This is a genomic window from Paenibacillus konkukensis, from assembly GCF_023523925.1.
Classification (GTDB): Bacteria; Bacillota; Bacilli; order Paenibacillales; family NBRC-103111; genus Paenibacillus_S; species Paenibacillus_S doosanensis.
On record NZ_CP027059.1, the window covers coordinates 7,520,972 to 7,577,623 of the forward strand.

General features: G+C 52.6%; 61 protein-coding genes and 4 pseudogenes (2 of these 65 only partly in view). 54 read left to right on the forward strand and 11 right to left on the reverse strand.

Annotation, left to right across the window (positions count from 1 at the left end; all coding sequences use genetic code 11):
- From SK3146_RS32785 to SK3146_RS32805, 5 genes and pseudogenes are all read left to right on the forward strand, one after another.
- A pseudogene (locus tag SK3146_RS32785) lies at positions 1–529 on the forward strand (DegV family protein); it begins 324 nt to the left of the window's first position.
- Position 530: 1 nt separating this feature from the next.
- Positions 531–2,585: an ATP-dependent DNA helicase RecG gene (gene recG, locus SK3146_RS32790; protein ID WP_249862734.1), complete on the forward strand. Its 2,055-nt coding sequence runs from the start codon at positions 531–533 to the stop codon at positions 2,583–2,585.
- A gap of 109 nt (positions 2,586–2,694) precedes the next feature.
- Complete coding sequence (locus SK3146_RS32795; protein ID WP_249862735.1) at positions 2,695–2,982, forward strand: stage VI sporulation protein F; 288 nt, start codon at positions 2,695–2,697, stop codon at positions 2,980–2,982.
- Between the two features lie 340 nt (positions 2,983–3,322).
- Positions 3,323–4,651: a right-handed parallel beta-helix repeat-containing protein gene (locus SK3146_RS32800; protein ID WP_249862736.1), complete on the forward strand. Its 1,329-nt coding sequence runs from the start codon at positions 3,323–3,325 to the stop codon at positions 4,649–4,651.
- 85 nt (positions 4,652–4,736) lie between these two features.
- Positions 4,737–4,991, forward strand: coding sequence for a DUF2164 domain-containing protein (locus tag SK3146_RS32805; RefSeq protein WP_249862737.1), 255 nt, complete (start codon positions 4,737–4,739; stop codon positions 4,989–4,991).
- 42 nt (positions 4,992–5,033) lie between these two features.
- Here SK3146_RS32805 and SK3146_RS32810 read toward each other — a convergent pair whose 3' ends face one another.
- On the reverse strand, positions 5,034–5,537 hold the full coding sequence (locus SK3146_RS32810) for a Crp/Fnr family transcriptional regulator (protein ID WP_249862738.1): 504 nt from the start codon (positions 5,535–5,537) through the stop codon (positions 5,034–5,036).
- Between the two features lie 115 nt (positions 5,538–5,652).
- Here SK3146_RS32810 and SK3146_RS32815 point away from each other — a divergent pair, with 115 nt between their 5' ends.
- Complete coding sequence (locus SK3146_RS32815; RefSeq protein WP_249862739.1) at positions 5,653–6,366, forward strand: DedA family protein; 714 nt, start codon at positions 5,653–5,655, stop codon at positions 6,364–6,366.
- Here SK3146_RS32815 and SK3146_RS32820 read toward each other — a convergent pair whose 3' ends face one another.
- Positions 6,367–6,630 (reverse strand): YolD-like family protein, encoded by a 264-nt coding sequence (locus SK3146_RS32820; protein ID WP_249862740.1) that lies wholly within the window; start codon positions 6,628–6,630, stop codon positions 6,367–6,369.
- Positions 6,631–6,824: 194 nt separating this feature from the next.
- On the opposite strand from SK3146_RS32820, the gene SK3146_RS32825 reads away from it, so the two are divergent.
- Positions 6,825–7,355, forward strand: coding sequence for a hypothetical protein (locus tag SK3146_RS32825; protein ID WP_249862741.1), 531 nt, complete (start codon positions 6,825–6,827; stop codon positions 7,353–7,355).
- An 86-nt stretch (positions 7,356–7,441) separates the two neighbouring features.
- Entirely contained in the window at positions 7,442–8,098 is a 657-nt protein-coding gene (locus SK3146_RS32830) for a hypothetical protein (RefSeq protein WP_249862742.1), read from the forward strand.
- Positions 8,099–8,241: 143 nt separating this feature from the next.
- Here SK3146_RS32830 and SK3146_RS32835 read toward each other — a convergent pair.
- A protein-coding gene (locus tag SK3146_RS32835) for an IS630 family transposase (protein WP_249862743.1) occupies positions 8,242–9,365 on the reverse strand; the annotation gives its coding sequence in 2 pieces (ribosomal slippage) (positions 8,242–8,936 and positions 8,936–9,365; 1,125 coding nt in all).
- A 291-nt stretch (positions 9,366–9,656) separates the two neighbouring features.
- Here SK3146_RS32835 and SK3146_RS32840 point away from each other — a divergent pair.
- The 5 genes from SK3146_RS32840 (at position 9,657) to SK3146_RS32860 (ending at position 13,057) form a co-directional block, all read left to right on the forward strand.
- Positions 9,657–10,112: a hypothetical protein gene (locus SK3146_RS32840; RefSeq protein WP_249862744.1), complete on the forward strand. Its 456-nt coding sequence runs from the start codon at positions 9,657–9,659 to the stop codon at positions 10,110–10,112.
- A 141-nt stretch (positions 10,113–10,253) separates the two neighbouring features.
- Complete coding sequence (locus SK3146_RS32845) at positions 10,254–10,532, forward strand: hypothetical protein (RefSeq protein ID WP_249862745.1); 279 nt, start codon at positions 10,254–10,256, stop codon at positions 10,530–10,532.
- 9 nt (positions 10,533–10,541) lie between these two features.
- A complete protein-coding gene (locus tag SK3146_RS32850) occupies positions 10,542–11,822 on the forward strand; it encodes a glutathionylspermidine synthase family protein (RefSeq protein ID WP_249862746.1) in 1,281 nt (426 codons plus the stop codon).
- A 17-nt stretch (positions 11,823–11,839) separates the two neighbouring features.
- Positions 11,840–12,274, forward strand: a complete 435-nt coding sequence (locus SK3146_RS32855; RefSeq protein WP_249862747.1) for a DUF350 domain-containing protein — start codon at positions 11,840–11,842, stop codon at positions 12,272–12,274.
- A gap of 27 nt (positions 12,275–12,301) precedes the next feature.
- Entirely contained in the window at positions 12,302–13,057 is a 756-nt protein-coding gene (locus tag SK3146_RS32860) for a sigma-70 family RNA polymerase sigma factor (RefSeq protein WP_249862748.1), read from the forward strand.
- Positions 13,058–13,299: 242 nt separating this feature from the next.
- Here the strand turns inward: SK3146_RS32860 and SK3146_RS32865 are convergent, their stop codons facing one another.
- Positions 13,300–13,971 (reverse strand): SOS response-associated peptidase family protein, encoded by a 672-nt coding sequence (locus SK3146_RS32865; RefSeq protein WP_249862749.1) that lies wholly within the window; start codon positions 13,969–13,971, stop codon positions 13,300–13,302.
- 458 nt (positions 13,972–14,429) lie between these two features.
- On the reverse strand, positions 14,430–14,780 hold the full coding sequence (locus SK3146_RS32870) for a hypothetical protein (protein WP_249862750.1): 351 nt from the start codon (positions 14,778–14,780) through the stop codon (positions 14,430–14,432).
- A 287-nt stretch (positions 14,781–15,067) separates the two neighbouring features.
- Here SK3146_RS32870 and SK3146_RS32875 point away from each other — a divergent pair, with 287 nt between their 5' ends.
- On the forward strand, positions 15,068–15,487 hold the full coding sequence (locus tag SK3146_RS32875) for an ester cyclase (protein WP_249862751.1): 420 nt from the start codon (positions 15,068–15,070) through the stop codon (positions 15,485–15,487).
- A gap of 306 nt (positions 15,488–15,793) precedes the next feature.
- Here the strand turns inward: SK3146_RS32875 and SK3146_RS32880 are convergent, their stop codons facing one another.
- From SK3146_RS32880 to SK3146_RS32890, 3 genes and pseudogenes are all read right to left on the reverse strand, one after another.
- Positions 15,794–16,708, reverse strand: a complete 915-nt coding sequence (locus tag SK3146_RS32880) for a phosphotransferase (protein ID WP_249862752.1) — start codon at positions 16,706–16,708, stop codon at positions 15,794–15,796.
- Positions 16,709–16,747: 39 nt separating this feature from the next.
- Positions 16,748–17,209: pseudogene (locus SK3146_RS32885) on the reverse strand (IS1595 family transposase); the annotation flags it as partial.
- Positions 17,210–17,313: 104 nt separating this feature from the next.
- Positions 17,314–17,898, reverse strand: a complete 585-nt coding sequence (locus SK3146_RS32890) for a hypothetical protein (RefSeq protein WP_249862753.1) — start codon at positions 17,896–17,898, stop codon at positions 17,314–17,316.
- 63 nt (positions 17,899–17,961) lie between these two features.
- Between SK3146_RS32890 and SK3146_RS35085 the strand changes: the two genes are divergently transcribed.
- The 8 genes and pseudogenes from SK3146_RS35085 (at position 17,962) to coaD (ending at position 22,327) form a co-directional block, all read left to right on the forward strand.
- Entirely contained in the window at positions 17,962–18,039 is a 78-nt protein-coding gene (locus SK3146_RS35085; RefSeq protein WP_283942854.1) for a phage terminase small subunit-related protein, read from the forward strand.
- Positions 18,029–18,106 (forward strand): annotated as a pseudogene (locus SK3146_RS32895) (phage terminase small subunit-related protein); the annotation flags it as partial. The gene SK3146_RS35085 and the pseudogene SK3146_RS32895, both read left to right, overlap by 11 nt.
- A 28-nt stretch (positions 18,107–18,134) precedes the next feature.
- Positions 18,135–18,449 (forward strand): hypothetical protein, encoded by a 315-nt coding sequence (locus SK3146_RS32900; protein ID WP_249866542.1) that lies wholly within the window; start codon positions 18,135–18,137, stop codon positions 18,447–18,449.
- A gap of 64 nt (positions 18,450–18,513) precedes the next feature.
- Complete coding sequence (locus SK3146_RS32905; protein WP_249862754.1) at positions 18,514–18,714, forward strand: hypothetical protein; 201 nt, start codon at positions 18,514–18,516, stop codon at positions 18,712–18,714.
- A pseudogene (locus tag SK3146_RS32910) lies at positions 18,707–19,613 on the forward strand (terminase B); the annotation flags it as partial. The gene SK3146_RS32905 and the pseudogene SK3146_RS32910, both read left to right, overlap by 8 nt.
- A complete protein-coding gene (locus SK3146_RS32915; RefSeq protein ID WP_434006847.1) occupies positions 19,612–20,109 on the forward strand; it encodes a DUF771 domain-containing protein in 498 nt (165 codons plus the stop codon). The pseudogene SK3146_RS32910 and the gene SK3146_RS32915, both read left to right, overlap by 2 nt.
- A gap of 1,123 nt (positions 20,110–21,232) precedes the next feature.
- The gene (gene rsmD, locus SK3146_RS32920; protein ID WP_249862756.1) at positions 21,233–21,793 is read left to right on the forward strand and encodes a 16S rRNA (guanine(966)-N(2))-methyltransferase RsmD; all 561 of its coding nucleotides are present in this window, start codon (positions 21,233–21,235) and stop codon (positions 21,791–21,793) included.
- 30 nt (positions 21,794–21,823) lie between these two features.
- Positions 21,824–22,327, forward strand: coding sequence for a pantetheine-phosphate adenylyltransferase (coaD, locus tag SK3146_RS32925; protein ID WP_249862757.1), 504 nt, complete (start codon positions 21,824–21,826; stop codon positions 22,325–22,327).
- Here coaD and SK3146_RS32930 read toward each other — a convergent pair.
- A complete protein-coding gene (locus SK3146_RS32930) occupies positions 22,324–23,610 on the reverse strand; it encodes a nucleoside recognition domain-containing protein (RefSeq protein ID WP_249862758.1) in 1,287 nt (428 codons plus the stop codon). The genes coaD and SK3146_RS32930 overlap by 4 nt on opposite strands.
- A gap of 135 nt (positions 23,611–23,745) precedes the next feature.
- Between SK3146_RS32930 and SK3146_RS32935 the strand changes: the two genes are divergently transcribed.
- Positions 23,746–24,852, forward strand: coding sequence for a YlbL family protein (locus SK3146_RS32935; protein WP_249862759.1), 1,107 nt, complete (start codon positions 23,746–23,748; stop codon positions 24,850–24,852).
- On the opposite strand, the gene SK3146_RS32940 is transcribed toward SK3146_RS32935, so the two are convergent.
- Positions 24,842–26,083: a nucleotidyltransferase gene (locus tag SK3146_RS32940; protein ID WP_249862760.1), complete on the reverse strand. Its 1,242-nt coding sequence runs from the start codon at positions 26,081–26,083 to the stop codon at positions 24,842–24,844. The genes SK3146_RS32935 and SK3146_RS32940 overlap by 11 nt on opposite strands.
- Positions 26,084–26,205: 122 nt before the next feature.
- On the opposite strand from SK3146_RS32940, the gene SK3146_RS32945 reads away from it, so the two are divergent.
- The 26 genes from SK3146_RS32945 to SK3146_RS33070 all read left to right on the forward strand — a co-directional run bounded on the left by SK3146_RS32945 (position 26,206) and on the right by SK3146_RS33070 (position 49,209).
- Positions 26,206–26,718, forward strand: coding sequence for a YceD family protein (locus SK3146_RS32945; protein ID WP_249862761.1), 513 nt, complete (start codon positions 26,206–26,208; stop codon positions 26,716–26,718).
- Between the two features lie 36 nt (positions 26,719–26,754).
- The gene (rpmF, locus tag SK3146_RS32950) at positions 26,755–26,928 is read left to right on the forward strand and encodes a 50S ribosomal protein L32 (protein WP_171651660.1); all 174 of its coding nucleotides are present in this window, start codon (positions 26,755–26,757) and stop codon (positions 26,926–26,928) included.
- A gap of 591 nt (positions 26,929–27,519) precedes the next feature.
- Positions 27,520–28,128 carry a transcription factor FapR gene (gene fapR / locus SK3146_RS32955; protein WP_249862762.1) on the forward strand — a complete coding sequence of 203 codons (609 nt, stop codon included), beginning with the start codon at positions 27,520–27,522 and terminating at the stop codon, positions 28,126–28,128.
- Entirely contained in the window at positions 28,112–29,110 is a 999-nt protein-coding gene (plsX, locus tag SK3146_RS32960) for a phosphate acyltransferase PlsX (RefSeq protein ID WP_249862763.1), read from the forward strand. The genes fapR and plsX overlap by 17 nt, the downstream gene beginning before the upstream one ends.
- Positions 29,111–29,112: 2 nt before the next feature.
- Positions 29,113–30,099 carry a beta-ketoacyl-ACP synthase III gene (locus SK3146_RS32965; RefSeq protein ID WP_249862764.1) on the forward strand — a complete coding sequence of 329 codons (987 nt, stop codon included), beginning with the start codon at positions 29,113–29,115 and terminating at the stop codon, positions 30,097–30,099.
- Positions 30,100–30,213: 114 nt separating this feature from the next.
- The gene (gene fabD, locus SK3146_RS32970) at positions 30,214–31,140 is read left to right on the forward strand and encodes an ACP S-malonyltransferase (RefSeq protein WP_249862765.1); all 927 of its coding nucleotides are present in this window, start codon (positions 30,214–30,216) and stop codon (positions 31,138–31,140) included.
- Positions 31,141–31,180: 40 nt separating this feature from the next.
- Positions 31,181–31,921 carry a 3-oxoacyl-[acyl-carrier-protein] reductase gene (gene fabG, locus SK3146_RS32975; protein WP_249862766.1) on the forward strand — a complete coding sequence of 247 codons (741 nt, stop codon included), beginning with the start codon at positions 31,181–31,183 and terminating at the stop codon, positions 31,919–31,921.
- A gap of 124 nt (positions 31,922–32,045) precedes the next feature.
- A complete protein-coding gene (gene acpP / locus SK3146_RS32980) occupies positions 32,046–32,279 on the forward strand; it encodes an acyl carrier protein (RefSeq protein WP_249862767.1) in 234 nt (77 codons plus the stop codon).
- 148 nt (positions 32,280–32,427) lie between these two features.
- A complete protein-coding gene (gene fabF, locus SK3146_RS32985) occupies positions 32,428–33,666 on the forward strand; it encodes a beta-ketoacyl-ACP synthase II (protein ID WP_249862768.1) in 1,239 nt (412 codons plus the stop codon).
- Between the two features lie 89 nt (positions 33,667–33,755).
- Complete coding sequence (rnc, locus tag SK3146_RS32990; protein ID WP_249862769.1) at positions 33,756–34,454, forward strand: ribonuclease III; 699 nt, start codon at positions 33,756–33,758, stop codon at positions 34,452–34,454.
- A 162-nt stretch (positions 34,455–34,616) separates the two neighbouring features.
- Positions 34,617–38,189 carry a chromosome segregation protein SMC gene (gene smc, locus SK3146_RS32995; protein ID WP_249862770.1) on the forward strand — a complete coding sequence of 1,191 codons (3,573 nt, stop codon included), beginning with the start codon at positions 34,617–34,619 and terminating at the stop codon, positions 38,187–38,189.
- A gap of 80 nt (positions 38,190–38,269) precedes the next feature.
- Positions 38,270–39,280, forward strand: coding sequence for a signal recognition particle-docking protein FtsY (gene ftsY / locus SK3146_RS33000; protein ID WP_249862771.1), 1,011 nt, complete (start codon positions 38,270–38,272; stop codon positions 39,278–39,280).
- Between the two features lie 116 nt (positions 39,281–39,396).
- Complete coding sequence (locus SK3146_RS33005) at positions 39,397–39,747, forward strand: putative DNA-binding protein (RefSeq protein ID WP_249862772.1); 351 nt, start codon at positions 39,397–39,399, stop codon at positions 39,745–39,747.
- A gap of 21 nt (positions 39,748–39,768) precedes the next feature.
- Positions 39,769–41,142 (forward strand): signal recognition particle protein, encoded by a 1,374-nt coding sequence (ffh, locus tag SK3146_RS33010; RefSeq protein ID WP_249866518.1) that lies wholly within the window; start codon positions 39,769–39,771, stop codon positions 41,140–41,142.
- Between the two features lie 53 nt (positions 41,143–41,195).
- Positions 41,196–41,468, forward strand: coding sequence for a 30S ribosomal protein S16 (rpsP, locus tag SK3146_RS33015; RefSeq protein WP_249862773.1), 273 nt, complete (start codon positions 41,196–41,198; stop codon positions 41,466–41,468).
- A 24-nt stretch (positions 41,469–41,492) separates the two neighbouring features.
- Positions 41,493–41,723: a KH domain-containing protein gene (locus SK3146_RS33020; RefSeq protein ID WP_249862774.1), complete on the forward strand. Its 231-nt coding sequence runs from the start codon at positions 41,493–41,495 to the stop codon at positions 41,721–41,723.
- Between the two features lie 149 nt (positions 41,724–41,872).
- On the forward strand, positions 41,873–42,394 hold the full coding sequence (gene rimM, locus SK3146_RS33025) for a ribosome maturation factor RimM (protein ID WP_249862775.1): 522 nt from the start codon (positions 41,873–41,875) through the stop codon (positions 42,392–42,394).
- A complete protein-coding gene (gene trmD / locus SK3146_RS33030; protein WP_249862776.1) occupies positions 42,394–43,140 on the forward strand; it encodes a tRNA (guanosine(37)-N1)-methyltransferase TrmD in 747 nt (248 codons plus the stop codon). The genes rimM and trmD overlap by 1 nt, the downstream gene beginning before the upstream one ends.
- A gap of 166 nt (positions 43,141–43,306) precedes the next feature.
- Complete coding sequence (gene rplS, locus SK3146_RS33035; RefSeq protein ID WP_249862777.1) at positions 43,307–43,648, forward strand: 50S ribosomal protein L19; 342 nt, start codon at positions 43,307–43,309, stop codon at positions 43,646–43,648.
- A 77-nt stretch (positions 43,649–43,725) separates the two neighbouring features.
- Positions 43,726–44,298 (forward strand): signal peptidase I, encoded by a 573-nt coding sequence (lepB, locus tag SK3146_RS33040; protein WP_249862778.1) that lies wholly within the window; start codon positions 43,726–43,728, stop codon positions 44,296–44,298.
- Positions 44,299–44,330: 32 nt separating this feature from the next.
- On the forward strand, positions 44,331–45,218 hold the full coding sequence (gene ylqF, locus SK3146_RS33045; protein ID WP_249862779.1) for a ribosome biogenesis GTPase YlqF: 888 nt from the start codon (positions 44,331–44,333) through the stop codon (positions 45,216–45,218).
- Positions 45,219–45,363: 145 nt separating this feature from the next.
- Positions 45,364–45,981 carry a ribonuclease HII gene (locus SK3146_RS33050; RefSeq protein ID WP_249862780.1) on the forward strand — a complete coding sequence of 206 codons (618 nt, stop codon included), beginning with the start codon at positions 45,364–45,366 and terminating at the stop codon, positions 45,979–45,981.
- Between the two features lie 117 nt (positions 45,982–46,098).
- Positions 46,099–48,144, forward strand: coding sequence for a hypothetical protein (locus SK3146_RS33055; RefSeq protein WP_249862781.1), 2,046 nt, complete (start codon positions 46,099–46,101; stop codon positions 48,142–48,144).
- The gene (locus SK3146_RS33060) at positions 48,141–48,470 is read left to right on the forward strand and encodes an EscU/YscU/HrcU family type III secretion system export apparatus switch protein (RefSeq protein WP_249862782.1); all 330 of its coding nucleotides are present in this window, start codon (positions 48,141–48,143) and stop codon (positions 48,468–48,470) included. The genes SK3146_RS33055 and SK3146_RS33060 overlap by 4 nt, the downstream gene beginning before the upstream one ends.
- Positions 48,463–48,837: a YraN family protein gene (locus SK3146_RS33065; protein WP_249862783.1), complete on the forward strand. Its 375-nt coding sequence runs from the start codon at positions 48,463–48,465 to the stop codon at positions 48,835–48,837. The genes SK3146_RS33060 and SK3146_RS33065 overlap by 8 nt, the downstream gene beginning before the upstream one ends.
- A 54-nt stretch (positions 48,838–48,891) precedes the next feature.
- Positions 48,892–49,209, forward strand: a complete 318-nt coding sequence (locus SK3146_RS33070) for a hypothetical protein (protein WP_249862784.1) — start codon at positions 48,892–48,894, stop codon at positions 49,207–49,209.
- Positions 49,210–49,534: 325 nt separating this feature from the next.
- Here SK3146_RS33070 and SK3146_RS33075 read toward each other — a convergent pair whose 3' ends face one another.
- Positions 49,535–51,094, reverse strand: a complete 1,560-nt coding sequence (locus SK3146_RS33075; RefSeq protein WP_249862785.1) for a YifB family Mg chelatase-like AAA ATPase — start codon at positions 51,092–51,094, stop codon at positions 49,535–49,537.
- Positions 51,095–51,282: 188 nt separating this feature from the next.
- Between SK3146_RS33075 and SK3146_RS33080 the strand changes: the two genes are divergently transcribed.
- From SK3146_RS33080 to topA, 5 genes are all read left to right on the forward strand, one after another.
- A complete protein-coding gene (locus tag SK3146_RS33080; protein ID WP_249862786.1) occupies positions 51,283–51,543 on the forward strand; it encodes a hypothetical protein in 261 nt (86 codons plus the stop codon).
- Positions 51,544–52,133: 590 nt separating this feature from the next.
- A complete protein-coding gene (sucC, locus tag SK3146_RS33085; protein WP_249862787.1) occupies positions 52,134–53,294 on the forward strand; it encodes an ADP-forming succinate--CoA ligase subunit beta in 1,161 nt (386 codons plus the stop codon).
- A 63-nt stretch (positions 53,295–53,357) separates the two neighbouring features.
- Complete coding sequence (gene sucD / locus SK3146_RS33090; RefSeq protein WP_249862788.1) at positions 53,358–54,290, forward strand: succinate--CoA ligase subunit alpha; 933 nt, start codon at positions 53,358–53,360, stop codon at positions 54,288–54,290.
- 162 nt (positions 54,291–54,452) lie between these two features.
- The gene (gene dprA, locus SK3146_RS33095) at positions 54,453–55,556 is read left to right on the forward strand and encodes a DNA-processing protein DprA (protein ID WP_249862789.1); all 1,104 of its coding nucleotides are present in this window, start codon (positions 54,453–54,455) and stop codon (positions 55,554–55,556) included.
- A 44-nt stretch (positions 55,557–55,600) separates the two neighbouring features.
- A protein-coding gene (topA, locus tag SK3146_RS33100; RefSeq protein WP_249862790.1) for a type I DNA topoisomerase crosses the window boundary here: on the forward strand, positions 55,601–56,652 show its 5' portion. Its footprint extends 1,033 nt past the window's final position; the window shows 1,052 of its 2,085 coding nt (coding positions 1–1,052); the start codon lies at positions 55,601–55,603; its stop codon lies off the right edge, out of view.

Below are 56,652 nucleotides of genomic sequence, written 5' to 3' on the forward strand. Positions count from 1 at the left end.
AGGACGGCTGCGACTTGTCGGTCGTCGACTCGCGTACGGCCTCATACGGTATCGGCATGCTGGTGGTTTGCGCGGCCGAAGCGGCGCGCGAGGGCAGGAGCAAAGAAGAAATATTGGAAATGATCGATACGATCCGCCGGCAAACCAAAATTTATTTTTTGGTCGACACGCTGGAATATTTGCAAAAAGGCGGGCGGATCGGCAAGGCGGCTGCGCTGCTGGGCTCTCTTCTGAATATTAAACCGATCTTGTCCATATCCGAGGAAGGGGAAGTGTTCCCGGTAGATAAAGTGAGGGGGCAGAAGAAGGCGATGGGGGCCGTATCGTGGATTTGTTGAAGGCCGATTACGGCGACAAGCCCTTGCACGTCACGGTAGCGCACGCCAATAACAGGCTTTACGCCGAGGAGCTGAGCGCATTGTTGAAGCAACACTTTGTCATAGAGAGTTTGGGTTATGCCACCATAGGTCCCACTATCGGGACGCACGCCGGTCCCGGAGCCGTCGCTGCATTTGTGAGACCGGCTTAAGATGACGCTCGATTTATACCGGATTCCGGTCAAGGACGTCCACGGGGTCAAGGGCAAGAAACCCGAAGAGCTGCTTGCTCTTGGAATCTCCACTGTCGGAGAACTGCTGGACTATTATCCTTTTCGTTATGAAGATTATACGCTGCGCGATTTGACCGAAGTGAAGGACGGCGACAAAATTACCGTTCAGGGAACTATTGTCGGAGCGCCGCAGCTCCAGATGTACGGCCGCGTGAAATCGCGGCTCACCTGCAAAATGATGGTGGACAAGCTGTTTGTGACGGCCGTCTGGTTTAATCGGCATTATTTGAAGGATCAGTTGAAGACGGGCGAAGATATCGTTCTTACCGGAAAATGGGATCAAAAAAGGCTGCATCTCACCGTATCGGAGTCCGAATTTCCGGGAAAAGGGACATCGCAGATCGGGACGCTGCAGCCTGTTTATTCTGTGGCGGGGGCAATCACGCAGAAGTGGATGCGCCAGACGATGAAGCAGGCGCTGACGCAGTACGGGGGAATGATTGCCGAGGTGCTGCCCCAGGAGCTGCTCGACAAGTACGGACTGATGGCGCGTAAGCAGGCGGTTGCGCTGCTGCATATGCCAGGCACGATGGAGGAAGGCCTCCGCGCCCGTAAGCGGATGGTGTATGAGGAGCTGTTTTTATTTCAGCTGAAAATGCAGGCTTACCGGGCATTAAATCACGACAGGGCCGACGGGATCGCCCACCCGCTTGACCTGCCGGGGGTAAGAGCTTTTGTGCGGGCGCTGCCGTTTACGTTAACGGGATCGCAAAAACAGGTGCTTGCCGAAATTTTGCATGATCTTCAGCAGCCGTACTGCATGAATCGGCTTCTTCAAGGCGATGTGGGAGCGGGCAAGACGGTCGTTGCCGCAGCGGCGCTGTTTGCCGTCGTCAAAGCGGGCTATCAGGGCGCGCTGATGGTTCCGACGGAAATCCTTGCCGAACAGCACAAACGGTCGCTGGAACGCCTTTTCGAGCCGTACGGCATTCAAGTGGCGCTGCTGACCGGAAGCTTGACCGCCCGCCAGCGCAGAGAGGTGCTGGGCGCGCTGCAGATGGGGCTTGTCGATGTGGCGGTCGGAACACATGCGCTCATTCAGGAGGATGTGTTCTTCCGCAGCCTAGGTCTCGTCGTTACGGATGAGCAGCACCGTTTCGGAGTCAATCAGCGAAGCATTCTCCGGCGCAAGGGGATGAACCCGGACGTGCTTACGATGACCGCAACCCCAATTCCGCGGACGCTGGCGATTACCGCTTTCGGCGACATGGACGTATCGACGCTGCGCGAGCTGCCGAAGGGCCGCAAGCCGATCAAGACGTATGCGGTCACTCACGATATGCTGGAGCGCGTGATCGGGTTCATTCGCCGCGAAGTCGAGGCGGGCAGACAAGCCTATGTCATTTGCCCGCTCATCGAGGAATCCGAGAAGCTGGACGTGCAAAATGCGATTGATGTGCATGCCCAAATTCAATTCGCATTTCCCCAGTTCCACGTCGGGTTGCTGCACGGGCGGATGGCTGCGGCCGAGAAGGATGAGATCATGCGCGAATTCAGCGAAAATCGGGTTCAAGTGCTCGTGTCGACCACCGTTATTGAAGTTGGGGTGGATGTGCCGAATTCGACGATGATGGTCGTGTACGATGCCCACCGGTTCGGTCTGTCACAGCTGCATCAGCTGAGGGGGCGCGTCGGGCGGGGAGAGCATCAATCCTACTGCGTGCTTATCGCCGATCCGAAGAACGAGGTCGGCAAGCAGCGGATGAAAGCGATGACCGACACGAACGACGGCTTCGAGATCGCCCGCCGCGACTTGGAGCTGCGCGGCCCCGGAGATTTTTTCGGAACGAAGCAGAGCGGGCTTCCCGATTTTCGGATCGCCGACATGGTCACCGATTTCGAGGTGATGGAGCAGGCCCGCGACGATGCCGCCGGGATGGTGAAGCAGCCTGAGTTTTGGACGGGCGCCGGATTCGGAATGCTTCGCGAGTTTTTGCGCCGTGAGAATATTTTTGACAGCGAATTATTGGATTAACACCTAATCTTGCCTTCGGGGCTATAATATAAGGCACATGTCCGAGCTCTCCGTCATAAACTTACAAAAGAGGCTGGCTACCAGATCTTTGATCGGAGGTGTTCGTGACATGAGCTATCAAAAATACGGTTTCGATCCTGTTTTTGTCGAACGGGTCAAGCTGAAAATGAAAAATCCCGATACGAAAGAACGTATCAAGATGATTTTGCAAGGTGTTACGAAAGCGGATTTGCAGGATAGGGCGAAGGTCAGACGTTTCGTATCTATGCTGTCCAAGGTGCTAGGTGAACGGTTGACCGATCAGCAAGCAGAGCATATGGTCAATTTCGTCATCGCCCAGCGCATCGATCCGAATAATACATTTCATTTGATCAAGCTTTGGGGGATGTTCCGCTGAAGCTTCGACACAAATAATGGAATTTATCCCGGATAATAATTATAAAAGCTACCGCTGCGGAGCCTTTCGTTTTGCAAAGGCTTTTTGGCAAATCGTTCCTCAACAGACCTTCGGGTCTGTTTTTTTTCGGTTCGGCGCGTTAAATTTTACCAAAGTATTCATGTGTTCGGTGGAAGATCATTTCGAAAGCGGCCGCCCGCCCGCTTTTACGAAGGACAAAAGTAGTAGACGGTTTCTCCATACGGCGCAGTTTGTCACGCGGGATACGGGCAAGGGTTGCCAGCGCAATCTATCAAAGTTATAATTTTCATAGAAATCCAAATAGGGGGAGGAGCTGCAAGTGTCGACAATCGAACCGCAAGACAACGAGGGAAAAAAACCGATGACAAGAAGGCAACTGCTTGCTTCGGTCGGAGCGGCGGGAGTGCTGCTTGCCGCAGGCGCCGGTCTGCCGGTCAAGGTTCAAGCCGCCAAATCTACCGTTCCGGTGACCGATAACAAGCCTTGGTATAATGTAAAAGACTTCGGAGCTGTGGGAGAGGGACTTTACGATGACGATGCTCCGTATATTCAGGCTGCAATTGATGCGGCTGCGAGTAAAGGAGGGACGGTTTATTTTCCGCCGGGCAGTTATTGTATCAATCGCGGCCTCATTATGAGATCGAAGGTTCATCTATTGGGGGCAGGAGCGGAAGTTACCGAATTGAAGGCGGGAGACACCAATTTGCTCATGCTATTCAGCGGCGGCGGGGTCGGTTCCTATTCGATAGACGGAATTACGTTCTCCGGCAGAGGGCCGAGCGGAGCGACGGGCGATATCGTAGAGCGCGGAATACATATGCTGGAAGGTTCGCATATTACGATCAGCCGCTGTATATTTACCGATTCGGCGAACGGAGTCCGGCTTGTTCGCTCAAGACATGTAACGGTAACCGATTGCACCTTTTTGAGAATTTTGGGCTCGGAAAGCCCTACGGAAGGATTCGGTATCGTCCTCGAAGGCGGGAGCAATCATATCATTAAGGGGAATCATTTTAAAAACGTTACGAAAAGCTGCATTTGCCTTAATGCCGGAAGTTCCTATTCGCTGATTTCCAACAATGTGATGGAACAGTGTCAGGATGCGGCGATTCTCATGTCATCGAAGCTGAGCGCATGCTCTTATCATCTGATCGAAGGCAATCTGGTGACGTCGGAAGGACTGCAGGAGTCGGCGTCCAGCTCGACCTACGGAATTCGCCTCAAAGATGCTTGCAGCAACAACACGATCGTGAACAACGTCATTACGCGTCCCGAAAAGGGAGGCATTCAGCTTGAGGCCGGAGATAACGCGGGCGACGACCGTCCCTACGGCAACACGATTACCGGCAATACCGTTAACGGAACAATCTGCGGCATTGCCGTTATTAACGGGGATGCCAACTCGGTCAAACATAACGAGGTCCGGCGCGTGCAAACCGGCATCCTGCTCAATACCGCAGGGGAGGGCGGAAGCTCTTCTGCGAAGCGTAACGTCGTAACGGGCAACAGCTTGTATCAATGCTCCGTCGCCGCAGTGAAAATCGCTTCCGCACAATGCGAGTCGAACAGCGTGTTCGGAAATGCAGGCTATGAAAATGCGGAAGGACTTGCGGATAGCGGTACGAATACAGCTACCGAAGGGTTCTAAACGTGCCGATGGCCGTCTTCCAATCTGGTTGGGGGACGGCTTTTTGCACTCGGATCTAAACTATAACGGAGGATGACGAACGTATATGATGAGTGTCAGGCTGCCCAAAGAACAAAAAGATCGCTTAGTGACGGAATTGCAGCAATATTTTGACGAGGAGTTCAGCGAGCCGATAGGGAATTTGGCTGCCGAGCAGCTGCTCGATTTTTTCATCCGGCAGGCCGGTCCGCATATTTATAACCAAGCGGTCCACGATTGCCGTCAGTTCGCGATGGAAAGGTTCGCTGCCATGGAAGAGGAAATGTGTGCTTTGGAAAAAACGCCTCCGTCAAAACGGTAAGGTTAGGAAAGGCGTTTTATCGGGAACAGGCTCTTTTTCAATTTAGGACTTGCGGCTGCTTCGCAGCAGGCGGTTGACCGTTTCCCTTCTTAAGCCGATCAGCTGCCCGATCTCCTCTTGAGTTAATACTTCCTTTAAAGATAACGGCGAAGCATGTTCGGCGAACCATTCCTCAAGTTTGTTCAGCTTCTCCGAAGGGGTTATAAGGGTCAATTGATCGATGCGCTGCTGCATCATTCTCAGTTTGCTTTGCAGCAGCATAGCGATTTGCTGGCATTTACCCGGATTGCGCTCCAGCTCTCCGTACCATTCTCTAGCTGGGATCACGGTGATTTCGCTTGTTACCAGCGCGATGGCCGTTCCGTGATATTCTTTCGGACTGATCAAAGAATGATGGGGGATCGTTTCGCCCGGGACGACGATATTGAAGAGAAACGGACTTCCGTCTTCATGAATCCGCACGATTTTGAGCAATCCGCTCCGCACATGGTACAGCGGGCCAGTCTCGCCTTGCCTGAATAAAGTTTCGCCTTTATGTAAAATCATGTCATCCTTCACCTCAGTGGTATGATAACACGGACCGGGCCGTCCGTCTATTGCAGCCGCGCCCTTATAGCTCCCATTCCGTCCGGACGATCGGGCAGGAAGGGGATTTTTTGTCATGTCTAAGGCAACAATGACTTTATGGTTTATTTGCGGCATGAAAATGACCGGTATCATATCGCTTATTTTTTGGAGGCGTAAGGAAGGAGCAGGCCATATGGAAGCGAAGCTGATGTATTTATTGGTTCATTACGGTTATTTCGGATTATTCGGCGTGCTGATGCTCGGTATCGTAGGCGTGCCCATACCGGACGAGGTTGTCATGACGTATGCCGGTTACTCGATTTACAAGGGGGAGCTTCACTATATCCCGACGGCGCTCGTTTCAGTTGCGGGCAGCTTCACAGGGATGTCTATCAGCTACTGGGCCGGTTATTGGATGGGATATCCTCTGCTGATCAAGTACGGCAAATATGTGCATATAACGCCCGGCAGGCTGCAGCGTTCGGAGCAATGGTTCCGCAGATTCGGCAAATTTGCCGTGACTATCGGCTATTTCGTTCCCGGCTTGCGGCATCTTACAGCTTTGTTCGCGGGTGTCAGCAGATGGCCGTACGGTACGTTCGCTTTGTTCGCGCTCCCGGGCGCCGTTATTTGGGCCGTCACCTTCATTACGATAGGCGTTCTGATCGGGGAGCATTGGAAACGGGTTATTTTTGAAATTCACCGGTATTCCGTGCTTACGGTTATTGCGGCAGCAGGTCTGCTGGTCATCGTCTGGTTGCTGAGTCGGTGGCGCAGCCGTAAAGGCGGGCGAACGAATGAAAACTGATCATCCCGGCTCCGCATCCAGCACTTCCTCCAGGCGAAGCATGCGGATATGTCCCTCCGATTGAATACGAATCCGCCCTTGAACCGTATCGATGTCGCGGATAATCCCGGTTCGGGGCGTTTCGCGGCCGTGCTCAAGGCAGATGATCCGCACCGGCCTCCTGCTCCTCCATGCTTGCAAGATCGTCTGCGACAACCGCTCCAGCTTGTCCTCATCCGGCCGAGGCCGTTCCGCTGCATAGAGAGCTTTTCTATGCTCGATCAAACGTTCCTTATGCCGGAAGCATCATGCGAGACGATTCCCACAAAATGTTTTTGCCGGCGGTCAGCAAGTACTAATTGCTATTCAACTATTTTTAGTGTAACTAATAAATAATGGTAATTTTATTATATATTTACAAAAAAAGTTTTTAATAGTATATTATATTTGAAATTAACTTAATAGGAGAGTGCTAATTTATGCCTAATTTTTTTCGATCACTGTTATTGGTAATTATCTTTGTTTTTTGTATTCAATTCTCAGCATTTGCGGAATCTAGTCAATTAGTAGGTAGTACTGATACTAGTCAGGTTTTACAAACGAAAGTAGTAGAGATGAATGAACCTGTCGATGGCGTTATAGCTATTTATAAAGATGATGCTGAAGTATCTACACAAGCATTTGCGGTAGGGACTATATCTTGCCGAGCAGTGGAGTGGTATCAAGATTGTAAATGGAATGTTTCCATGGTTGGTGATACAATTAACTACATTGATTTGGTAATGAATTATGAAAAAGTGGATGCAGATGGTTTAATCATACCTGCTGGTTCGGATACCTTTAAGTATCCGCTAAACCCTGCAAAAACTAGTTTTGGAGATGTAGGAACAGAGTATCAACCTACTGCCGGGAACTACAGAGCAACAATTGGCGGGAAACTCTATGGAAGGGAAGGTACATACACATTAGTCACAATAAAATCGGCTGTAGTATATGTTCCTGAAACCTAAGTATGGTATAAGAAAAGTAACTGTTGAAAAGCAGTTATTTTTCTTTTTTCTTAGTAAGAAAATGGAATGAAAGGGAGTGTTGTTCGGTGAATTGGTTAGAAATTATTAAAAGCCCTACGTATTTAAGTAATAGTTCTTCCAGCTACGATAGTATTCGTCTAATCAATTACGAGGGGGACAATGCTAATGTAACCCCCTTAGCTCAGTTTTTTTTGGCGCCGGTTGCTCTAAGTGAACCTGATTTAGTAACCCCAATACCAACACCATCTTCCCTGTCATATAATCGGTTCTTAGAAGAAATTGCTGTTCATTTTAATAAAATAAAAGTTGTTTATAGCGGCGAGATACCTCATACGTTAATGTTAAGTAATTTAAAGGATAGTTCTAGATTGAATATAATAGGGCTTCATAGAAGAAACGAACTAAACCCAGTGGTTTCTGAATTATATGGAAATTTAGGTTTACGTCCAAGAGGTTTTATGAATAAAACAATATACATGAAACTCAAAAAAGAATATATACCACCCGTAAATGTTGAACAATTTGATGCGGCATGGAACTGGCTGGAGTCGTCCTATGCTCAAAACGATGGTTACATTTGTCTTACTCCCACAAATTGGATGTTATCGGAGCGATTAAAAGAAAATATTAGTTTGAGATACTTCGTTTCAAGATGCAAGGATATTATACTTGTGGTCGATGAACCAACCAATTCCATTATTGGGTTAGATTTGTTGTTTTAATAAAAACCAAAAAGGATTAGATGATGGCAGCCGGCCTTCATAGAGTCCCCCCGTTTCACTTAGGGCACAAGAGACATTGTGAGAGCTTATGTTTGATGGATTCGTCGTAGACTTAGGACATTGAATCTAGTACTCCGTAACGATTAAATTACAGGGTATAGTCTTTTAAGCCTAACCCGAGCGTCTTGCGTTGTAAATTGCCAGTTGACGGTAGAGCGTTCAGCATTGCGGTCGGCTTGCCAAGCCGCAACACGCGCGATCACGTCTTCTTTTGTAGCGACATACTCAGACAGGGCTTGGCGACTGAGAACACCAATCTCGATTTCAGCCATGTTGAGCCAGCTTCCGTGCTTTGGCGTATGATGAATTTCCAGTTTGTCCGCCAATCGTTTGGCTTCAGCAGGTTCAAAGGCTTCGTAAAGCGAACCGACGCTGTGCGTATTCAAATTGTCCATGACGAGCACAATCCGCTCGGCTTCGGGATAGTGAATGTCCACCAGTTCCTTGATGCAGGACGCGAAATCGACCCGGGCTCGCTGTTCCGAGACGTAGATGTGACGTTTGGCTTCCAGCGGCGCAAACATCATGAACAGATTGACGACACCATTGCGCTTGTATTCATAGTCGATCCGTTTCGGCCGACTCGGCTGAGCGGCAATGGAGGGCCGCGTTTCCAGAGTCAATTGCCGATTCGTTTCATCCAGACAAACGAGCGGGCGTTTGGGATCGTGCGGACGCTGGTAAACATCCAACACGTCCTCCATGCGTGCGACAAACTCGCCGGATGCTTCCGGGATACACCATTGTTTCTTCAACCATGGTTTGAGTTTGTTTTTTTCATCACCCGTTGCACGGTCATGTGCGAAATAGCATCAACGATTTCCAGTTCGACCAAGCGATTGGCGAGCAACCGAACCGACCATTTGCTGTAGCCTTCCGGCGGCTGGCTACATGCGATGGCGATTAGTTTCGCTTCAGTCACGCCATCCAATTTCGTCCTGCGATTCGTTTGCTTTTCTCGCTCCAACGCAGCTTCGAAGCCTTTTTCGACCAGTCGTTTTCGCAAATTTCGAACGGTGCTTTCACTGACATTGTAGGCTTCTGCAATCCGGGTATCCGGCCACGATGGTCCGTTCTCGCCTTCGTCGGCTTTCAGCAACATGTGCGCGTGTTTGATTTTATATCCGGCTACTTTTCCTTTATTGATCAGTTGTTCTAATTGTTGACGTTCTTCTTGGCTTAATTCGACTACCCATCTCTTTTCCATCGGCCAGTCCCTCTTATCCTTTTTATTGGATATATCGGCTGGCTAGGTATTTACCATTAATTTCTGAGGTTACGGAGTACTAGAAGTATTCTGGAAAAGCGGAAGCGTCCGCCTTTGAAAGCGGTATAGCCTGAGCCTCTCGCTGCTATTGAAATTACCGGTGAACAGCATCTATAACCGCCCTGAGGCATTCCGAAAAATGAGCGGATAGAACTATAAACCTTTTGACACGCGGCGCGTATTACTTTACAGTTATTTACTACATAGAACCGAATGGAAGGAGAACGGACGTTGGCACGACTGGAATATCGTTTATATGAAGAGGGCAGCAGCGAGTTTCCTCTGCTGTATTATTACGATCGTATCGAGAGAGACGAGATCGCTTTGCGGTTTGCCTGCGACTATTTGGTCAAGGAAGGCACTGTATACGAGAAAACCTCCAACGCGGTGGAGGATGGCTGTTATGTCATTTACATCAAGCAAGCCGAGGATGAAAAAATCGTGCCGTTTTGGGGAAAACCGGATGGAGCTTTACCGGAAGGGATCAAGCTGGAGCTGAGGGAATATCGCGAGTTTACGACCGACTATCGTTTGGTGCATACGTTCAGCTTCGCGGACAGCCTGGAGGCGATGCTGCATCTATCCGCGAACTATTTGTATGCCGACGGCAAAGAATGGTACCGGACTTCTACGGAGATCGACGAAGACAGAGAGACGTTCGTCTTTTACGCCGAGCCGTCGGCGTAAGGGGCACGAAGTAAGGTATTCATGGAGCAAGCGAGGCTTGCTTAAGCATGAATAACTCGGTATAGGCTTACGAAGCAAGTTATTCATGGAAAAAGCGAAGCTTTTTAATGCTATGAATAACTCTCAGGAGGGCAAATCATCTTGGAACATCAAAAGCAAGGGAACACCCGCAAAATGCTCGCCCTGTTTTTGAGCGCGGCGCTTGCAGCGGCAACCGGCTGCTCGAATACGGCAAATTCCAACTGCGTCGATCGAAACGGGGACGGGTACTGTGATAACGGCAGCGGAGGCTCTTCATCGAGAGCCTTCTTCGGCGGAGGAGGCTCCGGCAAATCCGGAACTTCGGAAGGTTCGTCCTCCATTTCGGACGGTTCTTCCACGCACGGGGGCATCGGCAGCAGCGGTTCCGGTTCCGGATAGGAGGACGGGATGATGAGAAATGACGAGGGTAAAACCTTGACCGCTTATGCGTATCCCGAACGACGAGAGGCGATTTACGGCCCTATGCGCGCAGAAGGGATTTTTACTTGGGATTGTATGTACGACGAAGAATATGCGCTCGCATGCATTCACCGGATCGACCGCGGGCTGCACCGGCGAATGCAGGAGGCCGCAGAGCGTCTTGGCGGTATTTTTGCCAAAACGGTGGCCATCGTTCAACAGGCCGATACGGTTCTTCTTGAGGAGCTAGGGGTGCCTGAAGCCGCCGTCGCCGCCGTTCGACTGAGTTTCGGGCCGCTTATGCCGTCGCCTACTGTTATAGGACGCTTCGATTTCGCGGCGGATGAAGACCGGATTAAGATGCTGGAGTTCAACAGCGATACGCCGACCGGGATCGTGGAAGCGTTCCATGTCAACGGCGCCGTATGCAGCGTCTACGGAGCGGAAGACCCGAATGCGGGCTGTACGCACAGGCTCGCCGAATCGTTTCGCGCCGCGATTGCGGCTTACCAAGATGCAGGCTATGAGACAAGGCATATTTATTTCAGCGCTCTGGATTGGCATATCGAGGATGCGGGAACGACCCGTTATTTGCTGAGGACATCAGGACTGGCCGCGGATTTCGCGCCTCTATCGGATTTACGCGTAAAGGACGATCGGCTCTGGGTACGGCTCGCGGATGACGTTTTGGCTCCGGTGGATGTGTTGTATCGATTGCATGCGCTGGAGAAGTTGGCCGAAGACCGCGACGAGGACGGCTATCCTACGGGAGAGCATACGCTGAGGCTCATCGCGGAGCGCAAGCTGGCGGTGATCAATCCGCCTTCCGGCTTTGCCGCTCAGACGAAGGCGCTGCAGGCGCTAATTTGGAATTTGCACGAAGCGCAGCAGTTTTACACGCCGGAGGAGCATGCATGGATCGAAGCATATATGCTGCCTACCTATTTGGAAAACCGGTTTGCCGGAACAGGCACGCCTTATGTCGTCAAGCCGATCTATGGACGCGAAGGCAGCGGGGTGACGATCTTTGGTGCGGAAGGCCAAACGATCGAGCGCAGCGAAGAGGAAGAATATTGCGATCAGCCGATGGTTTATCAGCGGTATACGGAGCTTCCGCAAGTTCGCTTCGAAACGCTGAAAGGAGCCGGAAGCGGCAGGCTGTTATGGGGCTGTTTTCTGATCGGAGGCCGCGCTTCGGCGGTTGTCGCCCGGGTGGGAGGGCATATTACGAACAATGGCTCCTACTATTTGCCGGTCGGCTTTATATAATAAGGGGGAAACGCATCATGTTGGAGTTGCAATCCATCGTTAATTTTTTGATTTATTTGGTTGTGACCGTGCCTCTTGTCGGGCTTGGGATCGTTCTATTTACGTTGACTACGCCCTATAACGAATTCAAGCTAATTCGCGAGGGAGGGGAACTGTCCGATCCGGTCAAGGTGCAGGCGGCCCGTGCCGCGGCTTACGATTTGGGCGGAAAAATCATCGGACAGGCGGCGGTGCTCGCTTCGGCGGTCTATCATTCGCTAGGCTTGGTAGACCTGATTATATGGGGGTTACTCGGTATCGCGTTTCAAATCGTTATTTTTTACATATTCGAGCTGCTTACGCCTTTCAAGGTCGTAGCGGAAATTCCGAAAGGCAACGTGTCCGTCGGCCTGTTCTCCTTCTGCCTGAGTTTGGCGTCGGGCTTGCTGATGGCTTCGCTGATCAGTTACTAACCCGAGATGGAGGGGCGGCACATCGTCATGGATTTGGACGCGCTGTATACGGAACATAAAAGGCTGCTGATTTCCGTCGCTTACCGGATGCTGGGCTCGCTCACGGACGCCGAGGATGTGGTGCAGGACGCTTTTGTCGCTTTGCAGCAAACGCAGACGGAGGATGTGCGTCATCTGAAAGCGTATTTGGTCAAAATGGTAACGAACCGTTGTCTGAACCTATTGAAATCGGCCCGCAGGCAGAGAGAAGTTTACGTCGGTCCGTGGCTGCCCGAGCCGCAGGCCGACTTGACAGGCGGCGATAGCCCGGAAGAGCAGCTGGTTCGCGACGAGAACGTGTCCTATGCGCTGCTTGTGATGCTCCAGCAATTAACCCCGGCGGAGCGGGCGGTGTTTCTGCTGCGGGAGGTGCTGGATTACGATTACGCCCAAATGGCGGATATTCTCGGCAAATCAGAGGCGAATTGCCGCAAAATTTTGAGCCGCGCCAAGCAAAAAATGAATCCCGAGGCCGTTTCTGCCGCACCCAAAGGCAACGAAAACGGCGAATTCGCCGAAGCCTTCCTGGCAGGATCGCGAACGGGAAATTTTCGTCCTTTCGTCCATATGCTGATCGAACAGGCGACGTTGATCAGCGACGGCGGGGGCAAAGTGCGGGCCGCCATATTTCCGATCTATGGTAAAGAGCGGATTCAAGCATTTTTGGAAGGAATTTATTCCAAGGGCAGCTTGTCCGGAGAACTGCGTCAAGCCATCATTATGGAGATCACGGCCTGGTGCTGATTGAGCAAAATAAGCCCAGAATCGCCGTATGCTTCAAAGCTTTTCATGGGAAGACGAAGGATATAGAGCATGTCTATCTGATTAGCAATCCCGATAAATTGGCGCATATACGGCTGAACTGAAGAAGCGGGGAGAGGGAGTACGCCCATGCTGAAAAGCGAAGAGCCGCCCCGCGTAAGCGGTGGCGGCCCTGAATCCAATCTTGCGCAGGCGCTTCTTGGAGACGCAGATTCAAGATTGCGCTATCGTTCGGCGATATACGGGACCGCGACAATATCCAAATCCGTCTCGTCCCAACTGCCGGCCCGGTCCCAAAGAGCGGTCGGCAGCTCGCATAACGGCGGGTTCGCCGTAGAATGAAGCCACTCCCGCAGCAACTGTTTATTGAACAGCCCGGGATCGAGCCATGTATCGACCTGCTCTTCGTTTAAGATTAACGGAACGGTATCCTCCAGTCCGGTACTGAAGTTCCTAACCTTTCTCGTAAGAATGGCGCAGGTGCGTAGCTGCTCTCCGAAGGAGCCGCTCCAGACATCGTACACGCCGGCCATCGCAAACGTTTGGCCTCCAGGGATTATGAAACGCGAAACCTGCTCCTCCTTGGCATTCGGACGGTATACCTTGTCGAAGCTGCTGCCGGGAATGATGCAGCGCTGTCTCTTGAGCAGATGGTCGAAGGCCCGCTTGCCGAATACGGAGGCGCTGTCCGCAACAATCGAATCCTGTGCCCAGAAGGGCATGAGTCCCCAGCGGTATTCATCGAGAATGCGTTCGCCGTGCTGTACGACAACAGCGGCAATCGGTTGCTGCGGCTGCAAGCTGCGCTGGTTCGCATAGTAAAACAGCGCTTTGGACAAACCATATCGATCTTGCAAATCGGATAATTCGGCATGTAAAGTAAATCGGTCGCACATAATCGAGAGCTCCTCTGCTTTTATTGGCCATTGACTGAAGTTACTTCTCCCCAGTATTTGCAGCAGATGGTAAAATCATGTGCGGGCAAAAAAATTCAAGCTGTTTTCATCTAATTTTAAGGTTATCTTCATTGCAATTTAATGAACCATAGTTAAAATAATAATCGTTGATCCCACATTCAACATATATCACGTTTTTCCCTGCTGTCGGCTGCCATCGACGAAGCAGGGATTTTTTATAGGCAAAAAACAATCAATTAAAGTCTCGAAAGCCGGAAATGCAAATATTTTTATAGAAAAAAATGGATGTAATGAATTGGGCCCGTCTTGCGACCGGGCCCATTCATGGTTAAGGAAAAGTAACAAATCGATGTATAATTGAGACTACCAAATGGACTTAAAGAACCATGAATAAAGTAGATACCTGTTTCGGATACGACGATTAAAACTCGACATTTTTACTTGTTCGCTTCCTCTTTAATATAAGTGTCACCATGGACAACAATTACTTTGGTTTTATCCGTTGTGTTATGCTCATCATAAGCTGTTTCATCTTGACTGAAGTTTTTTTCCATATGCAAAATTTTGGCATATTGGCCGTCCTTAGTTACAATAAAATCAGGATGTTTATGGTCTTCCAGTATCGCTTCAGGAACAGGCTCAAAAGTAACGTCATTTTTATAATTTTTATATTTCTCAGCTAAGCTTTCTTGGGCGGCATTACTTGAAATTACACTAGTCAAAGCAATAGCACTAATAGTCAAAACAGCAATCCCCCAAGTAATTGTTCTGGTTGTCATAGTGATCAAGTCCTTTCTTAATATTGAAGTATAACCGTTTCCGTAGGCATAATTGTTCGATTTATTGTTCACAATTACCAGGTAAACAGGCTTTTCTGGTGTACCTTGTGGAACGTTAGTAAATACGATTTGTTTGGCGGTATTAGTAACATTACCAACTATATGAATTATCGAAGAACTTCTTGGACTAAATTGAGGGGAACTCTGCCATATGTGCAGTTATGTGCGGGTAACGCCTGACTAATTGACTGTGTTACAATGATAAGATATTATTTTTTAAACAAGGAGAATTCACTATGTCAGTAGAAGAAGTAGTGCGACGATTTTTTGAGAAGGTTCGTTCTGGTCAAGAACCGGATGCTGCACACCAGTTAATGGCGGAACGAGTTTTGGCACATCAGATTACTTCGGAAAATGAAGTGACCGTTGAAAGGTCACCGGCCAATTACGCGGATCATGTTCGCGAAATGATAGAAATTTACGGTGCCTTCAGTCTAACTATACAAGAATTTTTAGTGCAAGATGATCGGGTGTATGTGCGTTGGAAACAATCTGGAATCCACATTGGGGAAGTAGACGGATATACACCGACTAACAAACCCGTCGTAGAGATCGCAAGTGCAGTCTATCGTGTAGAAAATGAGAAAATCGTAGAATATTGGATACAAATTGACCGCGAAGGAATTCGTATTCAATTGGAACGCAACAAGGAATAACAGTTGAATCATTGAACTAAGGGTACGATAGCTCAATGAACCGCCTTTTCAGCAAGGCGGTTTTCTGTTATTAATAAAGCCTATGTTAAATTCTAATGTTGATATTTGACCATAAGAAAACCGCATTCGTTGAAAAGGCGGTTTATTGCTATCATGTCCCGTTAGCGCAACGACTTACTCTGTTGAATTTCGTGTTCCTCAACATAAAGCGGCATCTAAAGAAGGCGGATCATACCTTATCGCGGCCTTTAAACGACACAATGGTGCCGATAGCCATAGCCCCATAGCCGCAACGAAATAATGAGCCTAATCCGACAGTGCCCGCATGATGTTGGATTTCGCCTCTGCCGCAATCGCTTCATTCCCGTCATCGACCGCTTGCATTAAGATCAGTATGGGGATGTATACCGCGATCAGCCGCGCCAGCAGCTTCGTTTCCTCATCCGCTCCTCCGTACCTTTCGAAAAACACGCCGCGAGCGTAAGGTGGTAAAAAGCTATAAGCAACGCTCAAATCGCAAGCCGGATGGCCTACGCTCAGATCGCCCCAATCAATGATGCCGGAAACGATCCCGTTCTCATTCACAAGCATATTTTTAAAATGGAGATCGCCATGTAGCAGTGCATTCACCGCCTCGACACGGTCCTTTTGCAGCCTGCTAATATACGCTTCGATCACACCGGACTCCTCCGGCGACAAGTGTTCAACCACCTTCGATAGAAAGCCTTCCAATTTCACTTTACGCGATGCGATGTCCGTCAAGTTTCGATGATCTTGCTGAACTCCGCACTTCAGCGCCGCCTGCACCGGAAACTCATGCAATCTCCGCAAAAATTTCGCCAGCGTCTCTGCCGATAAAGCCCGGCGTTCTTCCGTCACACCGATTGGGAAATCTCCTGGCACGTAGGCATAGCCAAGAAATGGTGCCGGGTATTCGTCACTTGCTTCGCCATAAAACAACGGTTTCGGATAAGGGATGGTCATATATGCCTCCAGCTTCGGCAGCAGCTTCCCTTCCATACGAATCGAGCCAACTGCAATCGTTCTTCTTGGAAACCGGAACACGTAATCGTCACCGATAAGAAAAACCGTATTGTCCCAGCCCCAGCCCAATCGCTTCACTTGCTTCGATGACAGCTGAGGGAATTGTCTGCCGATCAGCGTCCGCGCCTGCTCTTCGTTAACCTCCCACTCCGCATCCCATACCTTCGTTCCTCCCATGAATTGTCTGCCTCCTCGTTCCTTACGTTATTTAGATGTTTACATTCCGTGGAAGTTACGCATAACTGCCCGTTTAACAAGAATAAGCAGAAGGCGAAGTTTGGTGTTCGTGTCGGTCACAGTAAACAGGCACGATTTGACCAACATATTTTTCTTATTCGATGCGGTATTCTCATACTCCTTGCTGTCTAAGTATCGAAACCAAGCCAAATAGTGCTGTAAATATTTCGTTGCAACACCATTGAAGCGATCCATCCATTTCTTCAAGCGGCACGTTGTTTTCCGTCGGACTTGAACCGGTAATGAGTCATGCCTTTTGAATTCGCATAGGAGCTAAATGCCCTCCATGAATCAGTGCATAACACGTTTGAGTCAGATAGATGACCACCAATCGCTTCGTCGAATTTTTGTAGTCCGAATACGTCCACGCCCAAGTACGCCAGAGTAAGTCATTTTCGGACAGTCACGGGCAACCAGCACGCACACTTGAACGTGGCTTATTGAAGTTTTGCAAGGAATCATCGAATCCAAAGAGCATTATCGCAAGATTATCAAGGCTGCGGTTGCCCGTTGGGTACGTGACTTTCAGGAAAAACGTATCGAGATCAACACTGTCGATGATCTTCGGAAGCTGATCGAGTTAGATATTGAGCTTCAGAAGGATGAGGTATGACAGCAAGTTCTATTTCAACTTCATCGATAGCTACGGAAAACTTATTAAGGAAATCTTTTGTACTTTCGATAAACCTGATTCTAATTGCATACTGTAAAAATGCCATACCTAAATAAACTAAAAAGTACTGCAAATATTCTAACATATCAAATAATACAACTAGTAGCTTCTCCTCCACTTGGTCATTAAGTAGGGAAAATACTGATACCATAATGGCCATCATAGATAGTGTGACGGAGACTATTACGGTCATTCCGTTAAATGTCGCTGCAGTTGTAGAATCGTCGGTTGAATTACGAACAATAAATTTTAGTTTTCTACGCAAGTGGGGCGACAGATTCCTTACCTCGTTAAATAGGTAGTCCGGGTCTTTTTGGAGATGCTTCTTTTTACTCCAAGACATATTTCTTTCAAAACAACGGAATATTTTCTTTTTTAATTTTCTCAACGTATAAATTTCGAGTGTTAAGAGAAATGCGAATATTGAAAATGCGATTGCAATAGAAACAAAAAGCATTAGTTATTCACTCCTAATTTATGGATATATAATTTTATCGGCAGCGGGGGTGGTGATTGTGTAGTGGCCAGAGAGCGAAGCCCTGATCGAGATAAAGCCAAACAGATGTGGCAGGATAGTGGCGGGGGAAATGAAACTTAAGGACATTGCCGCCGCACTTTGTATCGGGGAAACACAGATACGAAAATGGAAGTCTCAAGATAAATGGGCGAACGAAATGAAAGGTAACGTTACTAATGAATCGAACAGTAACGTTACCAAACGAAAGGGAGCACCAAAAGGGAATAAGAACGCCGTCGGTAATCAAGGCGGCGCTGGTCGACATCAGCACCGACCCCGTCCAGCAGGCCGACGAGTCCATTACACTCCTGACCATTCGGGAGCGCCGTATGCTTCAACGTATACAGCGGCTGGCAAGCGGGCTGACGGAAAAACAACGCTGCGTGCTGCAGCAGCTGCGGACCAAGAAGGAGGCGACTCCGGTTCACGACGATCGCGCTGGCCAAACAAGAACGATCATCAAAGAAAGTGATAAGTTGGTGATCGGCTGAGCTCGAAGAAACGTCGTACCGGGCGATCGAGGATATCCTTCGTATCGAGGAGGCGCTGACCCGGGTGCAGGGCCAGAAGATAAAGGCGATTGAAATCAAGAACAAGCTGCTGGACGAGGAAAAGGAAATCCGCACTGCAACAATGCGTATCGAACTGCAGAAACTCCAGGGCGGCGCTGGCGCAACGCAAAGCTGGACCGATACCCTAAAGGAAATTGCACAGCGGTGTAAAGCAAAACGGGCTGGGGTGGCCGTCGATGAGTAAGCCCTATAAAGTCGTTTCCGATCTCGTGCTTGAACACTGGGATGACCCAGTTGCTTTCGGTGAGGACATGCTGGGGTTCAGCGCAGACGAATGGCAGCAAGTAGCTATGATGGACGTTGCGCAGTACCCGCGCACGAGTGTCCGCTCCGGGCAGGGTGTCGGGAAGACCGGTTTTGAGGCGGTGCTTGTAATCTGGTTTCTGTGCTGCCGGCCGAATTCTCGGGTAGTGTGTACGGCCCCGACTAAACAGCAGCTCAATGACGTCTTATGGGCTGAGGTTGCCAAGTGGCTTGAATCGTCCATGGTGAAAAACCTATTGAAATGGACGAAAACCAAGGTTTACATGATCGGTCATGAGGAACGTTGGTTCGCGACAGCTCGGACAGCAAACAAGCCGGAGAACATGCAGGGCTTCCACGTGGACCACATGCTTTTCATCGTGGACGAAGCTTCCGGTGTTGCCGATCCGATCATGGAAGCTATTCAAGGTACGTTATCTGGCGATGATAACAAGCTACTCATGTGTGGAAACCTTACAAGAACGAGCGGCTTTTTTTATGACTCCCATAATCGTGACCATAAGCCTTTTCGCACTCATAAAGTAGATAGCCGTAATAGTAAGCGGACCAGTACATCCAAATGCTCATCGACAAATATGGCGCCGAAAGCGACGTCGTACGCGTCCGGGTTATGGGGAGTTTCCTAAAACCGAGGCGGATCCTTCATCGCGCTCGAATTGGCCGAGTTAGCCGCAGGCGCAACGGTCGACCCGGTCGGGGGCACGCTGCACCTTGTTCGGGGACGACGAAACTGTCATTGCCCCTAGAATCGGCATGAAGGTATTCAAACTGTGCTTCTACAACAAGCAAGATACGATGGCTACTGCCGGCCGCGTGATTGCTGCAGGCCCGGGGCGTCGAAGCGCTACTCAGTCGATGCTACAGCCTGCTCGACGTCTTCTCTATTGCGATTACTCACGTGGATAGTAATAAGAATCTTGAGCATGGAAAAACTATTTTACGGAGCCAGAGGAAAATGGAGGAGTATGCCATGCAGCGTTTGACCCTGCAACTCACCATTCCGATCCCTGCTGAATCTGTTTTGATCAGCAGGGTCGAACTGGAGGAGTTAAGAAAGCAGGAACTATTAGGGATTTACTGGTCGATGCAGGACCTCGAACGGCGTGTGAACAAGGGCCAAGTTTGGATCAAAGAAAACATCTTGTATCAGCCGCGATTCAAGAAAATACTAGATGTTGAGCAAGGTGGGTTTGTATTCTATCCCAAATCAAGGGGTCAAAATTGGAGCTTTCATGCGGCAAAGATGGCTGAATTTTTGGACAAGCGATTTGCGGATATTTTCACTTCCTTTGCAGATAAAGAATCCGGAAAGTAGAGAGATCACTCAGTTGGTGTGATTTCTCTACTCAATAATATTTTCTTGACCATATTCGTACCCGAAATGATCCTAAATTAACGTAATTCGTAACGAATTTCTTCCTAAAACGGAAGGCTTGGAAGGTATATGCGAAAGAGCGTAAAAAGTATGGATTGAAAGCGGCATATCGTGCGCCTCAGTTCTCGAAACGTTAAGAGCATCGCTGTACAAGGGATTTCAGCCTCAGACCTTCAATGGTTTGGGGCTTTCCTTTTGCCCAAAAGGAGTCCGTGACCATATTTAATTTTTGACCATATGCGACCATACCTAGAAGTGGTCATATTTTCATGAATTTCTCGAAATGTTCCACGTTCTTTTCCTTGATCGCCCTCGTTACTTGGATATAGATGTTCATGGTCATTTTGATATCGGATCGGAGTGATCAAGCACTCCTGAACTTCCTTGACGTAACGCCGGTTTCGAACAATAGCGAGGCGTGAGTATGGCGTAAACAGTGGATCGTGATGGGATGCAATTGATGCTTCTCGATGATTGACAGCAACTTTTCGTTCGGGTAGGCCAGTCGTATAGATGATTTATCTATCCGAGCAAAGGTCGGTTCGTTGTCCTTCTCTTTGGCTTCGAAGGTGATTACCTTGACGGCCAAATGGCGAAGCGTTTTGAACATTGGTCTGATCCGGAATTGAATGCATCGTTCAGGATGCAGCGACAGCTACGTAGTCGTCTTGATGTGCATAGGTGGCAGCATGGGGGGACGGTCGTGTTCGAGGTGTACGTCGGATTCCACCTATTTAATTTTGGTGCCCAATCGGTACCCAACTTATAAATTGTACAATATTCAAGTGTGGGGAGATCAGTATAAACCCTTATTACTAAAGGATTTTTAAAATAAATTAGGCCCCGTCTTGCGACGGGGCCCATTCATGGGAGAGGAGAAACCGGACGAAGAGCTTATGGGGAACGTAAGCCTTCTCCGCGGTTGTCTACGACATTTTCGGATGTCGATGATATAAGGATAGACACATTTCGGGCGATCTATACATAGGCACTGATATTTTTTTGTGCAAAAGTTTACGTTTGTGGTACGATAGCATTACTATCCGGTAGAAGGTGGAAATCAATGAGAGTCATATCAGGGAGTGCCAAGGGAAGGCCATTGAAGGCTGTACCTGGCATGGGCACGCGGCCTACCACCGATAAGGTGAAGGAGGCTATTTTTAGCATGATCGGCCCTTATTTCGAAGGAGGTCATGTGCTGGATCTGTTCGCAGGCACCGGCGGATTAAGTATTGAAGCGCTGAGCCGCGGAATGGAGAGAGCGGTGTTGACCGACATCGACAAGAAGTCGATCGACACGATCCGGCAAAATTTGCAGGCGACCGGATTCACGGACCAGGCCGAGATATACCGAAACGACGCGCAGAGAGCCGTCAAGGCATTAACGAAGCGGGGAGTCAAATTTGATCTGGTGTTTTTGGACCCGCCATACCGGCTCAAACTGGTTCGGGAGCTGGTGGAGCAATTGGATGAGGCCGATATGCTGAATTCCTATGCGACCATCGTTATGGAACATGATGCCGAGGATGCTTACGAGGAGCCGATCGGCCGTTTGGAATGGGTTCGCAGAGCCGAATACGGAGACACGGCCATAACGATTTATAAAAACAAAGCGCAAGAGTAGCGGCATTTGTCGGAGGAGTTGACTGAATTTATGAGTATTGAACATTTCGGAATGAAGATCGCCGTATATCCGGGCAGCTTCGACCCTGTGACGAACGGCCATTTGGATATCATTCACCGGTCGGCTAAAGTATTTGACAAGCTGGTTGTGGCCGTTTTGAATAATACGAGCAAAAATCCGCTGTTTACGTTGGAGGAACGCACCGAGCTGCTTAGAAAAGTAACGAGCGATTTGCCGAATGTGGAAATTGACAGCTTTCGCGATCTTCTGATCAACTATATGAAACAAAAAAACGCGCACTTGATCGTGCGCGGTTTGAGAGCGGTATCCGATTTTGAATACGAATTGCAGATGGCTTCGATGAACCGGAAGCTGGATGAGCATTTTGAGACGTTTTTCATGACCTCGACACCGCAATATTCGTATTTGAGCTCAAGTATCGTCAAAGAGATCGCCCGCTTCCACGGGCCGGTTACGGGTCTCGTTCCCGAACAGGTCGAGAAGGCGCTTTTGCTGAAATACGCGCCTCGCTAAAGACTGGAGCCGCGCCGGTTATGGCGCAGAGCAAAGGCGGCGAAGACGGACAAGAGCAGCATCAGCAGCAGAATGCCGCTAAACCAGAAGAACGCAGGCGTCAGGAGAGGCCACAAGTTCCATTCTTGTACGCTCAGGGGCGCAGGGGCCGAGCCGGGCAGCCATACGGGAATGCCTGACGACAAGAGACCGTTCAGCGGCCTCCAAAAAGCGGCGGTTGCAATAAAAGAAAATGCCGCATGCAGAAGTCTCGACTTCAGGAAAGCGGTATATCGGATGTCTGTTCCCAACGTAAAGCTTTTCATCTGCGCGTGGGTGGATAACCCTCCCCAGGCGAGCAAGGCGCTGAGCAGCGCATAAGGCCATGAACCGGGAAACACTTCCGCCTGGCCTACTGCGTATGCGCCCAAATGGGGCTCGAACAGTCCGGGAAGCAGCGCGGCGATGACCGAATTTACTTCCTGGGGGGTACCGAATCCTGCTGCAGAGAAGGCAAGTCCGATAAAAGATAACACTTCCGACATCGACAGCGCATGAACGAGGACGGAGAACATCATCATAAGCCCGCCCACGGCCATTAGCTGCTGTACCGAATGGGTGACGGAATCGCCCAGCAGCTTGCCGAACGTGCGCCCGTCCTTTGCTTTGGCGACGTGGAACGCGTAGGCGCTTCTGGAAAACAGATTGGTTGCGGTCGAAGCTCGCTTAAGCTCCGCCCGCTTCTCGGCGATATCCGCGGCAAGCGGATGACGGGAATGCGAAATGCGCTGCCATACGCCGACAAGCAGCGCCGAACCGTAATGGAGAAGAGCCAACGCCAGTCCGCTTTGAGCATTGTGCAGAAAACCGACGCCGACGACGGTGATCAGGAAAACCGGGCTCATCACATGGCTCAAGGTGAGCAGACGCTCCGCCTCGTCCCGGCTGACAAGCCGATCCCGCCTTAACGTTCCTACGGCTACGGCACCGGAGGGCGTACCGGATGTGCAACCGACCGCGATGGCCCATCCGCCGATGCCGGGCAGACGGAACAGAAGGCGCAGCAACGGGTCGAACAGAGTTCCCAGCGCATGGAGAATGCCCATTCCCCGCACGATTTCCGTCACAATGAAGAAGGGCAGCAGAGCAGGGAAAACCAGCTTCCACCAGATGGTTAATCCTTGCAGGGACGATTGAAAAGCGCGATCGGGAAATAAAATAATACATACGACCAATAACAGAGCCAAGCAACCGAGCGTCAAGGTTGTCATGCGCTGGGAGGATAACATTTTTAAGCCGGCCATCAGCTATCAACTCCGATTCCAGGATGATGGTACATGTTTACGCTTTGTCCGTATCGTTTAGACCAAGCAGCGGCAACCATGATCGGGGCGGCTTGCGCAATAGGGATAAGCATACGGCTTTGAGGGGAGAAAAGGATGGAAGACAGAAGACATATCCAACGGGCGTCGCGCATCGTCGTTTCCGTTTTTATCGCTATCGCTTTGGTGTACGCGGTGTATTTTTTACCGCTGCCCTTGTTCATTTTCTCCGCTGGCACGGCTGAAATCCTTCAGCCGATGGTGCATGCCAAGCAGAACTATGAGGAGCGGGGTTCCTTTATGTTAACGACCGTCAGGGTAAGCGATGCGACGGTATTTAGCTACCTGCTGTCGTTCGTGAGGCCGTATGAGGAGCTGCACAGGAAGACGGAGCTGCTGCAAAAGGATGAGACCGAGCAGGAATATACGCAGCGGCAGGAAGTGAATATGCTCTCATCGCAATCCAGCGCGATCCAGGCCGCATATCACAAGCTGAACATTCCTTACAAGATCAGCAATGACGGCGTCGTCATTATGCAGGTTTTCAAAGAATTTCCGGCGTTCAAAGTGCTGCAGCCGGGCGACTTTATCGTCAAGGTGGACGACACTCCGGTTGAAAAGACCGAGGATTTGCAAAAGCTGCTGAAAAGCAAACAAGCCGGAGATTCCGCAGCGATCACCTACAAGAGGAAAAAAGTAACGAAGACGGACTCGATCCAGCTGGCGGTGCTGCCGGCTGACGAAGGATCGTCTCAGGATAAGTCTGCCGAACGCCGCGTCGGCCTCGGCGTCGTCCCGGCCAATATGCAGAGCGTAAAAGCCGAAGACGAAACGAAGCAGGTGAAGATTAAAGCCGGGGATATTGGCGGGCCGTCGGCGGGGCTTATGTTCACGCTGGAAATTATCAATAAGCTGACGCCGGAGGATATTACGAAGGGCTATAAAATAGCCGGTACGGGAACGATCGACGAGAAGGGCGTCGTCGGGGTGATCGGAGGCATTCAGCATAAGGTTATCGCCGCCGACAAAGCGGGGGCGGACATCTTTTTCGCTCCGAAAGACTACGTTGCTTCAAGCGGGCAGAGGATAAATAATTATACCGACGCCGTCCAACGGGGAGAAGATATTCATACGAAGATGAAGATCGTCCCCGTCGGAACGCTCGACGACGCGCTGCAATATTTGAGCGGACTGCCGGACAAGGAGAACGCCGCTAAGGGCTGATCTGAACCGGCGGTTCGTAATAATCGCGGAACAGATCGCGTTCCGACGCGGCATGATAACCCAGCGCGTAAATGGACGTAGCCTGAATATCCATCTGCAGGAACGGCGAGGGTTCGGACACGGCGGCCACTTTGGTGACGACCGGAACCTTCGCCGTTCGTTTCATGATCCGAAGCAGCTGTTTGCCGCGGGCGCTGAAACCGAGCACTCGCAGATACGGCACGCCTTCCCGAAGCGCGGCGGGCGAGAGATCTTCTTTCGTGTGGTTAAGCAGAATGCGCAGCAGCATCCGCTGAAGCTTGGTGCGCGTGTAGCGCTTTGTCTTCAGCAGGCCGAGGAGCTGCTCGACCAGCCGGCCGGAGTCCGGGGAGAGGGAGGGCAGCGCCTGTTTGATCCGGTGCTCCAGCCCTTCGCTGACCTCGTGAAGGGAGGCGAGCTGGACGGCGCTGCGGTTCAGCAGCTGAAGCAGCAAGGGCCGGTCATAGCGCTCCCAGCCGATCGGAGCCCTGCCGGCTGCCCATTCCCTGCGCAGCACCTCCATCGTGCCTTCCGGCACGTAAGGCACGATATCCTCCAGCGCTTGACGTTCAAACAGCATATGCCTAAGCGCGGTAGCGCTGGCAATGCGCCGGTCGGTGATGTCAAGCTGGTTGTAGCCGGCTTTCTGCCGGGTGATCGTCAGCGGCTCTATCCGGCTGCGCAGCCGCTTGAGGGCGATAAGATAATGAAGCCCTAAGGTGTTGTTGGGCCTGGCCAGCTCAGAAGCTTCCGTTCCGGGCATAAAGCGGGCTACGGCTTGCCCGTAGGCGGCCGGATAGGGAAGGCCCGCTTTGAGTTCCCGCTGCAGCAGCTCGCGGAACTCGGGCGTCTCCGAGTGCAGGGCTTCCGCGGCGGCATGCAGCCAGCCGATGTCGCCGCTCTCGCTGCCGAAGCACAGGCTGTCTACGGCGCCTGTCGCCTCCAGCGCGGACACGGCGCCGAAAGCGAACCATTCCGCCGGCTGCGCGGAAAAGGCGACAGGCAGCTCCAGCACGAGGTCTACGCCCATGCGCAGCGCCATTTCGGCGCGCGCCCATTTGCCGGTCATGGCCGGCTCGCCGCGCTGCAGGAAATGGCCGCTCATGACGGCTACGACGGCGTCCGCGCCCGATACCTTTTTGGATTGTTGGAAATGATAAAGGTGTCCGTTATGCAAAGGGTTGTATTCAACGATAAGCCCGACGGTTTTCATGGCAGCTCCTTTTGCGGTTTTGGCAATGTTTTCATTATGATTCACTATAGCATGAACTGAAAATGTTGACAAAATGGAAGGATTATCGCTATAATAATCTTTGTTTGTTTGGGGTGATATTCATGTTCATTCGTTTAAAAGAATTGGCGAAGACAACAAACTCGGTCGCTATCGATGAGACCATCGATTTGTCCGATGTTTTGAAGCATCGCACCGATTTGCTCGGTTTCGGCCAGGTCGAGGCGCATCTGTCAGCCCGCCATACAGGCGAGAACGCTGCCGAGGTGACCGGAAGCTTGGAGATTGACGTGGAGCAGCCTTGTTCCCGTTGTCTGGAGCCGGTGAAGCAAAGGCTGGACATTCCTTTTCATGAAACGTTTGCTCTTGCTGCAGATGAATCGGAACCGGAAGACGAAGATGAAGACATTCATTTCGTCACGGATGAGAAGATAGAGCTCATGCCCTACGTAATTGAAAATGTACTGGTAGCTTTACCGTACGCGCCGCTGTGCGAGGAAGAGTGCAAAGGGTTATGCCCTGTTTGCGGAAGCAATCGCAATATGCATGAGTGCGGCTGCAAGCAGGATACGACCGATCCGAGGCTTGCCGGACTGGCGGATTTTTTTAAGCAATAAGTTTGGCAGGTTGAATTCGTTGAAGGAGGTGGGAATATGGCAGTACCTCAAAGGAGAACATCCAAAACGCGCCGCGACAAGCGCCGGACTCACTTTAAATTAGTAGTACCAGGCATGGTAAAGTGCGACAGTTGTGGTGAATTGAAATTGGCTCACCGCGTTTGCAAAGTGTGTGGTTCTTACAAAAAAAGAGAGATCATCAAGCAATAGTTTATGCCACAAAACGATAGTACTTCATCAGACGGTGAAGTGCTATTTTTTTGCGGTATTAGCTCTTTACGGTCATCCCCCTGTCTTGGGCAGGGAGGCTGGCGGATGTTCGCAATGGATAAGGGAAGCGCTCTTAAAAGCGGGACCCGCGGCAAAATTGGGGGATTTTTTTACTTCCCTTTTCATGCTCAATCCATTATACTATCTCTTATTACTTGGTCATAAGATATAGTAACATCCACCTCGGAAGAGCGGCTTCGTCTTAACGCGAGTGACGGAATACTTGAGCCTCGGACGGGACGACAGCACAGCCGTATTGGTTTTCTGGCGAAAACTTTATATACAAGCCCCAAGGCCTTTAACGGCTGGGCGAACTGAGCGCGGAATGAAAAAAAGAGATGGCGGAGGAGCGTCCGTCCCTATTGACCACATTGGATGTTAACCGTTCTTTGCAGCGATAAGGCGGCGTTAAACAGCATTCTGATCGGCGAGTAAATCACTCTCTAAACGCGGTCGCTCCTCTTCGGAAAACCTCGGTAGAGGGTTATCTCATAAATATATAAATGATCACAGGATACATACTAAGTAAAGGTGGTGCTCGATATCGAACGCCTTCCTAAACGTCAGCGTCAGCAGCAGTTGGCCAAAGCGATTGAAGACAACCCTTTTATAACCGACGACGAATTGATGCGCTTGTTTCAGGTCAGCATACAAACGATCAGGCTGGATCGGCTGGAGCTGGGCATACCCGAACTGCGGGAGAGAATCAAGCTGATGGCGGAGCAATCGTACGATCAGGTGCGCTCGCTGCCGCTGCATGAAGTCATCGGCGACGTGATCGACCTGCAGCTCGACAAGAGCGGCATCTCCATGTTTGAAATTCGCGAGGAGCATGTTTTCTCCAGAACGAAGATTGCTCGCGGACACCATATTTTCTCGCAAGCCAACTCTTTGGCCGTTGCTTTGATCAACGATCAAATCGCCTTAACCGCGGCGGCGGACATCCGATTCGTGCGTCCGGTCAAGCTTGGCGAGAAATGCGTAGCCAAGGCCTACGTCCGTTCCATATCCAAAGGCAAGGCCAAGGTAGAGGTTTTTACTTACATTGGAGAAGAAGTCGTTTTCCAAGGAAATTTCATCATATATCATTCAACTAGAGATCGTTCGGAGGGAGGAGAGCCTGATGCGGATAGCGATTGATGCAATGGGTGGAGACCATGCCCCCGATGTCGTGGTAACAGGAGCGGTCGAAGCGGCGCGCGAGTGGGAAGACACTACGATTGTGCTGGTAGGGGATTCCGCCAAAATCGATGCGCTGCTAGGGAAAGACAAGCCGGCCAACGTGATCGTTCGGCATGCGAGCGAAGTGATTGAGTCGGACGACGAGCCGGTGAAGGCGGTTAGAAGGAAAAAGGATGCCTCGATGGTGGTGGCGGGGCGCATGGTGAAAGACAGGGAAGCCGACGCCATGATAACGGCAGGCAACACCGGAGCGCTGATGACGATGGGCGTGCTGGTGATCGGGCGTATCAAAGGAATTACCCGGCCTGCGTTGGCGCCGATGATTCCTACATTGAACGGCACCGGAATGCTGGCTCTCGATCTGGGGGCAAACATGGATTCCAGTCCCGAAGAGCTGGTTCAATACGCGATTATGGGCAGCATTTACCGCAATAAAGTGCATGGGGTTCATCAGCCGAAAGTCGGGCTGCTCAATGTAGGAACCGAAACGATGAAGGGAAATGAGCTGACCAAAGCGGCCTATCCAATGCTAGAGCAGGCGCCGGTTCATTTTATCGGAAACGTGGAATCCAGGGACGTGCTTAACGGGCCGTGCGACGTGATGGTTTGCGACGGCTTCGCCGGCAATATTATGCTCAAAGCGTTGGAAGGGGCGGCTTCCACCATTTTCTCCGCGTTGAAGACGGAGCTGACGAGAAGCTTCATGACCAAGCTGGCCGCCGTGATTCTGAAGCCGGGCTTAATGAAATTCCGCCGTTCCTTCGATTACAGCGAGCACGGGGCGGCTCCGCTTCTGGGCGTGGACGGGCTTATCCTTAAAAGCCACGGATCATCCAACGCCGTCGCCATCAAAAATGCCGTTCGTCAAGCCCGTATCGCAGTGAAAAATGAACTGGTGCGCAGTATATCTACGGAATTTAGTAACGGGAGCGAGATGTGACTATGAGTTTACTACCGGTAGGCATTATCGGAACTGGAAAATACGTACCCGACCGGGTATTGACCAATCGCGATTTGGAAAAAATGGTCGAGACCAACGACGAATGGATCGTCACCCGGACCGGCATTCGTGAACGCCGTCTGGTCAGCGCGGAGCAGGCGTCCTCCGATCTTGCCTATGAAGCGTCGCTCAAGGCGCTTGATGCGGCGGGAATCAGCCCCGAGCAGCTCGATTTGATCATTGTAGCGACGATTACGCCCGATATGGCGTTTCCATCTACCGCCTGCATTTTGCAGGAAAAGCTGGGAGCGAAGAAAGCGGCCGCTTTCGACTTGTCCGCGGCTTGCTCAGGTTTTATCTACGGTTTAGCCAATGCTTCCAATTTCATTGCAGTCGGCACTTATAAACATGCGCTTGTCGTAGGCGCGGAATGCTTATCGAAAATTACGGATTATACGGACCGCAATACTTGCATTTTGTTCGGCGACGGCGCCGGTGCGGTCGTGCTTGGCCAAGTGCCGGAAGGCCGCGGCTTCCGGTCGTTCGAGTTAGGGGCCGACGGGGGCGGCGGCGAGCTGCTGCGCATCCGCGGCGGCGGATCGCGGTGTCCTGTTTCTCCGGAGAGCATCGAAGGCAAGCAGCATTTCATCTATATGGCGGGCAGCGAGGTGTTCAAATTCGCCGTGCGCATTATGGGCAGCGCGGCGGAGGAAGCTCTGCGCAAAGCCGGCATCGAGAAGAAGGATATCGATCTGCTGGTGCCGCACCAAGCTAACATACGCATCATCCAATCGGCGTTGAATCGTTTGGAGCTAAGCGAAGACAAATGTATGATCAATCTGGATAAATACGGCAATGTCTCCGCAGCCTCGATTCCGATCGCGCTGGCGGAAGCGGTAGAACAGGGCAGAGTGAACGAGGGCGATCACATCGTGCTGGTCGGTTTCGGCGGCGGCCTGACTTGGGGCGCATCCGTCATCGTCTGGTAAGCATCGACGTTTTATAAATGCAAGCTTACGTCTGGCATAAAAGATACGGCGCAAGTTCTCCCGGATATTCCGCTTCGGCATGACGGGAGAGCTTCGCGGGAGGAGTTGTCGAATATGGGAAAAGTGGCATTCGTATTTCCCGGCCAAGGCGCGCAAGCCGTTGGCATGGGAAAGGACATCTATGAATCCGATCCCGCGGCGAAAAGCATTTTTGACCGCGCGGACGCAGCTTTGGGCTATGCGCTGTCATCCATCATCTTCGAGGGACCGGATACGGAGCTGAAGATTACATATCATACGCAGCCGGCGTTGTTAACCGCCAGCGTAGCGTTCCTTGAATTGTTCAAGAACAAAGGAATCCGGCCCGATTATGTAGCGGGACATAGCCTTGGAGAATACAGCGCGCTGGTCGCGGCGGGCGTGCTGAGCTTTGAAGACGCGGTGCGCACGGTTCGCGCTCGCGGAGAATTTATGGAGCAGGCGGTGCCGAGCGGGCAAGGTGCGATGGCTGCGGTGCTCGGCGGAGAGCGCGAAGCGCTACGGCAATTGTGCGAGGACGTATCCCGGGAAGTCGGCGTAGTGGAGCTGGCCAATATGAACTGTCCGGGACAAATCGTTATCTCGGGCAGCAAAGAAGGCGTGCAAGCGATCGTGGAACGAGGCAAAGAAATCGGAGCCAAGCGGGTCATCCCGCTCGAGGTGAGCGGTCCTTTCCATTCTTCCTTGATGAAATCGGCTTCAGAGCGTCTCGCAGACGTTCTGGCGGGCATTCCGATGGAAAATGCGGCTGTTCCTGTCGTCGCTAACGTTACCGCGCGTCCCGTACAGCAGCCGGACGAAATCCGTCAGCTGCTCGTCGACCAGGTTCATTCTTCCGTCCTTTGGGAGGACAGCGTGGCTTGGCTGATCGCGCAAGGCGTCGATGTTTTCGTGGAAATCGGCTCCGGTACGGTGCTGGCGGGTCTTATTAAAAAAATCGACCGCTCGGTAAAAGTATACTCCATCAACAGCAAAGAAGCTCTTGAGCAGTTCGCGCTGTAAACCGCTTCAAACGAATCATATATGCTAGGGAGGGAATTCGATGTTGACAGGAAGAACAGCCCTTGTGACGGGAGCATCCCGGGGCATCGGGCGCGCTATTGCGCTTGTTTTGGCCGAGGCGGGAGCCGACGTGGCGGTCAACTATGCCGGCAGCGAAGCTGCGGCGGCCGACGTGGTGAGCCGGATCGAAGCTATGGGACGCAAGGCGTTCAAAATAAAAGCCGACGTGAGTTCCTCTCAGGAAGTCGACGATATGTTCAAGCAGGTGCTGGAGCATTTCGGCAAGCTGGACATTTTGGTGAATAATGCGGGCATCACGAGAGATAATTTGATTATGCGAATGAAGGAAGAGGAATTCGATCAGGTTATCGCCACGAACTTGAAGGGCGTGTTCAACTGCGTGAAAGCTGCGACGCGTCCGATGATGAAGCAGCGCTACGGCCGGATCATCAATATCTCCTCCGTCGTAGGCGCGCTGGGAAATCCGGGGCAAGCCAACTATGTCGCGGCCAAAGCCGGAGTGATCGGCATGACCAAAGCGACGGCCAAGGAGCTCGCTTCCCGCGGCATTACCGTGAACGCGGTGGCACCGGGCTTTATCGAGACGGATATGACCGACAAGCTGTCGGAAGACATGCGGTCGTCTCTGCTGCAGCAAATTCCTTTGGCTCGCCTCGGGCAGCCGGACGATATCGCCAAAGCGGTGCGGTTTCTCGCCTCGGATGACGCGTCCTACATGACCGGTCAAACGATTCATGTGGACGGCGGCATGTACATGTAAGGGTAACATTGTTTCCGGGCAAGACGCGCAAAAATTCGCAAAATTGTTTTTTTTCGCGAAGGATGCGCTTGCTCTGGCAATTTGTCCATAAGTTAAGTATAATACCAAGGAGGAGGTGAACCGGATGTCCGATGTTTTAGATCGCGTGAAACGTATCGTCATCGATCGTCTTGGTGTAGAAGAGGCAGAAGTTACCCTCGAAGCATCTTTTAAAGATGATTTAGGCGCTGATTCTCTAGATGTAGTAGAATTGGTCATGGAATTGGAAGATGAGTTTGATATGGAAATCTCTGATGAAGATGCAGAGAAAATAACTACGGTAGGTCAAGTAGTTGAGTACATAAAATCTCATACTTAGTTGGTATAAGTCCCGTTTTGTTCTTCTAGACGGGACTTATCTCCATTCAGCCTAAACGATATGCGGTCACTAAAAGAAGCTTGACTACGAATAAATACTATTGTGAGCATATACATAACTTTGTTATTTGAGATAGAGGTGGATTAGCGTGAAGCAACGAGTAGTCATAACAGGCATGGGCGTCATGACCTCCTTGGGGCATGATCTCGAAACATTCTGGGGCAACCTGATGGCGGGCAAATCCGGAGTAGGTAATATAGAACTGTTCGATGTAAGCGAATATCCGACGCGCATTGCCGCAGAAATTAAAGATTTCAATCCCGAGCAATATTTTGATAAGAAAGAAGCACGGCGGATGGACCGCTTCGTGCAGTTTGCCGTCGCCGCGAGCTTGTCCGCTCTGCAGGATGCGGGATTAAACGTTAAGGAAGATACGGACCCTGAGCGCGTAGGCGTGTATGTCGGCTCCGGCATCGGCGGCTTATCCACTTGGGAAGAGCAGCATAAGATTTTGCTGGAAAAAGGTCCGAAGCGGGTCAGTCCGTTCTTTATTCCGATGATGATCGCCAATATGGCTTCCGGCCAAATTTCGATGCTTACCGGAGCCAAAGGGCCGAACAGCACCGCGGTAACCGCTTGTGCGACAGGTACCCACTCCATCGGCGATTCGTTTAAAATGATCCAGCGCGGCGACGCGGACGTCATGATCTGCGGCGGAGCGGAAGCGACGATCAGCCCGACGGGCGTAGCCGGCTTCTGTGCGCTTCGCGCCATGTCCACGCGCAACGAGGAGCCTGAAAAAGCGAGCCGTCCGTTCGATGTGGACCGCGACGGATTCGTTATGGGCGAAGGCTCGGGCATTCTCATTCTCGAATCGCTCGAGCATGCGCAAAAACGCGGAGCCCGCATTTACGGCGAAGTGATCGGCTACGGCATGAGCGGAGACGCTTACCATATGACCGATCCCGATCCGGACGGCGCGGCGCGCTGTATGGCCAAGGCGATCAAAGACGCCGGCATTGCGCCGGAGGAAGTCGATTACATCAATGCCCACGGAACGTCGACGCCGGTCGGAGACCGTTCCGAAACGACGGCGATCAAGAAAGCGCTGGGCGATCATGCTTATAAAGTGGCGGTCAGCTCGACCAAGTCGATGACAGGCCATCTGCTCGGAGCCGCCGGCGGCGTCGAAGCGCTGATCTGCGGATTGACGCTGAAGCACGGTTACATTCCGCCGACGATTAATCTGGACAACCAGGACCCGGAATGCGATCTGGATTATGTGCCTAACACCGCCCGTCAGTCGGACGTAACCGTGGCGATGTCCAACTCTTTCGGTTTCGGCGGTCATAACGCAACGATTATTATGAGGAAATTCGAGCAATAACGATTTCCGGCAAGCGATGCGTGACAGCAATTGCCGCGCCGCGCTTGGCGATAATTTATGATACGGATGTCCGAGTAGGTGGTGAAAGCATGCATCGAAACCTAAAGCAGCTGCAAGCGGCGCTCAATATTACGTTCCGCAAACCCGAGCTTCTACGGCAGGCGTTTACGCATTCCTCCTATGTGAATGAACATCGCGTCGGCAATTATAAGGATAACGAACGGTTGGAGTTTTTGGGCGATGCGGTGCTTGAACTGACCGTATCCGAATATTTGTTCGATACGTATCCCGAACGTTCTGAAGGGGAATTGACGAAGCTGAGGGCATCGATCGTATGCGAGCCTTCGCTCGTCGGCTTTGCCGAGGAGCTGGAATTTGGCTCTTACGTGCTCCTGGGCAAGGGCGAGGAGCTGACTGGCGGCCGTACCCGGCCTGCCTTGCTGGCTGATGTGTTCGAATCGTTTATCGGGGCTTTGTACTTGGATCAAGGCTTGGAGGTAGTTAAAGCGTTTTTGCGCAAACACGTATTTCCGAATTTGCCTCATCAGGGAAAGCTGCTGACGGTCGATTTCAAGACGCATCTGCAGGAATATACGCAGCAGCATAATATGGGCGTATTGGAGTACAAGATCGTTGACGAACGCGGGCCTGCTCATGAACGCGAGTTTGTGGCTCAGGTTCATGTGAACGACACGCTGCTGGGGCAAGGCTCCGGCCGCTCCAAAAAGGAAGCGGAGCAGCATGCGGCGGCTCAGGCGTTGGAAGCGTTGAAGGTTCATATTCAATAACGCGTTACAAGCAAGAGGGATGCAGCGGGGCAGCTTACGGGTTGCCGCCGGTGCTTTTTTCTTTGATTGGGGCATCGCGCGAGTTGTTTTTAAGCGAAGTCGAATGATGGACTTTATTCTATGAAAAGGGAATGTGTGGTACAATAGCGTTGAGGTGAGACGATGTTTTTAAAGCGTATTGAGCTGTCAGGTTTCAAATCGTTCGCCGATCGAACGGAGCTGGAATTCGTACAAGGAATTACAGCAGTAGTGGGTCCGAATGGCAGCGGCAAAAGCAATATTTCCGACGGCATCCGGTGGGTGCTGGGGGAACAAAGCGCAAGAAGTCTGCGCGGCGGTAAAATGGAAGACATTATTTTCGCCGGCAGCGATGCGCGCAAAGCGGTCAATTATGGCGAAGTGTCGCTCACCCTTGATAATACGGATCAATCGTTGGCGCTTGAGTTCAACGAAGTGACGGTTACGCGCCGCGTTCATCGCAGCGGGGACAGCGAATATTATATTAACAAGCAAGCATGCCGGTTAAAGGACATCACGGAGCTGTTTATGGACACCGGTATCGGTAAGGAAGCCTATTCGATTATCGGACAAGGCCGGATCGAAGAAATTTTAAGCACCAAATCGGAGGATCGCCGGGGAATCTTCGAAGAGGCCTCGGGGATTGTTAAATATAAATCCCGCAAGCGCGAGACGGAGAAGAAGCTGCAGGAAACCGAGCAAAACCTGCTGCGCATTCACGATTTGGTCGTCGAGCTGGAGGATCAGATCGAGCCGCTTCGAATTCAATCGGAGAAGGCGATCCGCTACAAAGAGCTGAAGGAACAGCTGAAGAGCAGCGAGATCGCGATGTACGTGTACCAAATCGAGCAAATCTACAGCTCTTGGACCGAGACGAACGCCAAAGTGGAGCAGTTGAAAAAAGAGCAGGTCGAGCTGTCGGCCGTAGTCGGACAACACGATGCTCACCTGGAAAAGCACCGCTGGGAAACGCGGCGTCTGGAGCAGGAGATCGAGGGGCTTCAGCAGCAGCTGCTGCAGATTAGCGAGGATTTCGAGAAATGCGAAGGACAAGGTGAAGTGCTCAAGGAACGCAAGAAAAACTATGCTTCCAATCAAGCCCAACTGCAGCAAGCGGTGTCTTCGCAAGAGCAGCGCATCGTTGAGAAGGACGCGGAGCTGACGCAGTACCGTGAAAAGATCAAGGCGCTTTCGGTGGAGCTGATCCAATTCCAGGCTAAATTAAAAGCCGAGGAGGACCGTCTGCTGGGCGTCGCCGGAGGAATCAGCAGCGGAGAGGAAGATCGTCTGAAGGGCGAGCTGCTCGAAACGCTGAATCAGATGGCGAATGCGCGCAATGAAGTTCGTTATACGGAACAACAGCTGGAAGCTCTCTCCAAGCGGCTGGACAGGATCGGCGACGAGCATCGCAGGTGGAAAGATCAGCAGGAGGACATCGCCAAGAGGAAGCGGGAGCTGGAGAAGCGGTTGACGGATGTCATCGCCGAAATAACGGAGGCGCGCAACCAATATATCGAGCTTACGCAAGGGCTGAAGTCAAAGCAGCTGATGTCCGAGGAGTCGCAGTCTACCGTTCGCAAATGGGAACAGAAGCTGGATGCGCTGACTTCGCGCCGCGATACGATGCGCGAGATGGCAAACGACTACGACGGCTTTATGCATGGCGTCAAAGAGGTGCTGAAGGCGAAGGACCGCCGCGATCTGCGCGGCATTCACGGCGCCGTGGCCGAGTTGGTCAAGGTGCCGGCCGATGTGGAGGTCGCGATGGAAACCGCTTTGGGCGGAGCGCTTCAGCACGTTGTCGTTGACAGCGAGGCAAACGGGCGCGAGGCGATCGCTTTTCTGAAGCGGCGTCAGCTCGGACGGGCGACGTTTCTGCCGCTCGACGTCATTCGAGGCCGCTCGATTCCGGAAGCGGAGAAACGCGCTATCGAAGGAATGGAAGGATTCGTCGGCATCGGCGCCGATTTGGTGAGGTATGACGAAACGTACCGCCAAATCGTCGGCAGCTTGCTCGGCAATGTCATTATTGCCAGCCAGTTGGAGGTAGCGAACCGTATCGCCGCAAGGGTGCAGTATCGCTACCGCGTCGTGACGCTGGAAGGCGACGTGGTCAACCCCGGCGGTTCGATGACCGGGGGCAGCCAGCAGAAGAAAACGACGAGCCTGCTCAGCCGCCAGCGGCAAATCGAGGAGATGGACAAGGAAATCGCCTTGTCCGAAACCCAGCTGAAGCAGCTGCGCACGAAAGCGGAGCAGGTGCGCAAGGAAATAGCGACGGAAACGCAGACGCTTGAGGAACTGCGGCAAGCGGGCGAGACGCTGCGGATCGAAGAGCAGCAAATTCGCGCCCGACTGCAGCCGCTTGAAAATGAAGCGAAGCAGGTCGCAGACCAGCTCGCGCTGTACAACGAGGACGGCGACGCCCTCGACGCAGAGCGGCGCGATCTGACGGCTCGCCGTGAAGCCGCCCTTGAGTCGTTGGAGCGGCTGAAACAGGAGGAAGCGATCGTCCAGCAGGCGATCCGCGAGGCGGAGCTGGCCCGCAAGGCAGGGGAGCAGGCGAAGGAGGAGCTGCAGACGCAGCTGACCGACCTGAAGATCAAGGTCGCTTCGCAGTCGCAGGAGAAACAGTCGATGCAGGATCAGGAACGCAGGTTGTCCTCGGAGCTGAACGCTTTGAAAAACGAGCTTGATCTGAATCGCAGCTTGCTCCAGCAGCTTGAGCTGGATATGTCCAATCATCAGCAGGAATCCGTTCTGCAGATCGAGCTGCTGAACACGCTCAAGCTGAAGAAGCAGCACTGCACCGAGCAGCTGGACCTGAAGCGGGCGGAGCGGGCCGGCTGGCTGTCCAAGCTGGAGCATGAGGAGAACAAGACGCGAGATGAGCGCAATCAGCTGCGTCAGGTTGAGGAGCATCTGCATCAAACCGAGGTCCGGGTCAACCGGCTGGACGTAGAGCTGGACAATCTGCTGAAGAAGCTGGCCGACGACTACGAGCTGAGCTTCGAGCTGGCCAAGGAGCGTTATCCGGTTCCGGAGGACGTGCTCGGCGCGCAAAATCTCGTTCGCGATTTGAAACGGGAAATTTCGTGGCTCGGAGAAGTCAACTTGGGCGCGATCGACGAGTTTGCCCGGGTCAATGAACGATTCCAGTTTTTGAGCGAGCAGAAAAACGATCTCGTCGAGGCAAAAACGACGCTGTACCAAGTAATCCGCGAAATGGACGAGGAGATGTCCAAACGATTCCGGACGACCTTCGATGCGATCCGTTCGCATTTTGTCGTCGTATTCTCCAAGCTGTTCGGCGGCGGACGAGCCGACCTGATTTTGTCCGAGCCGGACAGTCTGCTCGATACGGGCATCGAGATCGTTGCCCAGCCTCCGGGCAAAAAGCTGCAAAATTTGCAGCTGCTCTCCGGCGGAGAGCGCGCGTTGACTGCAATTGCGCTGCTATTTTCGATCATCCGGGTGAAGCCGGTGCCGTTCTGCGTGCTGGACGAAGTCGAAGCGGCTTTGGATGAAGCGAACGTCACCCGTTTCGCCGAATATTTGCGTGAATTTTCGCAGCAGACGCAGTTCATCGTCGTTACCCACCGCAAAGGGACGATGGAGGAAGCGGACGTGCTGTACGGCGTTACGATGGAAGAGGGCGGCGTGTCCAAGCTCGTCTCGGTCCGCCTGGAAGAGGACGAGGCGATTATCGCCAGCTGATGAAGGACAGGGGAACTTGCGCGGGAAGCGGCTTCGAGCAGAAGCTTATATATAAGTCGAAGAAGAGAGGGCTATAGCGGATGAGTTTTTTTAAACGGTTGAAAGAAAGCATCTCCACCAAAGCGGAGGCGGTAACGAATAAATTTAAAGAAGGCTTGGCGAAAACCCGGGACGTGTTCGTCGATCGGGTGGAGGATTTGTTCAGCCGCCGCAAAAAAATCGACGAGGATTTTTATGAAGAGCTGGAGGAAATTTTGATCGGCGCGGACGTAGGCGTCAACACCGTGATGAAGCTGATCGAGGATTTGCGCTCCGAGGTGCGCAAGCGCAAGATCGAACAACCGAGCGAGCTGCAGCCGATTTTGTCCGAAATGATTATCAAGCTGCTGAAGGGTGAGGAGAACGCTTCGCTGAATATGGCAAGCTCCGGACCTACCGTCATCCTGTTTGTCGGCGTAAACGGCGTCGGCAAGACGACGACGATCGGCAAGCTGGCCCATCATTTGAAATCGCAAGGCAAAAAGGTGCTGCTCGCCGCAGGGGATACGTTCCGCGCCGGAGCTATCGAGCAGCTGGAAGTATGGGGGCAGCGGGTCGGCGTCGACGTCATCAAGCAGCAGGCGGGCTCCGATCCCGCGGCCGTTATGTTCGATGCGCTGCATGCGGCCAAAAACCGCGGCGTCGACGTGCTGCTCTGCGATACGGCCGGACGTCTGCAAAATAAAGTGAATTTGATGGAAGAGCTGAACAAAATTTATCGCGTCATCCGCCGCGAGGTGCCCGATGCGCCTCATGAGGTGCTGCTGGTGCTGGATGCGACGACTGGGCAAAACGCATTGAGTCAAGCCAGACTGTTCGACGAGAAATCGGGCCTCACCGGACTCGTGCTGACCAAGCTGGACGGGACGGCTAAAGGCGGTATCGTCGTGGCGATTCGCCAGGAGCTGCAGCTGCCGGTGAAATTCGTCGGACTGGGCGAGAAAATGGACGATCTGCAGCCGTTCGATTCCGATCAGTTCGTACATGCGCTCTTCAGTAAATGGATTCCCGAAGGGGAGCAGGAGCAGGGGGAGGAATCGCTGAATTCCTAGCGCGGGCAAACGATTTTTGGGTGACAAGGAAAATAGCTTGACATCGATTCGCGTTTTGGGTATTATAGGTTCTGTTGCTCCTGTAAAGTGTTTTACCTTAACGGAGGCGAGGCACTATGGCGGAAGAAAATGTACTGACCAAGACGAACCGCATTAACTTGCTGTTTGACTTTTACGAGAAGCTGCTGACAGAGAAGCAGCAAATGTTTTGCAAGCATTACTTTCACGACGATTACTCGCTTGGCGAAATCGCTGCGGAGTTTCAAATCAGCCGCCAGGCCGTCTATGAACATATAAAGAGAGCGGAAGCGGTGCTCGAGGAATACGAGACCAAGCTGCAGCTTCTGTCCAAGCATGAACAAAGGCAGCACAAAGTACAGCAGCTTGACGCTCTGCTCGGCGGATTGCCGGAAGAAGAGCGGCAGCAGGCGAAACGCCTCGCGAGCGGCTTGCTGGATCTCGACTAAAGCTCAAGAGGTGAAATGGCCATGGCATTCGAAGGATTAGCGACCCGGTTGCAGAATGTGTTCAGCAAGCTGAGAGGCAAAGGAAAGCTAACGGAAGACGATGTTAACGAGGCGCTGCGCGAAGTTCGCCTCGCGCTTCTTGAGGCCGACGTCAATTTTAAAGTCGTCAAGGAATTTATCGCCAAGGTAAAGGAACGCGCGATCGGACAAGAAGTTTTGCAGAGCTTTACCCCTGCGATGGTCGTGGTCGATATCGTAAACAAAGAGCTGACGGAGCTTATGGGCGGAACGCAAAGCAAGCTGGCCCGTTCCAACCGGCCGCCTACCGTCGTGCTCATGGTCGGCTTGCAGGGTGCCGGTAAAACGACGGCGACCGGGAAGCTCGCCAAAATGCTTTTGCAGCAAAACCATCGTCCGTTGCTGGCGGCCGGCGACATCTACCGCCCCGCTGCGATCAAGCAGCTCCAGGTGCTCGGCGAGCAGTTGAAGGTGCCCGTGTTCACGATGGGCGATCAGGTAAGTCCGGTCGAAATCGCCAAACAAGCGCTGCAGCATGCCAAGGATAACGGTAACGACTACCTGATCGTCGATACCGCAGGCCGATTGCATATTGACGAAGGCCTGATGGACGAGCTGAAGCAAATCGTCGAAGCGATCAAGCCGGACGAGACGCTGCTCGTCGTCGATGCGATGACAGGGCAGGATGCGGTCAATGTGGCCGAAAGCTTCCATAAGCAGCTTGCGCTGACCGGCGTCGTGCTGACCAAGCTGGACGGAGATACGCGCGGCGGCGCCGCCATCTCGGTTAAGGCGGTTACGGGCTGCCCGATCAAATTCGCCGGGATCGGCGAAAAGCTGGATGCGCTGGAACCGTTCCATCCGGACCGGATGGCGTCGCGTATTCTCGGCATGGGCGATATGCTGACCTTGATCGAGAAAGCGCAGGCAGGCATCGACGCGGAGAAAGCGAAGGAAATGGAGCGCAAGATGCGCACCGCTGAGTTCACCTTCGACGATTTCCTCGATCAGATGGAGCAGGTCAAGAAGCTGGGGCCGCTCGATCAAATCTTGGATATGCTCCCCGGAGCGAACAAGATGAAGGGAATGAAAGACCTGAAGGTGGATGACAAGCAGATGGCGCGCATCGCGGCTATCGTCAAATCCATGACCAAGGAAGAGCGCGCGAATCCGGATATGCTGAGCCCTAGCAGACGCAAGCGGCTTGCGGCCGGCAGCGGGAATTCGGTGCAGGATGTAAACCGATTCATCAAGCAGTTCGACGATATGCGCAAGATGATGAAGCAGTTTTCCAGCATGATGGGCCCGAAGGGGCCGAAGGCGCTCAAAGGATTAAAAGGCAAGCTGGGTAAAGGAATGAAGTTCCCGTTCGGTTAATCGGCGGGAGCGTGATCATAAGCAGTTTATTCTATGTGGGAGGTGATTTTAAAGTGGCAACACGTATTCGTCTTAAACGTATGGGCGCTCATAAAGCTCCATTTTATCGTGTGGTAGTTTCGGATTCCCGTTCTCCGCGTGACGGTCGCTTCATCGAAGAGATCGGAACTTACAACCCGGTTGCAAAACCAGCTGTTGTAAACATCGACGAGGAAAAAGCGCTGAAATGGCTTCAAACTGGCGCTCAAGCTTCCGATACCGTTCGCAGTCTGTTCAGCCAAGCGGGTATCATGACAAAGTTTCATGAATCCAAACTGCAGAAGTAATATTCTGCCGATTCGGAGGGTTGTATGAAAGATCTTATCACCGTTATCGCTAAGGCGTTGGTTGATCATCCCGATGAAGTAAAAGTGAACGCGGTGGAGGACGACCGCAATATTACATTCGAGCTGTCCGTTCATCCCGACGATGTCGGAAAAGTGATCGGCAAGCAAGGACGTATTGCCAAAGCCCTTCGTACCGTAGTCACTTCGGCTGCAGTAAAAGAAAGCAAGCGTGTCTCGGTTGAAATTGTGTCTTAAGGGACATTATGAGAGTTAGGAGCGATCCTAACTCTTTCTTGCCATATAGGAATGCTTCTGTTTAAACCTGCCTCTACGCGCGGTCATTCAGTCCGAAGATCCCGATAGAGGTTTTCTCTATATATTTATTTGTTTGCCGGAGGGGCAGAATGAGCGAAAAATTGTATACAGTTGGAAAAATTGTCAATACTCATGGTATCCGGGGGGATTTGAAAATCGTTCCGCAGACGGATTTTCCCGATGAGCGTTTCGCTAAAGGCAGCGCTTTAGTCTTTTTCGATCCGCAAAAACAAACGCGTATGCCGGTAATCGTGGAATCGGCGCGTGAGCAAAAAAAAATGTTTGTCGTCAAATTTAAAGGCTTCGACAACATCAACGACGTGGAGAAGTACAAAGGGTGGCTGCTCAAGGTGGAAGAGCAGTATTTGAGCGAGCTGCCGGACGATGAGTTTTATTATCACGAAATCATCGGCTGTACGGTCGTTACGGACGAGGGCGAGGAGCTCGGCAAGATCAGTGAAATTTTATCGCCGGGAGCCAACGACGTCTGGGTCGTCGAGCGCGAGAAAGGAAAGCCTGTGCTTCTCCCGTATATCGACGAGGTCATACTTGAAGTGGATGTGGAGAACAAACGGGTGAAGGTTCACCTGATGGAAGGCTTGCTGGATTGATGAGAATCGATGTTTTAACATTATTTCCGGCGATGTTCGACGGCGTGTTTTCTTCGAGCATTTTGGGCAAGGCGAGAGAAAAAGGCATCGTCGAGCTGAATACGGTCAACTTTCGCGATTTTTCGAACAATAAGCATAGCACGGTCGACGATTATCCTTATGGCGGAGGCGGAGGCATGGTATTGAAGCCTGAGCCGATCTTTGCCGCCGTAGAGTCGCTGACGGACCCGCTTGCAAGCAAGCCGCGGATCATTCTGATGTGTCCCCAGGGAGAACCGTTTACGCAGCGCAAAGCAGAGGAGCTGTCCGGAGAAGAGCATCTGATTTTCATCTGCGGACATTACGAAGGCTATGACGAGCGAATACGGGAGCATCTCGTCACGGACGAGCTATCGATCGGCGATTATGTGCTCACGGGCGGGGAACTGCCGGCTATGGTCGTCATTGACAGCGTAGCCCGGCTTCTGCCCGGCGTGCTCGGAAACGAAACCTCGGCCGTAACGGATTCCTTCAGCACCGGCTTGCTTGAATACCCGCACTATACCAGACCGGTGCAATTCCGGGAATGGGCGGTGCCGGATATTTTATTGTCCGGGCATCATGCCAATATCGAAAAATGGCGCAAGAAGCAGGCGATTGAGCGCACATGGCGCAAACGCCCCGACCTGCTCGCTAAGTATCCGCTAGGCAAGGAAGAGCGGCAATGGCTGCAGGAATTGCAGGACGGCAAGGATACGAGTTCGTAAATCCGATGCAACTTTTGCAAATACAAGTTGTAATTGGCCCGGAGATATGCTAATATATACAACGTTGTGGCATTTTTGCCCGATTACGGTGGTCCTCTACGCATAACAACACGAATGGCAACATCAGAGGCGGAATGAACACCTGTGTGGAAGGAGGGAGTCATACATGAGTTTGATCCAGGAGATTACAAAGGAACAACTTCGCCAAGATCTGCCTAGCTTTCGTCCAGGCGATACAGTGAAAGTCTACGTAAAAGTTATCGAGGGTTCCCGCGAACGTATTCAGCTGTTCGAAGGTGTTGTTATTAAACGCCGCGGCGGCGGAATCAGCGAAACCTTTACCGTTAGAAAAATTTCTTACGGTGTTGGCGTAGAAAGAACGTTCCCAGTACATTCCCCGAAGATTGACAAGCTTGAGGTGGCTCGCCGTGGTAAAGTTCGTCGCGCGAAGCTGTACTACTTGCGTGGTCTTCGCGGTAAAGCGGCAAGAATTCAAGAAATTCGTTAAGACGAAACCAATGGGGGGCTTGTTTACCAAGCCCCTTTTCGTTTTTCGCAGATTATTGGAGAGAAGGGCAGGTCTGTATGGAGCAGGAACAAACTGTGGACAAATCGAATCCGCTCAAGAGCGAAGCTTGGGAATGGATCAAGGCGCTGCTGATTGCCGCGGCTCTCGTGTTTTTTATACGATGGTTGATTTTTGCTCCGTTCATTGTGGAAGGGCCGTCCATGGAGCCGAATTTTTATACCGGTGAACGACTTATCGTCAACAAAATGATTTACTCCTTGCACAAGCCGGAACGAGGCGAAGTCGTAGTGTTCCATGCTACGAAGGAGAAAGATTACATAAAACGCGTCATCGCCCTCCCAGGAGAAACGGTGAAGGTAGAAGGCGACAAAGTGTATGTGAACAACAAGGTGCTGGACGAACCGTATTTGCAGAAGGCATTGGATGACGCCGCTAAAAAAGGGGTGCCGTACAACACGAGAAACTTCCCGGAGAAAACGGTGCCGGAGGGCATGGTGTTCGTGATGGGGGACAATCGTTCCAATAGCCAAGACAGCCGGGACATCGGACCTGTCGAGTACGATAAAATTGTCGGTCGCGCCGATTTGATCTTCTGGCCGTTCGATAAAATCAGCCTGGTGCATTTCTAGAAAATAGCAGTAAAAAAAGTTGAGGTGACCGTATGACGATTCAGTGGTTTCCAGGTCACATGACAAGAGCCCGCCGGCAAATTCAAGATAAATTGAAGCTGATCGATGTGGTGATTGAACTGTTGGACGCACGGATTCCGTTATCCAGCAGAAATCCGATGATTGACGAAATATTGCAAAATAAGCCCCGGTTTGTTTTGCTCAACAAGAGCGATCTGGCAGACCCGGATGTGACCGCAAAATGGGTTGCCTATTTCGCCGGAGAAGGGCTGCAGGCGCTTCCCGTCGACGCGGCGACCGGCAATCAGATGAAAGAAATTATGGCTCGCTGCAGGCAACTGATGGCCGCCAAAATTGAAACTCAGCTGCGCAAAGGCATCAATCCGCGCGCCATTCGCGCCCTGATCGTAGGCATTCCGAACGTAGGCAAGTCGACACTGATCAATCGGCTCGCGGGACGAAAAATTGCCGCTACCGGAGATAAGCCCGGCGTTACGAAAGGGCAGCAATGGATCAAAGTGGGGACCGAGATGGAGTTGCTCGATACGCCGGGCATTTTGTGGCCAAAGTTCGAGGATCAGCAGGTAGGCATGAGACTTGCCGCCACCGGCGCGATCAAGGAAGAGATATTGCATCCCGAGGATATCGCCTTTTATACGCTGCGCTATTTGACCGTGCACTACGGAGGGGCGCTCAAGGAGCGCTTCGGTATCGACAAGATGCCGGACGATCCGGAAGACAACGATGCGGTGATCGAAGTGATGGAAGCGATCGGACGCAAACGGGGCGCTCTGGTCAGCGGGGGCAGGGTCGATCTGGAGAAAGCGTCCTTGACGATTTTGCGGGAGCTGCGAGCCGGAAAAATGGGCCGGATCAGCCTGGAATCACCCGACGATGTAAATGAAGAAAAGCCACTCTAACGTTAGATGTCAGAGTGGCTTTTTTCTATGTATATTTTGCTGGAACGACGGGTATCTGGTACGGCGGCTTTCTAGTATAATGGGCATACGGGCAAGGCTCGGAAAGTACGCCGGGATACTGGTGAAAGAAAGGGAAGGCTTAGTTATGTTATTGGAACATGAACAGATGCTCTGGGAGCAGGGCGTCGAGCATATAGCGGGGGTCGATGAAGTCGGGCGGGGGTGTTTGTTCGGCGACGTCGTGGCCGCAGCGGTTATTTTGCCCAAAGGTCTCGTGCTGGAGGAAATCGACGATTCCAAGAAGCTGAGCCCGAAAAAGCGGGAGCAGCTGTACGAACTGATCGAACGGGAGGCTGTCGCAATCGGAGTCGGCGTCGTGGACGTAGCGACGATCGAAGCGATCAACATTAAACAGGCGGCGCGTCTTGCGATGAAGCAGGCCGTCGAGAAGCTAAAGCCGGCGGCGCAATATTTGCTGGTCGATGCGGAGAAGGTGGACGTTCCGCTGCCGCAGATGGCCATCATTCACGGAGATGCGATGAGCCAGTCGATTGCCGCCGCTTCGATCATCGCCAAAGTGACGCGGGACCGGATGTGTCTCCACTGGGACCTAGAGTACCCCGAATACGGACTGGCCCTGCACAAAGGCTATGCGACCAAGCTGCACCGGGAAAAAATTCTCGAATACGGGGCGACGCCGCTTCACCGGCAGACGTTTTTAAAAAATCTGCTTGCACAGCAGGAGCAGTTGGAATTATTTTAACTCATAGAATACATAAGCTGCCGTTTTTTCGTTCCATCGGGTGTAAAAAAAAGCGCCGGATGCCGATATAGAGTCATACGCTGCAATGCTGAAATTAAGTTTCGGGAGGGAGAGCCCGTGAATATAAGCGGAATGATCAAAAGCTTTCTCGGCGACGCCCAGCCTTCAGAGCCGAAGACGCTGGAGCTGAAGACGGGAGAAGTGGTAAAAGGGATGGTCGTCCAGCTTATAAGCGAGCGGGATGCGATCATCAATATTGGCGGCGTGCAGGTAAGAGCGCAGCTGGAGACGCCTTTGAAGCAGGGCGAGGTAACGATGCTGCAGGTACAGCCGGAAGCGGCCGCCGGTAAAATCATATTGAAGCCGCTTCAAGCATCGGCCGTGCAAATCGCCGACGGTTCTTTGGCCGACGTGCTGAAAAATTTGGGCTTGCCCGACAATACGGCAAACCGCCAGCTCGCGCAGGCGCTTCATCAGGCGGGAGTTCCGCTGTCGAAGGAGAACGTGCAGCAGTTCGCGCAGCTTCAGGCGCAGCTGCCCGCAGGTATGGCTCAAGAGGAGTGGCTTCCAACGGCGGCGCTTGCTTTCCAAAAAGGGATTCCGTTAACTGCGGACAGCGTGGGCGCTTTGAAGCAGGCGATGGCGGGCCCAGCGTTTCACGAAACGCTGCGGCAGCTGGAAGCCCAGGTAAGCGGCCTGCTTGACGGCCGCAGCGAGCTGTCCGCCGGAACGCGAGCGGCGCTGGACGCGTTCCGGCAGGTCGTAGCCGGGATGAAGGAAGCGTCGGGACAGCTGCTTCCTTCATCCGGGGGCGCCAATGGCGCCATGGCGGCGACCGGCCCGCAGGGCGGCACCGCCGCTATGCCGGGCAGCGCGGCGGATCGCGCCGCCGCAGCAGCGCCGCAGCCGCCTTCGGCCGGCGGCGGGCTTGTCCGCGGCGCGGGCCCCGGCGAAGCCGGCCCGCAGCAGGCGCGGCCTGGCGGCGCTGCGACGCCGCCAGCGGCTGCGCCGGCGCTGGATGAGGGAGCGCATCCAGCGGCCAAGCCGCAGCCGCCGGCGGCGTCCTCCGGCGGCGTAGGCCACGCTGCGGAAGCAGCCGCCGGGCCTTCGGCCAAGCCGGCCGCTTCCGCGGAGACGCCGGCTGCGCCGCCGAGACCGGCGCAGCCGTCACAGGCAGCGGCGTCGCCCGCTGCCGCAGCAGGCCCGCCGCCGCTGCAAGCGGGCGCGGCGGGAGCCGCACCGGCTGCGCGGCCCGCTGCGGCGGCGGGGGCGCAAGGCGGCTTTGCTGCGCCGGCCGCCTCCGATGCTGCCGCCGAGCTTTCGCCCGCGGCGGCGAAGCCTGTGGGTGCGGCGCCTTCGGTCGACGCCGCCCGCGACCACGCTGCGCCGCCTTTATCCGGCGCGGCTCAGGAGGACGCTTCCGGCGAGCATTGGCTTCCGCGGCTGATCAAATCGCTCGGCATCGAGCATGAGCATCAGCTGTCGAGAATGCCGGACAGCATGACCGCGGCGGATGCGTCGGCCGCTGCCCGCGATGCCGGAGCCGGCTCCGTTCCGCCCGGCGCGGCTTCGGCGGAGCACAAAGCGGCCGACACGCTTAAGAGCGTGCTGATGCAGCTGAGCCAGGCCGACGACGTGCCGCAGGCGCTGAAGGAAACGGCGCAGCAGGCGGTGCAGCAAATTACCGGTCAGCAGCTGCTGCTAAGCTCGGACCGCAGCTCCATGTTCACCCATATTACGCTGTTCGTGCCGCTCTTGAACGCAAACGGCGAGCAGACGGCGGCCATTCATATTCAGTCGCGGAAGGGCAGGCGGGGGGAGATCGACGCCCGCAACTGCCGGCTCGTATTCGATCTGAACATGAAAGCGCTGGGAAACACGATGGTGGACGTGCAGGTGGTCGACCGCATCGTCAGCCTTCATGTTATGAACGATCAGCCTTTTTTGCAGGGGCTATTGGAAGAAAACCGAGAGGAGATCGCTTCCGGACTGTCCGGCATCGGCTATCAGTTCATATCCTTGAAATGCGGTCCCTATCCGGAAAAGGCTGCGAATACGGACAATCCGGCGCCTACCGCCCGTGAGCAATCTGCGGTTATTCCTGCCATGCTGCAGGCTTTTTACGGCAAAAAATCTTACAGGGGAATGGATGTTCGCGTATGAAAGAAAACGGTCGTTCCCCTTCGGCGCCGCAGCATTCGCAGTCTTCCGTGAAGAAGGCGGTGGCGCTGAAATATTCCCCGGAACAGGGAAAAGCTCCGGTACTGATCGCTAAGGGAAAAGGGCATGTCGCCGAAAAAATTATGCAGAAAGCGAAGGAGCATCATATCCCTGTTCAGGAGGACCCGTCGCTTGTTGAAGTGTTGTCCAAGCTTGATCTGGATCAGGAAATCCCGCCGGAGCTGTATAAGCTCGTGGCGGAAATTTTGACCTTTATATACCGGTCCGACCAGCGGGCCAAACGAATGAGGACGATGCCTTATGAATAAACCGCTGCTGAATCGCAAACAGCTCGGCGCCAAGGGAGAGTATTATGCTTTAATGCATCTGCAGAGCCTTGGGTACCGGGTCGCGGAGAGGAATTGGCGCTGCCGGAGCGGAGAGATCGATCTTATCGCATGGGACGGGGAGCTGCTCGTTTTCGTCGAAGTGCGAACGCGCAGCGATAGCCGCTCGTTCGGCACCCCTCAGGAATCCGTCGATTACCGGAAATGCCGGCAGGTCGTTGAGACGGCGCAAGTATACGTATTCCGGCATCAGCTGGATCACTGCCAGCTCCGGTTCGATGTCGTCTCCGTCCTATCGGACAAGGAGGGCGGGCTGATCTCGCTCGAACATTTGACCAACGCCTTCTGACGGTCCCAGGCCGGATGAACGCGTTGGTTTTGTGCTGTGTAGAAGAAAGATAAGATGAAGCGCAGCCATTCCTATAGAAGGGTGTCGACAAAAGAGCGGGCTGCGGCCGACGGAGGCTTCCGCTCGCTGCATTACAACCGCATTTTTTGGATCGTTGAACCTCTGAGGCGGAGAACATTCGTCTACAAAGGCGACCCGATTCCGCTGCGCCAACTCTTTACCTGCAATCCCGACTACTTTTTCACCATGCTTACAGAGAAAACCGGAGGCCGCCCTGAAATATTTAACCGCCCGACGGCAGTGTCGATCGGGCGGTTGAATGCCGATCATGCTGAAGCTTTGATACGGATTGAAACGACTCTCACAATCTAACGGACACCGGCGACGCTTAAAACGCAGCCATTCGCCGTTTTCCGAAGCCAACGGACATCACGGCGCTTATCCGCCGCGATCCACTGCCTTTAGCTGCATTTTTGTCTAAATAACTGCAGCCATGTCCCTTAGAAATTCCCAAAGACTGTATTAACCCAAATAGCTGCAGCCATGTCCGTTACGTTATAGGGTTCGCCAGAGCAGAAGCGAGTAGTGTGCACATCCCTCCGAACTCCCCGCAAAGCCCAAAATCAGCCTCGCAGCCGGTGTTTCGCTTCACAAGGTTCATTCAGCTCCTCTGCTGCCGTCCGATGGAGCCGCCCTCTTATTGCGAGTGAGGCAGCGCCATCTTGTCGAGGCAGCGGTACTGCAGCGCTTCCGCCAAATGCGGAGCCTCCAGTTGAGCGCTTCCGTCGAGATCGGCAATCGTTCGGGCGATCTTCAGAATCCGGTCATAAGCCCGGACACTGAGTCCGAGCAGTTCGAACGATTTGCGGAGCAGCTCTTCCGCTTCGGGCTGCAGCCGGCAATGGGTTCGCAGCAGCTTGCCTTGCAGCTCGCTGTTAAACCAGATCCCGCTGCCGCGGTAACGATCCAGCTGAATGCAGCGAGCGCGGTCGACCTGCTTCTTCATCTCTTCGGAAGACAGCTGGGGTCCGGCATCGGCCACTTGCATGTAATCGATCCGCGGAACCTCCACTTGAAGATCGATTCGATCCAATAAAGGTCCGGAAATTTTGGAGCGGTATTGTTCGATCTTAAGCGGGCTGCAGGTGCAGGGGCGGGAGGAGGATTCAGCCCCGAAATAGCCGCAGGGACACGGATTCATCGAACAGACCAGAATGAAATGGGCGGGAAAGCGATAGACGGCGCGGGCCCGCCCGATCGTTACATGCCGATCTTCAAGCGGCTGGCGCAGCACCTCCAGCACGGACCGCGAAAATTCGGGCAGCTCGTCGAGAAACAGCACACCGCGATGCGCCAAACTGATTTCGCCCGGCTTAGGGATCGTTCCGCCCCCCGCCAGTCCGGCGGCCGAGATCGTATGATGCGGCATGCGAAACGGGCGATCTCGGATGAGACTGCTGCGGTCGGCGAACTTGCCCGATGCGCTGTAAACCTTGGTCACATCGAGAGCCTCCTGCTCCGACATGGCGGGGAGGATCGTCGCGAGCCGCTTGGCGAGCATCGTTTTTCCCGTTCCTGGCGGACCGAGGAGCAGCGAGTTATGCATTCCCGCCGCGCAAATCATCAGCGCTCTCTTGGCATGAAGCTGTCCGTACACGTCGCTGAAATTGTCGGCGGACGGCAGGGCGGAGGACATGCCGGCGGAACCTTCATCGGCATAAGGCTCCTGCAGCCGGATTTGGCCGAAGCCGTCCTCCGCATCTTTAGGATAATCGCGGATATGGTTTAACGCGCCGATGTCCATCGCTTCGATCAGCGCAGCTTCACGGGCGTTCTCCAGCGGCACGATGGCGCGCCGAATGCCGTGCTCCTTTGCGGTGGCCAGCATCGACAGCACGCCGGGCACGGGACGAACCGAGCCGTCGAGCGACAGCTCGCCGAGGATGAGCGTCGACTCCGGCTCCTGCAGCTTCAGCTGCCCGCTGGCGGCCAGAATGCCGAGGGCGATGGCAAGGTCGAACGCCGAGCCTTCCTTGCGAATGTCGGCGGGCGCCAAATTCACCGTAATCCGCTGCAGCGGAAAGGCGAAGCCGCAATTTTTTATCGCGGCCCGAACCCGTTCCATCGACTCTTTTACCGCGCTGTCGGGCAGCCCGACTATACTCACGTGGGGAAGTCCATTGCTCAAATCGGTTTCTACTTCGACTAGCTTGCCCTCCACTCCATGCAGACAAGCGCTCATTACTTTTCCGTACATCAAAAAACACCTTCCCTCCGGATAATCATCCAATGGCAAAAGGTGCTTCCTTATTGTCCGTATGGCTTATAATCGTTATTTTACCTTCTATTAGGAGCTTGCGCAATCTTTTCCCAATCTGCGCCCGCCGCGTGAACCGGATGGATAATTTGTTCCAAATCAGGTTATACAAGTAAGGGGGTGAAAACATGCAGGAAAAACCTTACTTCTGTCCGAACTGCCGTTCGAATCGGGTGAAGTTCAGCGTCATTTCAAGCGTTTCGCAGCGATTTATGAAGGACGCCATCTCCGGTTCCATACAAGAGGTGAACGAGCCGCAGCAAATTCAAGATTCGGAGCCTATGATTCAATGTAATGTTTGCAACTTTGCGGGAAATGAACTCAGGTTTATCAAGCAGGCCGAACGCGAGCCGCGTGCGATGACGCCCACAAACCCAACCTATATGTAACCGGCGGATATTCGTTCCGAGACGCATTTTTTCTGAGAAGAAAAGATGCGTCTTTTGATATTCTCACTCATACCGTTGCTCAGAAGCCATGTATCCGGAGTATTGCAATGCCTGAGTCAGGAAATAAGAAATAACACGAATTTCAACAGCGGTAGGAACCCCATGCCGATTTCCTCCCCCGCGCTCAAACGTGTGGGTTTAGACAAGGACTTAGTCGCAGGCTAAGTTTTTCTTAAAATCCTTTCCGGGGCTTCACGCCAATCACTTGAATCTGGATCAGCTCCGGAGCCAAAGCCTCGCTTTGCGAGGGAATTTTGTTTGCTTTCTATTTCCTTGGGAATGATATTATACGGGAAATTTTTCAGTGGCATAAAAAAGTTTGATTGAAAAAAGCGAGCTTTGCCGTAAAAATTAAGGAAACTGTCGAAAAAAAGTGGTACAATAATGAAGGTTTTGTTGCGTTATTCGCAGCAGGCAGGATTTCACATGCATCATATCGAACATTTCTTCGTTTGATGCGGGTCCGGCGGCTCTTGCCCCAGGGCTCTGGCTCATATAGAAAGCTATCACTGATAGGAGGATTTTGCTAAATGAATATTCATGAGTACCAAGGCAAAGAAGTGCTGAAACAGTATGGTGTTGCCGTACCTGAAGGAAAAGTCGCTTTTACAGTGGACGAAGCTGTAGAAGCAGCCAAGCAGCTCGGAACTTCCGTAGTTGTTGTCAAAGCGCAAATTCATGCCGGCGGTCGCGGTAAAGCGGGCGGCGTTAAAGTTGCGAAAAACTTGGACGAAGTTCGCACTTATGCGGAACAAATTTTGGGCAAAGTGCTTGTCACTCACCAAACAGGTCCGGAAGGCAAAGAAGTGAAGCGCCTGCTGATCGAGCAAGGCTGCGATATTAAGAAAGAGTATTACGTAGGCGTCGTTGTAGACCGCGGTACGGGCCGTGTCGTCATGATGGCTTCCGAAGAAGGCGGTACGGAGATCGAAGAAGTGGCGGCGCATACGCCGGAGAAAATTTTCAAAGAAGTAATCGATCCTGCGGTCGGCCTGCAGGCATTCCAAGCGCGCAAGCTCGCTTACGCGATCAATATTCCAACTGAATTGGTGAACAAAGCCGTGAAATTCATGTTGGCTCTTTATGCTGCATTCGTAGATAAAGATTGCTCCATTGCGGAAATCAATCCACTCGTTGTAACGGGCGGCGGCGACGTTATGGCACTGGATGCGAAGCTGAACTTCGACTCCAACGCGCTGTATCGTCACAAAGACATTCAAGCGCTTCGCGACCTGGAGGAAGAAGACGAAAAAGAAATCCAAGCTTCCAAGTTCGACTTGAGCTACATCGCACTTGACGGCAACATCGGCTGCATGGTTAACGGTGCGGGTCTGGCTATGGCGACGATGGATATTATCAAATATTACGGCGGGGACCCTGCGAATTTCCTTGATGTAGGGGGCGGCGCTACGAAAGAGAAAGTAACGGAAGCTTTCAAAATCATCCTTTCCGACGAGAAAGTAAAAGGCATTTTCGTTAACATTTTCGGCGGCATCATGAAATGCGACGTTATCGCAGAAGGCGTTGTTGCAGCGGCGAAAGAGCTTGGCCTGACACGTCCTCTTGTTGTGCGTTTGGAAGGCACTAACGTAGAGCTTGGCAAAAAAATCCTGAACGAATCCGGCTTGAACATCGTGGCTGCGGATTCCATGGCAGACGGCGCACAAAAAATCGTTGCTCTTGTAAAATAACCTGCGCAATCATGCCGAACGCGAGTTCTTCTTCAAATAATTCAAGGGATGTGAACTATACAAATGAGTATTTTGGTTAATAAAAATACAAAAGTAATCACTCAAGGTATTACCGGTTCCGTAGGTATGTTCCACACGAAAGGCGGACTTGACTACGGTACGCAAATGGTAGGCGGCGTAACTCCGGGCAAAGGCGGCACAAACGTCGATATCACATTGGAAAACGGTTCTACCGTATCGCTGCCTGTATTTAATACAGTAGCGGAAGCTAAAGCGGCAACCGGTGCTACCGTATCCGTTATTTACGTTCCTCCTGCATTCGCGGCCGACGCCATCATGGAAGCCGTTGACGCTGAGCTGGAGCTGGCTATTTGTATTACAGAAGGCATTCCTGTGCTTGACATGGTCAAAGTGGCTCGCTATATGGAAGGCAAAAAAACGCGTCTGATCGGACCGAACTGCCCAGGCGTCATCACTCCGGGCGAATGCAAAATCGGTATCATGCCGGGATACATCCATACTCCGGGTCATGTAGGCGTCGTTTCCCGTTCCGGAACCTTGACTTATGAGGCCGTTCATCAATTGACGACTCGCAACATCGGACAATCCTCCGCAGTCGGTATCGGTGGGGACCCTGTCAAAGGCTCAGAATTTATCGATATTTTGAAACTGTTCAATGATGATCCGGATACTTTTGCGGTTATCATGATCGGCGAAATCGGCGGTACGGCGGAAGAAGAAGCTGCCGAGTGGATCGCGGCCAACATGAAAAAACCGGTTGTAGGCTTTATCGGCGGACAAACGGCGCCTCCAGGAAAACGTATGGGTCATGCCGGCGCTATCATCTCCGGCGGCAAAGGCACAGCTGCAGAGAAAGTAGCTACGATGGAGCGCTGCGGCATTAAAGTAGCTCCAACGCCTTCCGAAATGGGCTCTACGCTGGTAAGCGTTCTGGAAGAAAAAGGTTTGCTGGACAAATGCATCACCAAGAAATAAGCAGCAGGCAGGCATGAAACTGGACAGGCAAGCAGCCTTCCATTCCCTTCAAGGGAGTGGGGGGCTTTTCTTTTTTTTCAGCCGGAAACGGCGGCGGGAGCGAAGACATCTAACGACAAAATTCACAAAAGTTGTTCTTGACGAAGGAGTGATATATACTATATGAACAATAGCACCATTCTTATTGCACTTCATCATATGGAAGGGATCGGCTGGAAGACGATGGAGCGCATCGTAAGCCGGTTTCCCGATCTGAACGAGTCGCTTGCTCTCGAAGCGGCGGATTGGCGGGAGATTGGTTTGCCGGCATCCCGCGCGGAGAAGCTTGCGGCGGCGATGCGCCGGCTGGACGACAGCGCCGCACAAGCGCTGCTGGACGCGTATCGAAGCAGAGAGATCGGAATTGTGACGATATTCGATGGGGACTATCCGGGGCTGCTGAAGCAGACGGCGCAGCCGCCGTGGGTTCTGTATTACCGGGGCGCACTCTCGCTGCTGGAGCGGCTTAGCATTGGTGTCGTAGGGACCCGTACTCCGACGGTGTACGGGCGCAAAGCGGCGGAGGCGTTGTCGCAATCGCTTGCATCGGCCGGAGCGTGCGTCGTTAGCGGTCTGGCGAGAGGAATCGACAGCGCTGCTCACGAAGGTGCGCTCAAGGAACGCGGAAGCACGGTCGCCGTGTTAGGCTGCAGCATCGATCAGGTGTACCCTCCCGAGAATAAGCTGCTTTATGAGCGCATTGCCAAGGAAGGGCTGCTGCTAAGCGAATATCCTTTGCAGACGAAGCCCCATCCTGGCTTATTCCCGCAGCGCAACCGGATTATTGCCGGATTGAGCCAAGGGATTCTTGTCATCGAAGCCGCTTTAAAGAGCGGATCTCTTATAACGGCCGACCAAGCGCTCGAGGAATCGCGGGACGTTTATGCCGTGCCGGGCCCGATTTATTCCCCGAAAAGTCAAGGAACGCTGGCTCTGATCAAGCAGGGAGCCAAGCTGGTCACCTGCGCCGAGGATATATTGGAAGAGTACCCGCATTGGATATGTCTGGACACATTGGCACACATTAAAGCTAGCTCCCCTGAGCCGCCGCCTCTATCCGCCGACGAGCAGACGGTCGCCGATTTGCTCCAGAGTCAACCGCTTTCGATTGACGAATTGCTGGTACAAAGCCAATTTACATTTGGACATTTGCATTCAGTTCTGTTAAATTTACTAATGACAAAACGAGTGAAGCAATTGCCAGGTTCTGTATATGCTATATGTTAAAGATAGTAGATAAATAATTGATAAATGAAGGGGGAAGGACGCCTATGGCAGATTCGTTAGTCATTGTGGAGTCACCCGCAAAAGCCAAAACCATCGGCAAATATTTGGGCAGTAAATTTATCGTCAAGGCATCCATGGGCCATATTCGCGATCTTCCGAAAAGCCAAATCGGTGTTGAGATACAGAAAAATTTTGAACCGAAGTATATTACGATACGCGGCAAAGGCTCTGTTCTCAAGGAACTGAAAGACGCCCGCAAAAAAGTAAAAAAAGTGTATCTGGCGGCTGACCCTGATCGCGAAGGGGAAGCTATCGCCTGGCATTTGGCTCATTATCTTGAGCTGGAAGAAACCGACGCCTGTCGCGTCGTTTTCAATGAGATTACGAAGCAAGCGGTTAAGGATGCGTTCAAGACGCCGCGCAAAATCAATCTCGATCTGGTTAACGCGCAGCAAGCGCGCCGTATTCTCGATCGGCTGGTAGGCTATAAGATCAGCCCGCTGCTTTGGAAGAAGGTCAAGAAAGGGCTGTCGGCCGGCCGCGTGCAATCGGTCGCCGTCAAGCTCGTGTACGACCGCGAGAACGAGATCAAGGCGTTCGTGCCGGAAGAGTATTGGACGATTACCGCCAAGCTGCAGGCAGGCAGCTCCGAATTCGAAGCGAAGTTTCACAGCCTGAAAGGCGAGAAGAAGGAGCTGTCCAATCAGCAGGAAGTCAACGAAATTTTGGCGGGACTGGAAAAAGCGGAGTTCGTTGTCGGCGAGGTAAGGGAGAAGGAGCGGCTTCGCAATCCTTCGCCGCCGTTTATTACGAGCTCGCTGCAGCAGGAGGCCGCCCGGAAGCTCAACTTCCGCGCTTCCAAGACAATGTCGGTTGCGCAGCAATTATATGAAGGAATCGATCTCGGGAGCGAAGGAACCGTAGGTTTGATTACTTACATGCGTACGGACTCGACGAGAATTTCGCCGGTTGCCCAGGAAGAAGCGCAGCAATTTATCGTGCAAAAATATGGGGAAGCCTATTATCCCGAAACGCCGCGGGTATACATCAAGAAAGCCGCCAACGCCCAGGACGCGCACGAAGCGATCCGTCCGAG

Coding starts and splice junctions, on each gene's coding strand:
- recG (WP_249862734.1), top strand. CDS start 531: ATGACGCTCGATTTATACCGGATTCCGGTCAAGGACGTCCACGGGGTC.
- SK3146_RS32795 (WP_249862735.1), top strand. CDS start 2,695: ATGAGCTATCAAAAATACGGTTTCGATCCTGTTTTTGTCGAACGGGTC.
- SK3146_RS32805 (WP_249862737.1), top strand. CDS start 4,737: ATGATGAGTGTCAGGCTGCCCAAAGAACAAAAAGATCGCTTAGTGACG.
- SK3146_RS32810 (WP_249862738.1), bottom strand. CDS start 5,537: ATGATTTTACATAAAGGCGAAACTTTATTCAGGCAAGGCGAGACTGGC.
- SK3146_RS32815 (WP_249862739.1), top strand. CDS start 5,653: ATGTCTAAGGCAACAATGACTTTATGGTTTATTTGCGGCATGAAAATG.
- SK3146_RS32825 (WP_249862741.1), top strand. CDS start 6,825: ATGCCTAATTTTTTTCGATCACTGTTATTGGTAATTATCTTTGTTTTT.
- SK3146_RS32850 (WP_249862746.1), top strand. CDS start 10,542: ATGATGAGAAATGACGAGGGTAAAACCTTGACCGCTTATGCGTATCCC.
- SK3146_RS32855 (WP_249862747.1), top strand. CDS start 11,840: ATGTTGGAGTTGCAATCCATCGTTAATTTTTTGATTTATTTGGTTGTG.
- SK3146_RS32860 (WP_249862748.1), top strand. CDS start 12,302: ATGGATTTGGACGCGCTGTATACGGAACATAAAAGGCTGCTGATTTCC.
- SK3146_RS32865 (WP_249862749.1), bottom strand. CDS start 13,971: ATGTGCGACCGATTTACTTTACATGCCGAATTATCCGATTTGCAAGAT.
- SK3146_RS32875 (WP_249862751.1), top strand. CDS start 15,068: ATGTCAGTAGAAGAAGTAGTGCGACGATTTTTTGAGAAGGTTCGTTCT.
- SK3146_RS32880 (WP_249862752.1), bottom strand. CDS start 16,708: ATGGGAGGAACGAAGGTATGGGATGCGGAGTGGGAGGTTAACGAAGAG.
- SK3146_RS32890 (WP_249862753.1), bottom strand. CDS start 17,898: ATGCTTTTTGTTTCTATTGCAATCGCATTTTCAATATTCGCATTTCTC.
- SK3146_RS32900 (WP_249866542.1), top strand. CDS start 18,135: ATGAATCGAACAGTAACGTTACCAAACGAAAGGGAGCACCAAAAGGGA.
- rsmD (WP_249862756.1), top strand. CDS start 21,233: ATGAGAGTCATATCAGGGAGTGCCAAGGGAAGGCCATTGAAGGCTGTA.
- coaD (WP_249862757.1), top strand. CDS start 21,824: ATGAGTATTGAACATTTCGGAATGAAGATCGCCGTATATCCGGGCAGC.
- SK3146_RS32930 (WP_249862758.1), bottom strand. CDS start 23,610: ATGGCCGGCTTAAAAATGTTATCCTCCCAGCGCATGACAACCTTGACG.
- SK3146_RS32935 (WP_249862759.1), top strand. CDS start 23,746: ATGGAAGACAGAAGACATATCCAACGGGCGTCGCGCATCGTCGTTTCC.
- SK3146_RS32940 (WP_249862760.1), bottom strand. CDS start 26,083: ATGAAAACCGTCGGGCTTATCGTTGAATACAACCCTTTGCATAACGGA.
- SK3146_RS32945 (WP_249862761.1), top strand. CDS start 26,206: ATGTTCATTCGTTTAAAAGAATTGGCGAAGACAACAAACTCGGTCGCT.
- rpmF (WP_171651660.1), top strand. CDS start 26,755: ATGGCAGTACCTCAAAGGAGAACATCCAAAACGCGCCGCGACAAGCGC.
- plsX (WP_249862763.1), top strand. CDS start 28,112: ATGCGGATAGCGATTGATGCAATGGGTGGAGACCATGCCCCCGATGTC.
- SK3146_RS32965 (WP_249862764.1), top strand. CDS start 29,113: ATGAGTTTACTACCGGTAGGCATTATCGGAACTGGAAAATACGTACCC.
- fabD (WP_249862765.1), top strand. CDS start 30,214: ATGGGAAAAGTGGCATTCGTATTTCCCGGCCAAGGCGCGCAAGCCGTT.
- fabG (WP_249862766.1), top strand. CDS start 31,181: ATGTTGACAGGAAGAACAGCCCTTGTGACGGGAGCATCCCGGGGCATC.
- acpP (WP_249862767.1), top strand. CDS start 32,046: ATGTCCGATGTTTTAGATCGCGTGAAACGTATCGTCATCGATCGTCTT.
- rnc (WP_249862769.1), top strand. CDS start 33,756: ATGCATCGAAACCTAAAGCAGCTGCAAGCGGCGCTCAATATTACGTTC.
- smc (WP_249862770.1), top strand. CDS start 34,617: ATGTTTTTAAAGCGTATTGAGCTGTCAGGTTTCAAATCGTTCGCCGAT.
- ftsY (WP_249862771.1), top strand. CDS start 38,270: ATGAGTTTTTTTAAACGGTTGAAAGAAAGCATCTCCACCAAAGCGGAG.
- SK3146_RS33005 (WP_249862772.1), top strand. CDS start 39,397: ATGGCGGAAGAAAATGTACTGACCAAGACGAACCGCATTAACTTGCTG.
- ffh (WP_249866518.1), top strand. CDS start 39,769: ATGGCATTCGAAGGATTAGCGACCCGGTTGCAGAATGTGTTCAGCAAG.
- SK3146_RS33020 (WP_249862774.1), top strand. CDS start 41,493: ATGAAAGATCTTATCACCGTTATCGCTAAGGCGTTGGTTGATCATCCC.
- rimM (WP_249862775.1), top strand. CDS start 41,873: ATGAGCGAAAAATTGTATACAGTTGGAAAAATTGTCAATACTCATGGT.
- trmD (WP_249862776.1), top strand. CDS start 42,394: ATGAGAATCGATGTTTTAACATTATTTCCGGCGATGTTCGACGGCGTG.
- rplS (WP_249862777.1), top strand. CDS start 43,307: ATGAGTTTGATCCAGGAGATTACAAAGGAACAACTTCGCCAAGATCTG.
- lepB (WP_249862778.1), top strand. CDS start 43,726: ATGGAGCAGGAACAAACTGTGGACAAATCGAATCCGCTCAAGAGCGAA.
- ylqF (WP_249862779.1), top strand. CDS start 44,331: ATGACGATTCAGTGGTTTCCAGGTCACATGACAAGAGCCCGCCGGCAA.
- SK3146_RS33050 (WP_249862780.1), top strand. CDS start 45,364: ATGTTATTGGAACATGAACAGATGCTCTGGGAGCAGGGCGTCGAGCAT.
- SK3146_RS33060 (WP_249862782.1), top strand. CDS start 48,141: ATGAAAGAAAACGGTCGTTCCCCTTCGGCGCCGCAGCATTCGCAGTCT.
- SK3146_RS33065 (WP_249862783.1), top strand. CDS start 48,463: ATGAATAAACCGCTGCTGAATCGCAAACAGCTCGGCGCCAAGGGAGAG.
- SK3146_RS33070 (WP_249862784.1), top strand. CDS start 48,892: ATGAAGCGCAGCCATTCCTATAGAAGGGTGTCGACAAAAGAGCGGGCT.
- SK3146_RS33075 (WP_249862785.1), bottom strand. CDS start 51,094: ATGTACGGAAAAGTAATGAGCGCTTGTCTGCATGGAGTGGAGGGCAAG.
- SK3146_RS33080 (WP_249862786.1), top strand. CDS start 51,283: ATGCAGGAAAAACCTTACTTCTGTCCGAACTGCCGTTCGAATCGGGTG.
- sucC (WP_249862787.1), top strand. CDS start 52,134: ATGAATATTCATGAGTACCAAGGCAAAGAAGTGCTGAAACAGTATGGT.
- sucD (WP_249862788.1), top strand. CDS start 53,358: ATGAGTATTTTGGTTAATAAAAATACAAAAGTAATCACTCAAGGTATT.
- dprA (WP_249862789.1), top strand. CDS start 54,453: ATGAACAATAGCACCATTCTTATTGCACTTCATCATATGGAAGGGATC.